The sequence below is a fragment of the Acinetobacter sp. YH12041 genome (assembly GCF_013419975.1).
Taxonomy (GTDB): Bacteria; Pseudomonadota; Gammaproteobacteria; order Pseudomonadales; family Moraxellaceae; genus Acinetobacter.
The window spans coordinates 1-57,671 of record NZ_VOZC01000002.1 but is presented as its reverse complement, the minus strand read 5'-3'; the positions used below and the strand labels follow the sequence as shown (position 1 = coordinate 57,671).

At 42.4% G+C, this 57,671-nt stretch carries 55 protein-coding genes and 1 pseudogene (1 of these 56 running past the window's edge); 33 read left to right on the top strand and 23 right to left on the bottom strand.

Annotated features, from left to right (window positions below):
* Positions 1-1,789, bottom strand: the 5' portion of a protein-coding gene (locus FTU00_RS02615) for a membrane-bound PQQ-dependent dehydrogenase, glucose/quinate/shikimate family (RefSeq protein ID WP_180179024.1). Its footprint begins 626 nt before the window's first position; the window shows 1,789 of its 2,415 coding nt (coding positions 1-1,789); its start codon is at positions 1,787-1,789; its stop codon lies beyond the left edge, outside the window.
* 374 nt (positions 1,790-2,163) lie between these two features.
* Positions 2,164-2,943 (bottom strand): ferredoxin--NADP reductase, encoded by a 780-nt coding sequence (locus tag FTU00_RS02610; protein ID WP_005236496.1) that lies wholly within the window; start codon positions 2,941-2,943, stop codon positions 2,164-2,166.
* A 105-nt stretch (positions 2,944-3,048) separates the two neighbouring features.
* Between FTU00_RS02610 and tsaA the strand changes: the two genes are divergently transcribed.
* A complete protein-coding gene (gene tsaA / locus FTU00_RS02605; RefSeq protein WP_180033815.1) occupies positions 3,049-3,768 on the top strand; it encodes a tRNA (N6-threonylcarbamoyladenosine(37)-N6)-methyltransferase TrmO in 720 nt (239 codons plus the stop codon).
* A 53-nt stretch (positions 3,769-3,821) separates the two neighbouring features.
* Here tsaA and FTU00_RS02600 read toward each other — a convergent pair whose 3' ends face one another.
* Positions 3,822-4,856 (bottom strand): hypothetical protein, encoded by a 1,035-nt coding sequence (locus FTU00_RS02600; protein ID WP_180179023.1) that lies wholly within the window; start codon positions 4,854-4,856, stop codon positions 3,822-3,824.
* A gap of 129 nt (positions 4,857-4,985) precedes the next feature.
* Positions 4,986-6,251: an MgtC/SapB family protein gene (locus tag FTU00_RS02595; protein ID WP_180105115.1), complete on the bottom strand. Its 1,266-nt coding sequence runs from the start codon at positions 6,249-6,251 to the stop codon at positions 4,986-4,988.
* A 213-nt stretch (positions 6,252-6,464) separates the two neighbouring features.
* Here FTU00_RS02595 and FTU00_RS02590 point away from each other — a divergent pair, with 213 nt between their 5' ends.
* The 4 genes from FTU00_RS02590 to FTU00_RS02575 all read left to right on the top strand — a co-directional run bounded on the left by FTU00_RS02590 (position 6,465) and on the right by FTU00_RS02575 (position 10,815).
* Complete coding sequence (locus FTU00_RS02590; RefSeq protein ID WP_180033818.1) at positions 6,465-8,222, top strand: GspE/PulE family protein; 1,758 nt, start codon at positions 6,465-6,467, stop codon at positions 8,220-8,222.
* A gap of 95 nt (positions 8,223-8,317) precedes the next feature.
* Entirely contained in the window at positions 8,318-8,683 is a 366-nt protein-coding gene (locus tag FTU00_RS02585) for a NirD/YgiW/YdeI family stress tolerance protein (protein ID WP_180179022.1), read from the top strand.
* Positions 8,684-8,821: 138 nt separating this feature from the next.
* Positions 8,822-9,493: a response regulator transcription factor gene (locus FTU00_RS02580; RefSeq protein ID WP_180179021.1), complete on the top strand. Its 672-nt coding sequence runs from the start codon at positions 8,822-8,824 to the stop codon at positions 9,491-9,493.
* Positions 9,490-10,815 carry a HAMP domain-containing sensor histidine kinase gene (locus tag FTU00_RS02575; RefSeq protein WP_180179020.1) on the top strand — a complete coding sequence of 442 codons (1,326 nt, stop codon included), beginning with the start codon at positions 9,490-9,492 and terminating at the stop codon, positions 10,813-10,815. The genes FTU00_RS02580 and FTU00_RS02575 overlap by 4 nt, the downstream gene beginning before the upstream one ends.
* Positions 10,816-10,901: 86 nt before the next feature.
* Here the strand turns inward: FTU00_RS02575 and hemP are convergent, their stop codons facing one another.
* Positions 10,902-11,072 carry a hemin uptake protein HemP gene (gene hemP / locus FTU00_RS02570; RefSeq protein WP_004784247.1) on the bottom strand — a complete coding sequence of 57 codons (171 nt, stop codon included), beginning with the start codon at positions 11,070-11,072 and terminating at the stop codon, positions 10,902-10,904.
* 138 nt (positions 11,073-11,210) lie between these two features.
* On the opposite strand from hemP, the gene FTU00_RS02565 reads away from it, so the two are divergent.
* Complete coding sequence (locus tag FTU00_RS02565; RefSeq protein ID WP_180179019.1) at positions 11,211-12,110, top strand: NUDIX domain-containing protein; 900 nt, start codon at positions 11,211-11,213, stop codon at positions 12,108-12,110.
* Between the two features lie 41 nt (positions 12,111-12,151).
* Here FTU00_RS02565 and FTU00_RS02560 read toward each other — a convergent pair whose 3' ends face one another.
* Together FTU00_RS02560 and mrcB are read right to left on the bottom strand one after the other, a co-directional pair.
* A complete protein-coding gene (locus tag FTU00_RS02560) occupies positions 12,152-12,700 on the bottom strand; it encodes a tetratricopeptide repeat protein (protein ID WP_180179018.1) in 549 nt (182 codons plus the stop codon).
* A gap of 14 nt (positions 12,701-12,714) precedes the next feature.
* Positions 12,715-15,105 carry a penicillin-binding protein 1B gene (mrcB, locus tag FTU00_RS02555; RefSeq protein WP_180179017.1) on the bottom strand — a complete coding sequence of 797 codons (2,391 nt, stop codon included), beginning with the start codon at positions 15,103-15,105 and terminating at the stop codon, positions 12,715-12,717.
* A 191-nt stretch (positions 15,106-15,296) separates the two neighbouring features.
* Between mrcB and FTU00_RS02550 the strand changes: the two genes are divergently transcribed.
* On the top strand, positions 15,297-16,235 hold the full coding sequence (locus FTU00_RS02550; RefSeq protein WP_125279078.1) for an NAD(+) kinase: 939 nt from the start codon (positions 15,297-15,299) through the stop codon (positions 16,233-16,235).
* A gap of 2 nt (positions 16,236-16,237) precedes the next feature.
* A complete protein-coding gene (locus FTU00_RS02545; protein ID WP_180179016.1) occupies positions 16,238-16,510 on the top strand; it encodes a YeaC family protein in 273 nt (90 codons plus the stop codon).
* A gap of 60 nt (positions 16,511-16,570) precedes the next feature.
* Here the strand turns inward: FTU00_RS02545 and FTU00_RS02540 are convergent, their stop codons facing one another.
* A complete protein-coding gene (locus tag FTU00_RS02540; RefSeq protein ID WP_180179015.1) occupies positions 16,571-17,572 on the bottom strand; it encodes a glycosyl transferase family protein in 1,002 nt (333 codons plus the stop codon).
* A 414-nt stretch (positions 17,573-17,986) separates the two neighbouring features.
* On the opposite strand from FTU00_RS02540, the gene FTU00_RS02535 reads away from it, so the two are divergent.
* Both FTU00_RS02535 and FTU00_RS02530 read left to right on the top strand, forming a co-directional pair.
* Positions 17,987-19,330, top strand: a complete 1,344-nt coding sequence (locus tag FTU00_RS02535) for a dicarboxylate/amino acid:cation symporter (RefSeq protein ID WP_005236469.1) — start codon at positions 17,987-17,989, stop codon at positions 19,328-19,330.
* 167 nt (positions 19,331-19,497) lie between these two features.
* On the top strand, positions 19,498-20,640 hold the full coding sequence (locus tag FTU00_RS02530; RefSeq protein WP_005236468.1) for an acyl-CoA dehydrogenase family protein: 1,143 nt from the start codon (positions 19,498-19,500) through the stop codon (positions 20,638-20,640).
* A 73-nt stretch (positions 20,641-20,713) separates the two neighbouring features.
* Here FTU00_RS02530 and FTU00_RS02525 read toward each other — a convergent pair whose 3' ends face one another.
* Positions 20,714-21,232 (bottom strand): DJ-1/PfpI family protein, encoded by a 519-nt coding sequence (locus tag FTU00_RS02525; RefSeq protein WP_180179014.1) that lies wholly within the window; start codon positions 21,230-21,232, stop codon positions 20,714-20,716.
* 487 nt (positions 21,233-21,719) lie between these two features.
* Here FTU00_RS02525 and pheA point away from each other — a divergent pair, with 487 nt between their 5' ends.
* The 6 genes from pheA (at position 21,720) to FTU00_RS02500 (ending at position 27,236) form a co-directional block, all read left to right on the top strand.
* The gene (gene pheA, locus FTU00_RS02520; protein WP_125279073.1) at positions 21,720-22,829 is read left to right on the top strand and encodes a prephenate dehydratase; all 1,110 of its coding nucleotides are present in this window, start codon (positions 21,720-21,722) and stop codon (positions 22,827-22,829) included.
* A gap of 66 nt (positions 22,830-22,895) precedes the next feature.
* A complete protein-coding gene (hisC, locus tag FTU00_RS02515; protein ID WP_125279072.1) occupies positions 22,896-23,987 on the top strand; it encodes a histidinol-phosphate transaminase in 1,092 nt (363 codons plus the stop codon).
* A 3-nt stretch (positions 23,988-23,990) separates the two neighbouring features.
* Complete coding sequence (locus FTU00_RS02510) at positions 23,991-26,237, top strand: bifunctional prephenate dehydrogenase/3-phosphoshikimate 1-carboxyvinyltransferase (protein ID WP_180179013.1); 2,247 nt, start codon at positions 23,991-23,993, stop codon at positions 26,235-26,237.
* A 100-nt stretch (positions 26,238-26,337) separates the two neighbouring features.
* The gene (locus FTU00_RS02505) at positions 26,338-26,703 is read left to right on the top strand and encodes a hypothetical protein (RefSeq protein WP_180179012.1); all 366 of its coding nucleotides are present in this window, start codon (positions 26,338-26,340) and stop codon (positions 26,701-26,703) included.
* On the top strand, positions 26,691-26,870 hold the full coding sequence (locus FTU00_RS15535) for a hypothetical protein (protein ID WP_257225632.1): 180 nt from the start codon (positions 26,691-26,693) through the stop codon (positions 26,868-26,870). The genes FTU00_RS02505 and FTU00_RS15535 overlap by 13 nt, the downstream gene beginning before the upstream one ends.
* A gap of 18 nt (positions 26,871-26,888) precedes the next feature.
* Entirely contained in the window at positions 26,889-27,236 is a 348-nt protein-coding gene (locus tag FTU00_RS02500; protein WP_257229780.1) for a GNAT family N-acetyltransferase, read from the top strand.
* Positions 27,237-27,269: 33 nt separating this feature from the next.
* On the opposite strand, the gene FTU00_RS02495 is transcribed toward FTU00_RS02500, so the two are convergent.
* Positions 27,270-27,902 (bottom strand): alpha/beta hydrolase, encoded by a 633-nt coding sequence (locus FTU00_RS02495; RefSeq protein WP_159123226.1) that lies wholly within the window; start codon positions 27,900-27,902, stop codon positions 27,270-27,272.
* Positions 27,903-28,024: 122 nt separating this feature from the next.
* Here FTU00_RS02495 and yaaA point away from each other — a divergent pair, with 122 nt between their 5' ends.
* From yaaA to rnhB, 6 genes are all read left to right on the top strand, one after another.
* Positions 28,025-28,807 carry a peroxide stress protein YaaA gene (gene yaaA, locus FTU00_RS02490; protein ID WP_180179011.1) on the top strand — a complete coding sequence of 261 codons (783 nt, stop codon included), beginning with the start codon at positions 28,025-28,027 and terminating at the stop codon, positions 28,805-28,807.
* A gap of 1,102 nt (positions 28,808-29,909) precedes the next feature.
* Positions 29,910-31,232 (top strand): NCS2 family permease, encoded by a 1,323-nt coding sequence (locus FTU00_RS02485; RefSeq protein ID WP_179993207.1) that lies wholly within the window; start codon positions 29,910-29,912, stop codon positions 31,230-31,232.
* A gap of 77 nt (positions 31,233-31,309) precedes the next feature.
* Entirely contained in the window at positions 31,310-32,311 is a 1,002-nt protein-coding gene (locus FTU00_RS02480; protein WP_179993208.1) for an adenosine deaminase, read from the top strand.
* Between the two features lie 82 nt (positions 32,312-32,393).
* Positions 32,394-32,738 carry a hypothetical protein gene (locus FTU00_RS02475; protein WP_004815392.1) on the top strand — a complete coding sequence of 115 codons (345 nt, stop codon included), beginning with the start codon at positions 32,394-32,396 and terminating at the stop codon, positions 32,736-32,738.
* 183 nt (positions 32,739-32,921) lie between these two features.
* Positions 32,922-33,302 (top strand): hypothetical protein, encoded by a 381-nt coding sequence (locus FTU00_RS02470; protein WP_159123230.1) that lies wholly within the window; start codon positions 32,922-32,924, stop codon positions 33,300-33,302.
* A 57-nt stretch (positions 33,303-33,359) separates the two neighbouring features.
* Positions 33,360-33,950 (top strand): ribonuclease HII, encoded by a 591-nt coding sequence (gene rnhB / locus FTU00_RS02465; RefSeq protein WP_004784204.1) that lies wholly within the window; start codon positions 33,360-33,362, stop codon positions 33,948-33,950.
* Positions 33,951-34,029: 79 nt separating this feature from the next.
* Here the strand turns inward: rnhB and csrA are convergent, their stop codons facing one another.
* The 3 genes from csrA to alaS all read right to left on the bottom strand — a co-directional run bounded on the left by csrA (position 34,030) and on the right by alaS (position 38,574).
* Positions 34,030-34,287: a carbon storage regulator CsrA gene (gene csrA, locus FTU00_RS02460; RefSeq protein ID WP_004784202.1), complete on the bottom strand. Its 258-nt coding sequence runs from the start codon at positions 34,285-34,287 to the stop codon at positions 34,030-34,032.
* A gap of 248 nt (positions 34,288-34,535) precedes the next feature.
* A complete protein-coding gene (locus tag FTU00_RS02455) occupies positions 34,536-35,816 on the bottom strand; it encodes an aspartate kinase (RefSeq protein WP_159123232.1) in 1,281 nt (426 codons plus the stop codon).
* Positions 35,817-35,880: 64 nt separating this feature from the next.
* Positions 35,881-38,574, bottom strand: a complete 2,694-nt coding sequence (gene alaS / locus FTU00_RS02450) for an alanine--tRNA ligase (protein WP_180004057.1) — start codon at positions 38,572-38,574, stop codon at positions 35,881-35,883.
* Positions 38,575-38,983: 409 nt separating this feature from the next.
* Here alaS and FTU00_RS02445 point away from each other — a divergent pair, with 409 nt between their 5' ends.
* Both FTU00_RS02445 and FTU00_RS02440 read left to right on the top strand, forming a co-directional pair.
* The gene (locus FTU00_RS02445; protein ID WP_034170713.1) at positions 38,984-40,012 is read left to right on the top strand and encodes a type I glyceraldehyde-3-phosphate dehydrogenase; all 1,029 of its coding nucleotides are present in this window, start codon (positions 38,984-38,986) and stop codon (positions 40,010-40,012) included.
* Between the two features lie 179 nt (positions 40,013-40,191).
* Positions 40,192-40,488, top strand: a complete 297-nt coding sequence (locus FTU00_RS02440) for a hypothetical protein (protein WP_004815405.1) — start codon at positions 40,192-40,194, stop codon at positions 40,486-40,488.
* Between the two features lie 36 nt (positions 40,489-40,524).
* Here the strand turns inward: FTU00_RS02440 and FTU00_RS02435 are convergent, their stop codons facing one another.
* Together FTU00_RS02435 and FTU00_RS02430 are read right to left on the bottom strand one after the other, a co-directional pair.
* Complete coding sequence (locus FTU00_RS02435; protein WP_180053854.1) at positions 40,525-40,824, bottom strand: AzlD family protein; 300 nt, start codon at positions 40,822-40,824, stop codon at positions 40,525-40,527.
* A complete protein-coding gene (locus FTU00_RS02430) occupies positions 40,821-41,567 on the bottom strand; it encodes an AzlC family ABC transporter permease (RefSeq protein ID WP_180179010.1) in 747 nt (248 codons plus the stop codon). Before FTU00_RS02430 ends, FTU00_RS02435 begins: the two co-directional genes overlap by 4 nt.
* Positions 41,568-42,040: 473 nt before the next feature.
* Here FTU00_RS02430 and FTU00_RS02425 point away from each other — a divergent pair, with 473 nt between their 5' ends.
* The 5 genes from FTU00_RS02425 (at position 42,041) to FTU00_RS02405 (ending at position 46,809) form a co-directional block, all read left to right on the top strand.
* Positions 42,041-43,207 (top strand): ATP phosphoribosyltransferase regulatory subunit, encoded by a 1,167-nt coding sequence (locus FTU00_RS02425; RefSeq protein ID WP_004815411.1) that lies wholly within the window; start codon positions 42,041-42,043, stop codon positions 43,205-43,207.
* A 79-nt stretch (positions 43,208-43,286) separates the two neighbouring features.
* The gene (locus FTU00_RS02420) at positions 43,287-44,606 is read left to right on the top strand and encodes an adenylosuccinate synthase (RefSeq protein ID WP_004784184.1); all 1,320 of its coding nucleotides are present in this window, start codon (positions 43,287-43,289) and stop codon (positions 44,604-44,606) included.
* Between the two features lie 129 nt (positions 44,607-44,735).
* A complete protein-coding gene (locus FTU00_RS02415; RefSeq protein ID WP_179993213.1) occupies positions 44,736-45,521 on the top strand; it encodes a M48 family metallopeptidase in 786 nt (261 codons plus the stop codon).
* Positions 45,522-45,614: 93 nt separating this feature from the next.
* Entirely contained in the window at positions 45,615-45,923 is a 309-nt protein-coding gene (locus tag FTU00_RS02410) for a hypothetical protein (RefSeq protein WP_180011665.1), read from the top strand.
* A gap of 112 nt (positions 45,924-46,035) precedes the next feature.
* Positions 46,036-46,809 (top strand): M48 family metallopeptidase, encoded by a 774-nt coding sequence (locus tag FTU00_RS02405; RefSeq protein ID WP_125279059.1) that lies wholly within the window; start codon positions 46,036-46,038, stop codon positions 46,807-46,809.
* Between the two features lie 139 nt (positions 46,810-46,948).
* Here FTU00_RS02405 and slyD read toward each other — a convergent pair whose 3' ends face one another.
* The 3 genes from slyD to FTU00_RS02390 all read right to left on the bottom strand — a co-directional run bounded on the left by slyD (position 46,949) and on the right by FTU00_RS02390 (position 50,381).
* The gene (gene slyD / locus FTU00_RS02400; protein WP_004784172.1) at positions 46,949-47,431 is read right to left on the bottom strand and encodes a peptidylprolyl isomerase; all 483 of its coding nucleotides are present in this window, start codon (positions 47,429-47,431) and stop codon (positions 46,949-46,951) included.
* Positions 47,432-47,567: 136 nt separating this feature from the next.
* Entirely contained in the window at positions 47,568-48,854 is a 1,287-nt protein-coding gene (locus FTU00_RS02395) for an NAD(P)/FAD-dependent oxidoreductase (RefSeq protein ID WP_180179009.1), read from the bottom strand.
* Positions 48,855-49,067: 213 nt separating this feature from the next.
* Positions 49,068-50,381 carry a D-alanyl-D-alanine carboxypeptidase PBP6B gene (locus tag FTU00_RS02390; protein ID WP_180179008.1) on the bottom strand — a complete coding sequence of 438 codons (1,314 nt, stop codon included), beginning with the start codon at positions 50,379-50,381 and terminating at the stop codon, positions 49,068-49,070.
* A 175-nt stretch (positions 50,382-50,556) separates the two neighbouring features.
* Between FTU00_RS02390 and FTU00_RS02385 the strand changes: the two genes are divergently transcribed.
* Positions 50,557-52,260: a M61 family metallopeptidase gene (locus FTU00_RS02385; RefSeq protein ID WP_180004071.1), complete on the top strand. Its 1,704-nt coding sequence runs from the start codon at positions 50,557-50,559 to the stop codon at positions 52,258-52,260.
* Between the two features lie 71 nt (positions 52,261-52,331).
* On the opposite strand, the gene paaI is transcribed toward FTU00_RS02385, so the two are convergent.
* The 3 genes from paaI to FTU00_RS02370 form a co-directional block, all read right to left on the bottom strand.
* Positions 52,332-52,724 carry a hydroxyphenylacetyl-CoA thioesterase PaaI gene (paaI, locus tag FTU00_RS02380; RefSeq protein WP_180004073.1) on the bottom strand — a complete coding sequence of 131 codons (393 nt, stop codon included), beginning with the start codon at positions 52,722-52,724 and terminating at the stop codon, positions 52,332-52,334.
* Between the two features lie 170 nt (positions 52,725-52,894).
* Entirely contained in the window at positions 52,895-53,293 is a 399-nt protein-coding gene (gene uraH / locus FTU00_RS02375) for a hydroxyisourate hydrolase (RefSeq protein WP_179993219.1), read from the bottom strand.
* Positions 53,294-53,324: 31 nt separating this feature from the next.
* Positions 53,325-53,768 (bottom strand): heme-binding protein, encoded by a 444-nt coding sequence (locus FTU00_RS02370; protein ID WP_257229779.1) that lies wholly within the window; start codon positions 53,766-53,768, stop codon positions 53,325-53,327.
* Positions 53,769-53,942: 174 nt separating this feature from the next.
* On the opposite strand from FTU00_RS02370, the gene FTU00_RS02365 reads away from it, so the two are divergent.
* Both FTU00_RS02365 and FTU00_RS02360 read left to right on the top strand, forming a co-directional pair.
* Positions 53,943-54,614, top strand: a complete 672-nt coding sequence (locus tag FTU00_RS02365) for a heavy metal response regulator transcription factor (RefSeq protein WP_180179006.1) — start codon at positions 53,943-53,945, stop codon at positions 54,612-54,614.
* On the top strand, positions 54,611-55,969 hold the full coding sequence (locus tag FTU00_RS02360; RefSeq protein ID WP_180179005.1) for a heavy metal sensor histidine kinase: 1,359 nt from the start codon (positions 54,611-54,613) through the stop codon (positions 55,967-55,969). The genes FTU00_RS02365 and FTU00_RS02360 overlap by 4 nt, the downstream gene beginning before the upstream one ends.
* 8 nt (positions 55,970-55,977) lie before the next feature.
* Here the strand turns inward: FTU00_RS02360 and FTU00_RS02355 are convergent, their stop codons facing one another.
* Positions 55,978-56,760 (bottom strand): rRNA large subunit pseudouridine synthase E, encoded by a 783-nt coding sequence (locus FTU00_RS02355; protein WP_005236402.1) that lies wholly within the window; start codon positions 56,758-56,760, stop codon positions 55,978-55,980.
* Between the two features lie 469 nt (positions 56,761-57,229).
* Here FTU00_RS02355 and FTU00_RS15530 point away from each other — a divergent pair, with 469 nt between their 5' ends.
* A complete protein-coding gene (locus tag FTU00_RS15530) occupies positions 57,230-57,370 on the top strand; it encodes a hypothetical protein (RefSeq protein WP_257229778.1) in 141 nt (46 codons plus the stop codon).
* 184 nt (positions 57,371-57,554) lie between these two features.
* On the opposite strand, the pseudogene FTU00_RS02350 reads toward FTU00_RS15530, so the two are convergent.
* A pseudogene (locus tag FTU00_RS02350) lies at positions 57,555-57,671 on the bottom strand (IS5/IS1182 family transposase); the annotation flags it as partial.

Sequence of the window (57,671 nt, the reverse complement as noted above, 5' to 3'; positions counted from 1 at the left end):
CACCAAGCAGACTAGGCCATTCGATATATGGTTTTTCACCAGGTGCAGTGTATAGACCGTTATAGACAGAATCTTTAAAGTCGATACGACATGCCAGCTGGTCAAAGGTTGAGATGCCCCACATATCCTGCTCAGTCAATGTTGCATTACCAATTTGTGGCATGCCAACAGAGAATGGTTGGGTAGGAGACAATTTTTCGCCTTCAGCACCATTGGTGTCGACTGGACGTTCTTCAACTTTAGTGACTGGTTTACCAGTACGGCGGTCAAGAACGAAGATTTGACCCATTTTGGTGGTTTGAATCAACGCAGGCACTTTTTTGCCATGATCATCAGTCATGTCGTAAAGCACAGGTTGTGACGGCAAGTCATAATCCCAGACATCATGGTGAACAGTTTGATAAGACCAAACAGTTTTACCAGTCAAAGCATTTACCGCAACAATTGCAGAACCAAATTTTTCTTTGGCTCCGTTACGGTCGCCGCCCCAGTAGTCAGGAGGACCATTACCTGTAGGTAAGTAAACCAAATTCAGGTCTTTGTCATAGGTTGGGATAGTCCACATGTTCGGTGTTTCTAAAGTAAAGCCTTTGCCATCTTTAGGTTCACCAACCAGTTCAGGATTACCAACATCCCACGCCCAAGCCAATTTACCAGTACGAACGTCATAAGCACGTACAACACCAGAAGGTTCGCCATGCACAATATCACGTACCCAACCGCCTAATACAGCAACATGGCCGGCAATGAGTGGGGTCGATGTTGGGTGGTAACGTTTACTTTGCTCAGTTGGGCCCATGTCATGCAGAACATCGACTTGACCATTAACACCGAACTCAGGACATAAAGCACCTGTTTTGGCGTTCAAAGCAATTAAACGGCCATCAACAGTAGAAGTCAGGATACGTTGTAGACAAGCTTTAATACCCGGTGCTTGTAAGTCTGCTGCAGTTAAAGATTTGTCTTTAGTTGCATCATAGTAACCAACACCACGGCAAGTGATATGCTCTGCAGTTTTTGCATGTGGATCATATTTCCAAAGTGCTTTACCACTGTCACCATCAATTGCTGAAATGATGTTAGTCGGTGTACATGAATATAAAGTACTACCAATTTGAATTGGTGTATTTTCATCGACACCGGCAGAAGTATCACGACCAGTGTGATAAGTCCAAGCCACTTTTAGATCTTTGACATTTTCAGGGGTAATGTCAGTGTACGGTGCAAAGCGGGTACCGTTACCATTACGACCGAAATATTCCCAGTTGTCTGGGTTTTCTGCATTCGGTTTAGCCAGTGCAGGGTCTTGTACGATATCAACAGGATTGAGGATTTTGCCGTGTGGGAAGAACGCAGCAATCAGGGCTGCGACACAGGCAAAGAAACCGGCAAAGCCAACAAGATTGGCAGCTTTGATTTTTGCAGCATTGAGTGCTGGCAGGCTTTTGCTTGCCCACATGCTGAGGACAAACAGAATAGTTGGAACCACCAGACGTGGGATATATTGCCAGAAGCTCAAACCTTGAACTTCAGCAATAGACCAGAGGAGGGTTGCAATAAAAGTAACAATAGAAAGCCAGAAACCAAAGGCTTTTTTCATCGCATATAAAATGGCGATTGCAACATAGGCAATCCCTGCGATGAGATAATAACTTGTACCACCGAGGCTGAGTAATTTAGCGCCTTGAATGATCAAGTACAGCGCAACAAGTAAAGTCAGCACGACAACAAAATATCGATAGACTTTAGACCCTGTACGCTCGATAGAGGAGGGTTGTTCAGTGCTCATACCTTGCCTATAAAAAAACGGCTTGGTTGCATAAACGGTGAAACAGGAGAATGGGATCAAAACAGATCGAATTTAAAGTTTACAGAGTTTATGTAACTCAGTCTTTAGCGAGGATAAATCCTCAGGAGAAATCAATTACAGTTACATATTCTAACATTTAAGAATGAATTTTTGACTAAAAAATATAATGTGAGTATTGATATTTATCATTTATTTTATAGTTTTAAACAATTGTGTTTTTCTAAGTGTCCTAATTATAAGAAATTTTAAATAAAGAATAGCTTGGGTTAATTCTTTTAAATTTAAGACTTACTGGATATAAAAAACGCATACTTTAAGCATGCGTTTTAGGATTGCAAAAGAATTTTTGCAGATTATTTTTCTACGAATGCACGTTCAATTACGTAGTCACCCAGAACACCCATACGAGGAGATTCTTTCAGACCGTGTTGATCCAGCAGTGCAGCAACATCGTCAAGGAATGCAGGAGAGCCACAAAGCATTGCACGGTCAGTTTCAGGGTTGAAACGTGGCAGTCCGATTTTCTCGAATAATTGACCAGATTCAATCGCAGTAGTTACACGACCTTGAGTATGGAACTCTTCACGGGTAACAGTTGGGTAATACACTAATTTTTCTTTAGCACCCAATTCACCGAAGAATTCATGGTTTGGAATTTCGTTAAGAATCAAATCTTGGTAAGCCAGTTCTGAAATGAAACGTGTACCGTGAACGACGATGATTTTTTCAAAACGTTCATAAGTTTCTGGATCACGAATCACAGAAAGGAATGGTGCAAGGCCAGTACCCGAAGAAAGCAGGTACAGGTTTTTACCTGGGTTTAAATCATCAAGAACCAGCGTACCTGTAGGTTTTTTAGAAACCAGGATTTCGTCGCCAACTTTAACTTTTTGTAGAATAGAAGTAAGAGGACCATCTGGCACTTTAATAGAGAAAAACTCTAGCTCTTCTTCATAGTTTGCACTTGCGATTGAATACGCACGCATTAAAGGCTTGCCATTGACCTCAAGGCCGATCATCACAAACTGACCGTTTTTAAAACGTAATGCAGTGTCACGAGTCGTTTTAAAAGAGAATAAAGTGTCATTCCAATGGTGGACGTGAGTAATCTTTTCGACGTTAAAAGCAGCCATTAAAGGTCTCAATAAGTTATCAAATTAGAACAGGTTGCTATTCTAATCTAAATTCATTCTCTATAAACTGAATATATTTAATTGAGCTTATCAAAAAAAGTGATTATGACCGAACTCACTCTGCCGATTATTGGCTATATGCATTCTCCCTATAAAGAAAAGTTTGGCATCCCGCGTCAGCCTAATTTGGTACAGGTTGAAAGCTATATTGAAATGACCGGTCCATATAATGATTTACTCGCATTTGAAGGCATCGAAGAGTTTAGTCATCTCTGGTTAGTCTGGCAGTTTCATGATAATAAAAATCAGCAGAGCCAGCAATTTCGTCCGCAGGTTCGTCCACCCCGTTTAGGCGGAAACCAGAAAATCGGGGTGTTTGCGACACGTAGTATGTACCGTCCTGCACCCATTGGTTTATCAGTCGTGAAATTAAATCGTGTCGAAAAAGTCGGTAAAAATGTCCGGGTTTATGTCACAGGAAGTGACCTGTTAGATGGAACGCCGATTATAGACATTAAACCCTATATTCAGTATTCAGATGCCGTGATTGAGGCACAAAGTGGTTATGCACAGGATGAGCCACAACGTAAATCGGTAATTTGGACAGAAGAGGCGGAGCAGCAAAAACAGCAGTTCATGAGTAAGGGAAAAGTTTCTCCACAAATACTGCAAGAACTCGAAAAAGTTCTCTCTTTGGATCCGAGACCTGCTTATCAGGATGATGAGGAACGGGTTTATGGAATGAAGTTTGCGGATTTAGATGTGAGGTTTTTGGTAAGAGAGTTATCTGTTTATATATCAGAAATAGAATATACTGAATTGTGATTGAAGAAACTAAGATAAGCGTATCTTATATACGCTTATCTCTAGTCATATTTTTACTTCAATTTACGATATTTATCAATTTCTTGACTAGCAGTAGAGTTGAAAACAGTACATTCTTTTTGTAAAGATTGAATATATAACTCTTGTTCTAAAATATCCTCTGCATCTGTAAGGTTGTCAGACTTAAGTTCTTTTAAAATTTGTCTTTCAATTTCAATTTCTTTATTTAAAGAGTAATAGGTACCTGATTTATTGTATTCACCCATTCGATATTTATTATCAATTTGCACAAGGGCACTAACATATTCATTTGGGTAAATTGAATTCGAGATGAAAGCGTTATATCCACCTAAGTTTATAGTTTTATATCCGTCAGAGAATATGTCTGGGAAACTATCAAAAGTATCGTATGGATTTTGATACATCATAATGAAGTCTTTGCTCGAAGATAAACTTAATCCTCTTAAGCATTTTGAGCCACTTGGAAATGTCTTGCCTTTAAGTTTTGAAAGATAGAGTTGTCCGAAATCCCCATAATTATTTAGCTTGGGTTCGGAAGAGACTAGATACAGATGAGTGTCTATGTATTCAATCAATGGTTTACCTGATAGATCGACTAACTCATATTTTTCAGTTAATTGAAGGCCTGTATGTCCAATTTTAGAGGATGGAATATAAGTTTTCTCAGTCACCGAGTTTTTTAGAAGTGATCCAATTTTATAGCCTAATTCAGGATCTTTATTTAACTCTAATTCGTACAGACCTTCATTGGTTAAGTAATCACCAAAAATATACAGTTCATTTATATCAAGATTTTCCATATCTTTTAGGTTGCTTAAATAGTCTACACGGACATACTGCGTATCTCCTTTACTCGTAAAAGTGAGTTTGTCGAATAAATAATCGGAGCCAGTAAAATATGAAGGAGAATAGGCAGACCATTCGGAATCATTTGTTGTAGTATTTCCAGTTCCAGTTCCAGTTCCAGTTCCAGTTCCAGGGTTTGAATCAGAAGAAGAGGAGCCCCCACCACAAGCACTTAGCATGAATGCACTAAAAACTGCGAGTGATAAATTCTTAAATTTCATAAAAATCCCTATAAAAAATCGTAGTAATAAAATTGTTTTTTAAAATAAAGCAGACTAATTATAGCGAATAAATATCAAAATTAAATTTGCAAAATATATAAAAATTAACTATTTAAATATACTTAACAATCAAAATGTCATCCACCACAAAATACCAATCAACACCGCCATATGCAAAATCTGTACTGGCGCAAAGTACAGGGAAAATTTGAAACCACCTGTTACAGCAGCATTGACTGACTTGGCTACAGCATGTGCGCCCAGCCCCAAAAGCAGGGCATAGATCAGCCGGGTATTGGATGGATCTCCTTGAATGACCACACTGGCCATTGCGGCATGAATTTCAAATAAGGACGCAAATAAAGTACCCGCCAGAAGACCAGCATTGCCCAGTAATATTTCCAATCCATAAACGCCAGCCTGAATCAGGGTTAATGCGGCAGCGATAATCACAGCTTCCTTGAGACTAAACATTTTACTGTCAGAAGATTCCGGAGACTCCTGATTTTTGGCTGGTTCGGCTTTATGTAATAATATAAATGCACATGCAGCCAGAATAACCATAGCGACCAACGACGGTAGAAGAAGAATTTTTAGCCAATCCCAGGAAACGCCTCCCACTACAATAAATAATAGAACCAGTGTCGAAATGCATGACATCAGGGCAGCGCCAGCATTGGATTTTGCATCCATTTCACCTTTGCGCACCTGTATCCCCAGTTGAGCAATAGTTGCGGTACTGGAAACAAAACCTGAAGCAATTGAAGACAGCATCAAAGCATTTTTAGTTGAAAAGAAACGTTTAGCGATATGTGCCAAAGCTTGAACTACCAGTATGAGAGTTACTAATTTTAAAATCAGATAAGGGTTCAGCACTTCACCCCATAAAGGCTGGTCAGGGGTTAGCGGTAAACCAATCAGAATCAAGGCTAATAATAGTAATCCATCCCTAAATTCAGCCTCAGTAATCCACTGTCCGGCAATATTATGCATAGAGTGTTTGGCCATTAAAATTATCGTGATCAGAACTGCTAGCCCTGCAGCCAGAGGAATATTCCATAAACAAATCGCCCCTATGAAATAGGTCATGATAAAGGCCAATTCAGTGGTAATTCCCGGATCTTCTATCTGGTTTCGGATAGAAAAAATGACGATGCCGCCAATAATGAGTGCACCGGCCAGACCCATTGCCATTCCGAATAAAAAGCACAATGCGCCTAATAAAGCACAGATCGCAAAAGAGCGTAGCCCGGCAAAACTGGCCTGTTCTTCACGCTGTTTGTGCCGTTCACGTTCCAGTCCGATTAGCAAACCACATCCTAAGGCAGCAGTCAGGATGGTAAGCAACTCATGAAAGGAACTACTTTCACTTAAGGGAACCACGCTTAAATCCATACCTGGCCTCAGCGATTGAATAAAATATCCTGATTGAAATATAGGCGAAAAATTGATACATCGACAAGCAGAAAAAGGTTATGAACTCAAACCCAAGTGATGTGCTTAATGTTCATGAAAGATAAACCCGCTTTCTAGTTTGAGAAGTCGCGATGGAATGCGAAAAACAGGAAAAACTTGTTATAGTGGAGGCAGTTTTGGGGACCATCAATCATGAAATTCGATTTTGAAATTGATACAGGCTGGTGTTTGGATCAGCTTTTAAAAGACGGAAAAATAACTGAACGTGACCGGATGCGAGTTCAGACCACACATCGTCAGCGTGAACAAATAAAATGGCATCCTTTACAATGGATCGCACACTTTAGTCTGGTTGATCAGTCCCATCCTCAAAGTACTTTGACACTCAACCGTTTATGTCAGTGGCTGGCAGAAAAAACCGGTTTAATGTTCTATATCATCGATCCGCTCAAAGCTGATGTGCAGGCCTTGACCAATGTCATGTCACAGGAATATGCACTGCGTAACCGTATTCTGGCAGTAGAAATTCAACCAGATAAAGTTCTGATCGCCACAGATCAGCCTTATAAAACTGAATGGGTCTCAAACCTCGAACAGAATATTGCACCAAAAAAAATTGAACGGGTATTGCTCAATCCGGAACAGCTCCAGCGTTATATTGTTGAATATTATCAGGTCAGTCGTGCAGTCAGTGGCTCGCAAAAATCATCTGCTTATGACCGGGAAAATAAAGGTGTAGAAGCCTTGCTGCAACTGGGTGATTCCCAGAATCCGGATGCCAATGACCAGCATATCGTGAAACTGGTAGACTGGGTGCTGCAATTTGCCTTTGAGCAGGGTGCCAGTGATATTCATATGGAACCGCGCAAAGACACCGGCAAGATCCGTTTTCGGATTGATGGAGTATTGCATACCATCTATAATATGCCAGCCAATACCTTGACCGCAGTTATTTCCCGAATCAAGATTCTGGGCCGGATGAATGTGGCAGAAAAACGTAAACCACAGGATGGTCGTTTAAAAACTCGGACTCCAAAAGGGCAGGAAACAGAACTGCGTTTATCGACCTTACCCACCGCATTTGGTGAAAAGCTGGTAATGCGTATTTTTGATCCGGAGGTTCTAGTCAGAAGTTTTCAGCAGCTCGGTTTCGAAGGACATCTGCTCAATGACTGGAATAATCTGACCAGCCATAGTCACGGTATTATTTTGGTCACCGGACCGACCGGCTCAGGTAAAACCACCACACTGTATTCCACTTTAAAGCAGCTTGCGACTGAGCAGGTGAACGTCTGTACGATTGAAGATCCGATTGAGATGCTGGAACCAAGCTTTAACCAGATGCAGGTCAATAACGGGATTGAGCTGGGCTTTGCAGATGGTGTGCGTGCACTGATGCGTCAGGATCCGGATATTATTATGGTGGGTGAGATTCGTGACCAAGATACGGCCAATATGGCGATTCAGGCTGCATTAACCGGTCACTTGGTGCTTTCTACCTTGCATACCAATGATGCGCCGTCGAGTCTGACCCGTTTGCATGATCTGGGTGTACAGCCATTTTTAACAGCAGCGACTATCCTGGGGGTTCTGGCCCAACGTCTGGTGCGTAAGCTATGCCCACACTGCAAGCAGGAGAGTTTTCTGGATGAGCAGGAATGGCAACATCTGGCAGTGGACTATCCTTTACCACGTCCGGAATTTGTCTTTAAAGCAGTTGGCTGTGAAGAATGTCGTCATACCGGTTATAAAGGCCGAATCGGGATTTATGAGTTTATGCCGCTTAGCCTGACCACCAAGCAATTAATCGGAGCGGATGCTAACCTGAATCAGTTACGTCAGCAGGCAAAAAAAGAAGGGGTAGAACCTTTACGGATTGCCGGTGCTCGCAAGATTCTGGAAGGGGTCACCACGCTTGAAGAAGTCTTGAGAGTTGTGCCATTAAATTAATTCTGAAGATGAAGCAATCTTAAGATTTAATTCATCTTCGGCTGTTTTAATAGCATCATCGAAACAGGGCAAGACTTTAAAAAGAGGTAACTGCAATGAAAATGATGATGAATACTGTTTTAGCAGCTGCATTAATGGGTTCAATTGGGACTGTCGCAGTTGCGAGTAGTGAAACTGCGGTGAATCAGGCTGCATTTGCTAAAACGACTACAGTTAAGCAAGTGTTGACCATGAAAGATGACAGCAAGGTTCAGCTGAAAGGTTATGTGGTAAAAGCTGTCGGTGATGAAAAATACCAGTTCCGCGATAATACCGGCACCATCACTGTCGAAATTGATGATGAACTTTGGCAGGGTAAACCTGTATCAGCTAAAACACCTGTGGTAATCATTGGTGAAGTAGACATTGACTATAAACCTGCGAAACGTGTTGAAATTGATGTCGACCAAGTTCAGTTCTAATTTCAGCATAATTTCCTGAACTGAATCTGAAGACAGCAACAAAAAACCACATGCAAGTTACCAAAAAGCATGTGGTTTTTTTTTGAGTCTTGAACTTTTTCAAGGCAAGATAGAAAGATAAAATAAGCGGAGCATAGCATGCGTATTCTTTTGGCAGAGGATGATGAATCTCAGGCGGAAAGTATTCAAACCTGGCTGGAAATGGACGGTTATGTGATTGATCGGGTTGATCGTGGGGATCATGCCATTCTGGCGATTCAACAGCATCAGTATGACTGTATTTTGCTGGATCGTGGCCTGCCGAATGCAACTGGAGATGACATTCTTAAAAGCTTGCGCAATAAACAGAAAGATACGCCCGTTATATTTATCACCGCCAAGGACAGTATTCATGATCGGGTTGCAGGACTCGATCTGGGGGCCAATGATTATCTGGTAAAACCTTTCAGTCTGGAAGAACTTTCCGCTCGCGTACGTGCCCAGCTCAGACAAAAACAGCAAACGCCAAATCATATCCTGGAATGGCAGGATCTTAGTCTGGATACTCAGGCCAAGACCGTAATGAAGGCGGGACAGAGCATTAATCTGACTGCAAAAGAATTCCAGATTTTATATAAGCTGATGCAAAAACCAGAACATATCATTACCCGGGAGCAGCTGGAGGAATCACTCTATGCCTGGGGAGATGAAATCGAAAGCAATGCGATTGAAGTCTTTATTTATCAGCTACGTAAAAAAATTGGCAGTCAGATGATTAAAACCATTCGTGGCTTGGGCTACCGGATGCATAAACCCGAGGCCTCCATATGAAGGCACCCATTTCCCTGCAAAGCCGGCTGATTCAACATGCCATGTTCAGTTCCATACTGGCAGGATTTCTGGCGTGGCTGCTGTTATTGGGAATTTCCAGCTATCAGGCGATTGATTTGCATGATGACCTGATGGAGGAAATTTCAGAGTTACTTTTAGGAGATGTGAACCAGGCCAAAAATACGCAGGTTGATGAAATCAGTGAGCAGTTTGATATTCAATATGCCTTATTGCTGAATCAGCGGGTACTGACCACTTCAATTGATGATGAACTGATTAATGAGATACCACTTGCACAAAAAAACGGGTTTCACTTTGATTATGAAAAAGGTCATTTTATTCGAATTCTGATTGCTGAAGATCAAGATTTGAAAGTGAAAGTGGTACAACCGCTTTCGGTACGCTTTGATGAGCTTTGGCAAACGACTTTAGGTTTCGCCGGGATTTTATTTATCCTATGGATATTACAGTGGCTGATTTTACGTTTTGCCATTAAGCGGCAATTAAGACCTTTAAATAAAATTTCCCGAGAAATCGGTTCTAAATCTGCACAGGATCTCACTCCGGTTCAAAGTCCTGATCCTGAGATTACTGAATTGCAACCGATTATCCGTCAGCTGAATGCCATGTTGAGCAGGCTGGAAAAGTCATTGGCTGCCGAGCAACGTTTTACTGCCGATGCTTCACATGAGTTGCGTTCCCCATTGTCTGCCATTCAAATGCGTTTACAGGTGCTGAAACGTAAATATCAGGAAGATGCTCAACTTAGGCAAGCGTTACAGATGATCCAGAATGATGTCAACCGTGGTACGCAGATTCTGGAAAACTTACTGTTATTGGCTCGGCTCGATCCAGAACATGCAGAGCAGTTGCCCAAACAGCAGGTGAATCTTAAAGTATTGGTTCAGGAGGTCTTACAAGCTTTACAACCTTTTGCTCAGGAAAAAGAGATCCACTGGAACTTAAAACTTGAAGATGCAGTGATTGAAGCAAATGCAGAGCTGATTTTTAGCTGTATCCGCAATCTGGTTGATAATGCCATTCGTTATACGCCGATGCAGGGACAGGTCGAAATCAGGACGATAGTTGAAGGTCAGAATCTACAACTTATGATTGAAAATTCGGGAGAGGGAATTCAGAAAGAAGTTGTTCAACGTTTAGGTGAGCGTTTTTACCGCGCCTTGGGCACGCGAACACAAGGTTCAGGTTTGGGATTGTCGATTTGTCAAAAGATTATGCAGTTACATACGGCCAAGATTGATTATGCGCCGTCAGTTTTGGGTGGGCTTAAAGTTTCATTAATTTTTCAATCTGAAGAATAAAGATATTAGATATAGCAATTAAAAAAAGCAGTATGCGCTGATTCATACTGCCTGTTCCCACGTTTATTATTTTTGGAGTATTTAAATTACTTAGTCAGGATGAGACGATTGTTACGAGTCAAACGTAGACGGTATTCTTCACCCGCATGCATGATCCGGATTTCTCGTCCTAGCGCAAATAAATTGTTCGAATGCAACATCGGTAGCGCATGCTGAGTATCATTATTGCGGGTAAATAGGCTAAATGGTGCGTTCATTCCGTCGACTCCGTGGTGTGTTTTGGATTGATTTAAATGATAATCATTATCGAATAGATCTGTCAACGAATAATTGCTGCATTTATAAAAAACTCTAATTTGCTTACAATCTGTAAAACTTCAATAGTTCAGAACATTATGTCTAAAGCCACAATTCATGTCGCAATCGCTATTTTATTTCATCACAATCAGGTTCTGGTCGGTTGGCGTGAAGCTAAACAGCATCAGGGCAATAAATATGAGTTTCCAGGCGGAAAAGTAGAACAGGGCGAATTGCCTATAGAGGCATGTCGACGTGAAGTGATTGAAGAAGTCGGAATTGACATCGAAAAATGGCAGGCTTTTGATTTTATTTCGCATGAATATGAAGATGTCATCGTCAATCTGCATATTTTCCATGCTTCGGTTCAGCCAGAACAATTAGCTGGAATCAAGCAGCCTTGGCGCTGGTATAGCCGGAATGAACTCAGTGAACTAAATTTTCCTAAAGCCAATCAGGCCATGATTCAAAAGCTGCAATGGCCGAGAAAGATCAAAATTTCTGAAGACTTGAGTCACCTGAATAATCTGGAAACAGACCAGATGCTGTATTGGCGAGTAATGGCCAGCCCTGAACACATTAGCCAGTTACAGCAGATTCCAGTCGATCAGTTATCCAGATTGATCATTAATCAGGAACTTTGGTCACAATTGAATGAATTGCAGCAGCAAACCATTCGTACGCTTCACCTGAAACAGTCTCAATTGATGCAACTGCAAAAAGGGGAGTTAGCTGGTCGCTATCGTTATCTTGCAGCCTGTCACGATCTGGAAGCATTAAAACATGCAGAAAACATAGGCTGTGAAGCAGCTTTACTCAGCCCGGTACTGGCAACAGAAACACATCCTGATACCGCAGCTTTAGGCTGGGAAAAATTTAAACAGATGGCTGAACAGGTACAGATTCCTGTATTTGCCTTAGGCGGTATAAAAGCTGAAGATCTAGACCATGCTCAAAACCAGCATGCTTATGGGATTGCAGGGATCCGTTATGTTTAAGTCAGAAACTTATTATAAATAACCGGGCTCACGCCAGGGCCTTAAAATTTCTTTAAGGCCTGCTGAGCTTGCTGAATGGCTTTGGTGTTTTTTTGCAGTTGAGCTGCTTTCAGGCGCACCTGCCAGAGCTGCTTTTTCATTGCATTGGTCTGCGCATAGCTCAAACCACGTAAGGCGAAAGCATCTGCACGGGCCGGCTGGTTTTTACGGTTTGCGATCAAGCCAAGATACAGATAAGTTTCTGAAGCTTGGGGCGCCAAACGCTGAGCTTGTACTGCAGAAGTTTCAGCTTGATTATATTGCTGCTTGCTATAGGCCTGCTGAGTTTGCTGCATCAATTTTTTAAATGCAGGTAAGTTACGTCCATCATCAAACTTTTGTGCCTGAGGCTTTTGCTCAGGGATCACAATCTTCTGACGTTTAATCTCCGGTCGATCATAGGGCGTAATCACTACACCATCAGGTGTAGAGGATTTTGGTTTCTGCTGAACCGGAGGTTTAGTAGGAGCCGCAGGCTGTTCTGGATCCGACATGCTTTGGCAGCCCACCAGACCGAGGATGAGCAGACCAGGAATCAATTTTCTTAACATAAACATAGACTCAATTATTGGCTATAACTTCCACTCGCGATAATACGGGTTTGTTTAGCAACTTCGCGTTCTATTTCTGTTTCACTTTCTTGTATATAACGACTGAGATCATCATCTTCCTCATCTTCTGGTGAAGGTTCTGAATCAATCGTATAAGGTTCAGTGGCGTAATGCGAGATGCCACAAGCAGTTGCCTGATTAGGCAAGGCATGACGTGAAATCGGAATATACATGGCACCATCACAGCCTTGGGCAGTCAGTTTACCTGTATAACGGTCCAGCCAGTGCCATTCGATTTCATTAGGCTGTGCCAGATTCACCGGCTTCTGACGGAGCTGTTTCATGACATTGGTCCAGACCGGAAGTGCACCTGAAGAACCGGTTAATCCAGTGACTTTGTTGTCATCCAGACCTAACCAGACCACTGTCATATAGTTGCCAGAATAACCTGCAAACCATGAATCACGGGTATCGTTTGTCGTACCCGATTTACCCGCCAGATTCAGGTTGCGTGGCAAACTGTTATAGGCAGAACGACCAGTACCACTCGACATGACCTGTTGTAAACCATAATTCAGAGCATAGGCTGATGCTGGATCAATCGTCGGCTGAACACTTAAGCTGTAACGTTCAAGCGAGCGGCCATTCGCATCGACTACAGAACGAATCGATTTCACCGGATATTTAAAGCCACCTGTTGCGAAGTTACCGTAAATATTCATCACTTCCATCGGTGACATGTCTACTGCACCTAAATAAATAGATGGATAAGAAGGAATGTCAGAAGTCACACCGAATTTTTGCAGATGGTTAATAAAGGTCGACAGGCCAAATTCCTGTGCCAAACGTACCGCAGACAGGTTATAGGATTGTGACAGGGCAAGAGACATCGGTACTACACCATGTGCGCTACCACTATAGTTTTTCGGTGTCCAGGGTTTGCCATCACTTTGAATGGTGATCTGACTGTCTTCAATTGGACTGGCCCAGTGATAACGATTCGATTCTAGCGCTGTCAGATAAATCACCGGTTTGAGTAATGAACCCACCTGACGCTTGGCATCTAAAGCACGGTTAAAACCGGTAAAGTCCTGGGTAGAACCTACCGCTGCAACTAGTTCGCCATTTTCAGGGTGTGCGACCAGAACAGCGCCCTGCAAATCTTTTAGACGGCCTGGATTGGCTTTGCTTAAACGGGCTACACTTTCCTTAAAGCTGTCTTGAATTCGGGTTTGTGCCAATGGATCTAAGGTTGTGAAAATACGCAGACCCTGGTTGGTTAAATCAGTTTCCTGATATTCGGTACGCAACTGACGGCGAACGATATCCAGAAAATCCGGGAAGCGAGCAGGGCCTAAAGTTGGCTTGGAAATGACGTTCAGCGGACGGGCAGTTTCTGTTTCATACTGATCTTGGGTCAGATTACCCATTACCAGCATATTATTCAGAACCACATCACGACGTTTTTTTGCAAGTTCAGGATTACGCCATGGGTTATACAGGCTTGGACCTTGGACCAGACCGACTAAAAAGGCCTGTTGGGAAATATTCAGTTCACGTAGTGGCAAGCCAAAATAAAATTGTGAAGCCAGACCATAACCGTTTACAGAATAGTTGCCATTCTGGCCCAGATTCACTTCATTTAAATAAGCTTCCAGAATCTCATCTTTGCCATAATGCAATTCAATCAGCATCGCCATAAAGGCTTCATTCACCTTACGTTTTAAAGTGCGTTCTGGTGTTAAGTAGAAATTCTTGACCAGCTGCTGGGTGAGGGTCGACCCCCCCTGACGCTTACCACCAGTAATGTTGCTCACTACTGCACGTGCGATCCCGCGTGGAGATACGCCATGGTGATTGTAGAAATTGCGGTCTTCGGTAGCAATTAACGCATCAATTAACGGTTTAGGCACTTTATTGAGCTTAATCAGCACACGGTCTTCATTATGCTGTGGATAAATACCACCAATCAATAAAGGTTCCAGACGGGCAATCCCGCTAGAAGAGGGTTTAGTCGCACTTACTTCAGCAATCTGATCGCCATTAAAGCTGACTTTCAATACCTGTTCAGGTTCAACGCGATCGCCAAAATCAAAGCCACGGGTATGCACATACATGGTATTGCCAGTGCTGACAAAGCTGCCCGATTTGGTATAGCTGTCTGAACCTTTATAACCCAGTAATTTTAATTCTTGTTGGAAATCCTGCTGGCTGACCGGGGCATTTACATACACTTCCATCGGGCGTGCGAAAACCTTGGCCGGAATATCCCAGCGTTGACCTTCAAATTTTTCACGCACAATATTATCTAATTTAATCAAATAGATACTAAATGCTACAAATGCAGAAATGACTAGAATGGAGAAGATTAAGGCAATGAACCCCATACCTCGTTCAGATTTCATAAATGACGATAAGACCCTGTGAAATTGTGCTAATCATGCGAAGCTTTTCATTATTTTGCAATATTTAATCAATTATTGAGATTAAAATTAAAATTAAACTTCACATTTTCTCCTTAATTTCAATCTATTTCAATTCAATCCTGCACAGCTTTGTCATGTTATAAATTGTCATCCTATTCAAGCTTAATGTTATGATAAGCAGGATTCGAAGCGGAGCGACGACACTGGTGCAAATTTCCCACAAGACATTTCGAAATATCGGGTTGATTGGACGCCCGGATAAATCTTCAGTGGTTGAAACCTTATGCCTGATCCACGATCATCTGCTCAATTTAGGTCTACATCCTGTTTTTGATGCAGATACAGCTGAACTGGTTCCTTATCAGAATACCCAAACAGTTAGCCGCGCCTTGTTGGGCGAAGTGGTTGATCTGGTGATTGTGGTAGGTGGGGATGGTTCACTGTTACATGCAGCGCGGGCATTGGTAAAATACAATACGCCAGTGATCGGGGTGAACCGTGGTCGTTTGGGCTTCCTGACCGATATCAAGCCAACTGAAGTCATCTTTAAACTAGATCAGGTATTAAAAGGTGATTTTCAGGCAGAACGCCGTTTCCTGCTGGAAATGGAAGTTCGCTCCAAAGGTGAAATCATCTATGATGCGATTGCCCTGAATGATGTGGTCTTGCACTCCGGTAAATCGGTACACATGATTGATTTCGAGCTGAATATTGATGGACAATATGTCTATCGCCAGCATAGTGATGGTCTGATTGTATCTACACCGACCGGTTCAACAGCCTATGCGCTTTCCGGTGGTGGGCCGATTGTGCATCCAAGTATGGATGCAATTGTGCTGGTGCCGATGCATCCGCATACCTTGTCTTCACGTCCGATTGTGGTCGGAGGGCATAGTGAAATTAAACTGATGATTCGTGAAAATCGCGTACTGCCGATGGTGAGTGCGGATGGACAACACAGTGTGTCTTTGAATGTTGGCGATAGCGTCCATATTCGTAAGCATCCCTTTAAACTGAATCTTCTGCATCCGCCAGGTTATGACTTCTATAATGCATGTCGAACCAAACTGGGCTGGAATCAGGACTTCGACTATCTTAAGCAGGATTAAATATGAATATTGAACAAATGCTTGCCGTACTCAATCCTGAGATTGTAGAACGCTTAAGAACAGCCATTGAAATTGGCAAGTGGCCAAATGGTGTAGCACTGACTCAGGAGCAGCGTCAGACCTGTATGCAGGCTGTCTATGCCTGGGAAATGAAAAACCTGCCAGAAACCGAACGTAGCGGTTATATCGATCGTGGCACTAAAAAAGGAGGCGAACAATGTGATGATGATCATCACAAAAATGAGCCGGAATTCAAGCCGATCCGTTTTGTTTAATTGAAACCGAAAAAAAGACCACAAATGTGGTCTTTTTTAATATCTGCCATAGGAATTTGATTAAACTGAAAGACGGGTATTCCAGAGTTCTCTGGCTTTTTGCATCGCTGCTTCATAGCTGTCACATTCGCCCATGGTATACAGTGCAATGCCCATAGTTTCAACCACTGCGATTTCCCCATATTCATGTAAGCGTTGACCTTCCCACACTTGCTTAAATACAGCCAGATCCAGCTCTTCTTCAATCGGACTACGGTTGTCAGTCAGTTTTGGTAATTCGTGCTCATAAAGTTCGCCATTCTTAATTCCGCAGATTAAAGTTTTGGCATCTGGATTACGTTCGAACTCACCACCTTCACCCTTAATGACCGCACTATTTTGATAACCTAACTTGTAAGCGGACTGTTGGTGTGAACTACGATAAGCAGGGTGGAAAATAGCCTGTAAAGTTGCTTTGGCATTAAATGGATTAATCAGACGTGCCAGCGTATGAATCGGGGAGCGTAAGCCCATGACATTACGTAGCCCGATCAACTCAGCCAGAATTGGAGAGATCACCTCCAATGGCAGGTAAGCAAAATGTTTGTCTTTAAGCTGCTGTTCCACCTCAACATCATTCTGGCAGATCGGATAGCCTAAGTAGTTAAGTACCTGTTCTGTATAGACCCGATTCAAGGTATGACCTGAAGCACCATGCATCACGATATTATAGCCATGCTTAGCAAGGGTAAGCGCAGCCAGAATGAACCAGGGATAATGTTTGCGTTTGCCTGCATAAGAAGACCAGTCCAGATCAACATCAAGAGCCTTAAAATTCAGTTGGTCACGGGTCGCCTGCACAAAGCCTGCGAGTTCATCAACAGATTCTTCTTTGACGCGTAATAGCATCAGAAAAGCGCCCAGTTGTACGTCCAGTACTTCATTTTTCAGGATCATGCTAAAAGCCTGATAGGCTTCTTCATAGCTTAAAGAACGTGCACCATTTTTTCCCTTGCCAATAATACGAATAAACTGGGCAAAAGGATGTTCGGCATCTTTATAAATATTTCGCTTTGTGGTCATGGGCATAGATCAATCATGTTCATCAAGTATTGGCATATTTTACGCTGATATTGGTATTTCACCTTCTTATTTTGCAGAATTATTAGAGTTTTATAAGACTATAGTCTAAGAGTTGTTGTTTAGTATTTAGGCAAATTTAACATTTCGGGTTAAACAAAAGTCTAAAAAGCGGTTAAAATTTCACGCAATTCTTGTGTTTGCTTCATCTCCTGATCAATGCACTGATTTTTCTTAAAGATCGGTGTTCCTGTGATTGTTAAACGTACATACACATTCTAATTTCAGTATCAGATTAATTTCTTGATACATAGGCACTTTTTTGTTTCAGACAATGAAGTATTGGACGCTTGTTTTTTAAAAATAAGTGAAAACTGAATATTGCTTCTGGTTAGAAGTATATCGTGAAGTAAGGTTATGGCTAAAAAACCAATTTATAAGTCGCTTTATTTTCAAGTGATTGTAGCCATTATTGCGGGTATCCTCGTCGGACATTTCTCGCCAAGTGGTACACAAATCATTAATGGTGCAGAACAATATGTTCCAGGTCTGGGCGAACAACTGAAGCCGCTGGGTGATGCATTTATCCGTTTAATTAAAATGATCATCGCACCTGTGATTTTCTGTACCGTAGTTAGCGGGATCGCAGGCATGGAGAGCATGAAATCAGTCGGTAAAACTGGTGGTGTTGCTCTACTTTACTTCGAAATCGTGTCAACGATGGCGCTGATCATTGGTCTTCTGGTAATTAATATTGCCAAACCAGGCGTTGGGATGAATGTTGATCCGGCATCGCTGGACACTGCCGGGATTTCTAAATATGTAGAGTCGGGTGCTTCTCAGTCTACCGTTGATTTCTTTATGAATATCATTCCAAATACGGTGGTTGGAGCATTTGCTGAAGGCGAAATCCTGCAAGTCCTTTTATTTGCGATCCTGTTCGGTTTTGCATTGCACAAACTGGGTGCACAAGGTAAGCCAGTTCTCAAACTGGTAGATCAGATTTCACATGTGTTCTTTAACATCGTGAACATGATCATGAAACTTGCGCCTATTGGTGCATTTGGTGCGATGGCTTTCACGATCGGTAAATATGGGATCGGTTCTCTGGCGCAATTGGCCCAGTTGATCATCTGTTTCTATATCACCTGTTTGCTGTTCATCTTTATTGTGCTGGGTTCAATTGCACGCTTTACCGGCTTTAGCATTGTCAAGATGATTCGCCTGATTCGCGAAGAGCTGTTGATTGTACTCGGTACTTCATCATCTGAATCTGTATTGCCACGTATGTTGAAAAAACTTGAGCTTGCAGGTGCTGAAAAGTCAGTGGTAGGTCTGGTCATTCCAACCGGTTATTCATTTAACCTGGATGGTACTTCAATTTACCTGACAATGGCAGCAATCTTCATTGCACAGGCGACCAATACGCAACTTGATTTGTCTCACCAGATTACCTTGCTTCTCGTATTGCTCATTTCTTCTAAAGGTGCAGCGGGTGTAACTGGTTCAGGCTTTATCGTGATGGCAGCAACCTTAGCGGCTGTAGGTAATATTCCGGTTGCAGGTCTGGCCTTGATTCTCGGTATTGATCGCTTCATGTCTGAAGCCCGTGCCTTGACCAATCTGGTCGGTAACTCTTTGGCAACTCTGGTTGTAGCAAAATGGGTCGGTCAGTTAGATATGGACAAGCTGAACTATGCATTAGCAAATCCGGCTGAAATTGATGAAAAAATGGCGCAAGAAGGCAACAATGCTCATTAAGTTTGAGTTTGTCTTATAGGTCATAAAAAAGGAAGCTTCGGCTTCCTTTTTTATTTTTATCTGACTGTGAAGTTAGCAAAAAAATAAGTCAGGTACATGACAGCCTTTCTAAAAATAGTTAGCCTGTGCACAGGAAATAAAACGATAAACACGATAAGGATAAAAGAATGCTGGCTTACGATGCTGACCTGGAACTTTTCCGCGACAATTTCAAACGCTTTATGAATGAACATGTAGCGCCTTACTATGAAGAGTGGGAGCGTGAAGGCATGATGCCGCGTTCAGTCTGGAATGCCATGGGCGAAAATGGCTTTTTGTGTGTCGATGTCCCGGAAGAATATGGTGGCTATGGTGTTCCGACCCACTATTCCCTGATGTTGATTGAAGAGTCAGCTCGAGCAGGCTATAGCGCCATCTCAACCGGCCTGTCTTGTCACTCGGATATCGCAGCGCCGTATATCTTGCATATCGGTACAGAAGAGCAGAAAAAATACTGGCTACCGAAAATGGTATCTGGTGAAGTGGTCGGTGCGATTGGCATGACTGAGCCGGGTGCAGGTTCTGATCTGCAAGCCATGCGAACCAATGCCATCTTGCAGGATGACCATTATTTATTGAATGGTTCTAAAACTTTTATCTCCAATGGTCAGCATGCTGACTTAGTCGTATTAGCCGTGAAAACCGATCCACAAGCACGCGCCAAAGGTGTGTCTTTGATGCTGGTGGATACGCATCTGGAAGGCTTTAAAAAAGGCAAGAATCTGGACAAGATTGGTCTGCATTCACAGGATACTTCAGAGCTGTTCTTTGATAATGTCAAAGTACCGAAAGACCAGTTGCTGGGTCAGCCAGGTCAGGGCTTCGTGTATCTGATGCAGGAACTTCCACGTGAACGTACTGCTATTGCTGCTACTGCACTAGGCGCCATTCGTGGCTCGATTGATGTAACGACTCAATATGTCAAAGAGCGTCAGGCCTTTGGTCAGGCGATTGGCCAGTTTCAGAATACCCGTTTTGTACTGGCACAGGCCAAGATTGACGAGCTGGCAACAGCAGCTTTCTATAACCAGAATGTTGAGTTGTATATGCAAGGCAAGCTGGATGTAGAAACGGCAGCAGCGCTAAAGAGTTTCTCTACTGATATGCAGATGAAAGTTGCTGATAATCTGCTTCAGCTCTTTGGTGGTTATGGCTATATGACTGAATATCCGATTTCGCGTTTCTTTGTTGATGCCCGCATTCAACGGATCTATGGCGGTACCAATGAAATCATGAAAGAAATTGTTGCACGTGGTCTGCTTGGACGTTAAAAATCAACAGATAAAAAAGAGTCCTAAATGGACTCTTTTTTTATGGAAAGAATATTCTTGAAATCTAGATGTTTTAAGATTTTAGTACATCCAGACATTCATGAATAAAAATTGGCAAATCATTGGGTACTCGAGATGAAATCAGCTGATTATTGTCATTGACCAGTTCAACATCATAATAAGTCGCACCCGCATGTTGTACCCGAGGAGCATGTGCACGGATACTGGTAATGATGCGGTTTTTTAAAACATCAGCTTCACTGAGTAATAAAGATGCATCACAAAAACTGAAGATGGTCTTTTTGGCCTCATTAAAAGCCTGGATAAAATGTAAGACTCGCGTATCGTTGGCGAGGGAAACTGGTGATTCACCGCCCGGAATGAGTAAGGCATCAAAATCATCAATACTGATATGATCAATTCCCCGATCAATGGTTACACTCGACTGGCCATGTAGTCCATGTACGACTTTTCCGGCATGCAGTTCAATATTACAGACACTGTGCTCTGCAGCAAGTAAGGCCGCAACAGGCTCAGTATATTCAAGATCTTCAAAATTATTCGTTACAAGTACCGCTATTCTTTTTGGCATTATAGGCACCCCCAATATAGTTTTAAATTAGACTAGCGATTTAAGGTTTAAAAAACGTCTCTGCTTTGTAACCAAATAGTGATTTAGTGTAAAAAATCCAATTAAATCAAAGGAAAATGATCAAAAAAACAGTTTTCTATGTGCATTTTATTGTGAACTGTCACTCAGATTTTAAGTAGTTAAACTAGAGGAATCGAGATGGCTTTATTTTTATTTTCTTATGCTTAAAATCGTTATGTAGATTAAGAAATAGTGATATTTCATCTTGATAAAAATCAGTTAAGATGGGCGGGCAAAGTTTACAATTTGATAATGTAAAACATGCGAAAATGCTGAAAGAAATGTTACCAGATATGACTAAAGCGATGAACGGTTAAAATCAAATCCCTGTTTTTAAGAATTAATCTACTAAAGTTATATTGTGTAACATTTGCAGCGCACTAATTGTTATACTGCACAGATAAGGTTTATGAAGGGCGACATCACGATGATCAACGACGATCAAAACACAACGGCTTCTTTAGATTTGGCTAAAATTCGTGAAGATATCGATTCAGTTGATCAACAAATCCAGCAATTGATTAACCGTCGTGCACGTTTGGCTGAGGCTGTAGCAAAAGCGAAATTCGCATCTGAAGAAAATCCGCTGTTTTACCGTCCGGAACGTGAAGCACAGGTTTTGCGCAATGTTATGGAGCGCAATGAAGGACCATTGTCAGATACGACGATGGCACGTCTGTTCCGCGAGATCATGTCGGCTTGTTTGGCGCTTGAAGCACCGCAAAGTATTGCATTTTTGGGACCTGTTGGTACCTACACACACTCAGCAGTATTGAAACATTTTGGTCATGATGCTGTGGTTCGTCCATTACCCACCATTGATGAAGTATTCCGTGAAGTAGAAGCGGGCAGTGCACATTATGGTCTGGTGCCTGTTGAAAACTCCTCTGAAGGGGTAGTGAACCACACTTTAGACTGTTTCAAGACTTCGCATCTGAATGTGATTGGCGAAGTAGAATTACCCATTCATCACCAGTTCCTGATCTCTGAAAATACCCGTAAAGACAGTATTAAACAGATCTATGCACATCAGCAGACTCTGGCTCAGTGCCGTAAATGGCTGGATGCCCATTATCCAGGTGTAGAACGTGTGGCACTCAGTTCAAATGCTGAAGCGGCACGCCGTATTCAGAATGAATGGCATTCTGCTGCGATCGCTTCTGAAATTGCTGCGAATATTTATAATCTTGAGATTATGCACAGCAATATTGAAGACAACCCAGAGAACACGACACGCTTCCTGGTGATTGGCCGTGAAAAAGTGCCACAAAGCGGCAATGATAAAACTTCATTACTGGTGTCTGCACATGACCGTGCCGGTGCATTGCTGGAAATTCTGGCTCCATTTGCCAAACACAACATTAGTCTAACCAGTATTGAAACTCGACCTGCACTTCCTGAAAAATGGGCTTATGTATTCTTTATCGATCTTGAAGGTCATATTGAGCAGGAAAATGTTAAAGCTGCGATCGAAGAAATTCGTCCGTTTGTGAAAGAAGTCCGCGTGCTTGGTTCATATCCTGCAGCTGTTTTATAAAAGCAGCCTTTCGTGGTTAGTGCGAGGGTGCTAACCACTGTTTCATCTGTAAATCGGAAGTATAAAATGTCGTTTGTCCCAGCCAATGAAGGCATCTCTAAATTAAAGCCATATCAACCAGGTAAACCGATCAGTGAACTTGAGCGTGAGTTGGGCATCACTGATATCGTGAAACTGGCTTCAAATGAAAACCCGCTGGGCTGTTCAGATAAAGTCAAAGAAGCAGTGGCTGCGGAACTGGCGGAAATTGGCCGTTATCCTGATGGCGGTGGCTTTATCCTGAAAGATCAGATCAAGACACAATTCGGTTTTGATCATAACCAGATTACTTTGGGTAATGGTTCAAACGACTTACTTGAAATATTTGCCCGCGCATTTGTTTCTGAAAAAGATTCTGTGGTGTATAGCCAGCATGCGTTTGCGGTATATGCACTGGTGACTCAAGCGATTAACGCTGAAGCGATCGAAGTACCTGCTAAAGGTTTCTCACATGACCTTGAAGCGATGGCGGCTGCGGTAAAAGACAACACCAAGCTGATCTTTATTGCAAACCCGAATAACCCGACAGGGACCTGGTTTGAAGAAGCTGAATTTGAAGCATTCATGCAGAAAGTTCCTGCGAACGTGATCGTGGTGCTAGATGAAGCCTATGTGGAATATTTCCCAGAGAACTTCAATAGCCTAAAATTCCTGAAACAGTATCCAAACCTGATTGTCAGCCGTACGCTGTCTAAGTGCTATGGTCTGGCTGCACTGCGTGTTGGTTTTGCCCTGGCTTCTGTTGAAGTGACTGATTACCTGAACCGTATCCGTCAGCCATTTAACGTGAACCACTTGGCGATGGTTGCTGCGGTGGCTGCACTGAAAGACGAAGCATTCATCGAGAAATCTCGTGAAGTAAATAAAGCAGGTATGGCACAGCTAGAAGCCGGCTTCAAAGCTTTAGGCCTGAACTATGTACCTTCACGCGCAAACTTCATCTTGGTTGATGTACAGGCTGATCCAGCTGAAACATTTAACAAGTTGTTGAAAGAAGGCGTGATCGTACGTCCAGTGGGTATTCCAAACCACCTGCGTGTATCGATTGGTACTGAAGCTGAAAATGCCAAATTCCTTGCTGCATTAGGTAAAGTACTTGGCTTAGAGGCGAAAGCGTAAGTTATGTCGCAGCCACTGTTTGAAAAAGTTGCCTTTATCGGACTTGGACTGATTGGTTCAAGTCTGGCGCGTGTCATTCAGGCCGAGCATTTAGCCAATGACATCGTGGCATCGACCCGCTCACAAAAAACTTTGGAAGATGCCAAGGCACTCGGTCTGATTTCCCACGGCTATGCAGATCCCGTAGAAGCTGTTAAAGGGGCTGACATGGTGGTGCTGGCTTTACCTGTTCGTGCAACGCAAAAGGTATTGGAAACCGTCAAGCCATATCTGGCTGAGGGCGCCATTATCACCGATGTGGGTAGTACCAAGGGTAATGTGGTAGAAGCAGCCAAAGCCGTATTTGGTGAAAATCTACCAGCCGGTTTTGTGCCAGGGCATCCGATTGCGGGTGCTGAACATACCGGGGTGCATGCGGGTAAGGTGGATCTGTTCGCTAATCACAAGGTAATTTTGACACCGTTGCCAAGCAGCGGACAATGGGCGGTCGATAAACTGATTCAACTGTGGCAAGCGGCCAAAGCGGAAGTGATTTGTATGGATGTGGAAAAGCACGATGAAGTGCTGGCCCATACCAGTCATCTTCCGCATCTGATGGCCTTCAACCTGGTCGAACAACTGGCCAAACGCGAAGACAATCTGAATATTTTTCGTTATGCTGCCGGTGGCTTTCGCGACTTCTCGCGTATTGCCGCCAGTGATCCACAAATGTGGCATGACATCTTTTTTGCCAATAAAAAGGCGATTCTCAATGCCGTGGACGGCTTTGAAGCTCAACTCGCGATTATCCGCAAGCTGATTGAAGATGAAGATTCACAAGCCTTAATGGGCTTATTGGGGCATGCGCAGGCTGCGCGTCAGCACTTCAATCATATGCTCGCCAAGAAACCTTTCATGGAGAAAAATAAAGTGACACAACAATTTACCATTCAACCAGGTGCCAAGACGTTCCAGGGTAAATTTACCGTGCCAGGTGACAAATCTGTGTCACACCGTTCCATCATGTTTGGTGCCATCGCTGAAGGCACAACGCATGTAACGGGTTTCCTTGAAGGTGAAGATGCGCTTGCGACGCTGCAAGCCTTCCGTGACATGGGCGTAAGTATTGAAGGTCCTAAGAATGGCGAAGTGACCATTCATGGCGTGGGTATGCACGGCCTGAAAGCACCGAAGTCTGCACTGTATATGGGTAACTCAGGTACTTCGATGCGTCTGCTGTCTGGTATGCTGTCAGCACAAAAATTTGACTCGGTGATGACCGGTGATGCTTCGCTGTCTAAACGTCCAATGGAGCGTATTGCTAAACCATTACGTTTGATGGGTGCACAGATTCAAACTACGGGTGAACGTGGTACACCACCAGTATCGATTACCGGTAATCAAAACCTGAAAGGTATTCAATACGACTTGCCAATGGCATCGGCTCAGGTGAAGTCTGGGATTTTGCTAGCGGGTCTTTGGGCTGAGGGCGAAACTTCAGTGACTGAACCTGAACCAACCCGTGACCATACTGAACGTATGTTGCGTGCGTTTGGTTATGACGTAAAAACTGAAGCTAACCGTATTTCCCTGCAAGGTGGCGGCAAACTGGTGGGTACCAATATTCAAGTCCCATCGGATATTTCTTCTGCTGCTTTCTTTATGGTCGGTGCAGCGATTACTGAAAATGCTGACGTGACTTTGGAAGCGGTAGGCATTAACCCGACCCGTACTGGTGTGATTGAAATCCTGAAACAGATGGGTGCGGACATCGCTGTTGAAAATGAACGTATTGCGGGCGGTGAACCGATTTCAGACATTCGCATTCGCGGTACACGTACCTTAAAAGGCATTCATATGCCGGAAGACCAAGTGCCACTAGCAATTGATGAATTCCCGGCATTGTTTATCGCGGCAGCTTGTGCTGAAGGCCAAACGATTCTAACTGGTGCTGCTGAGCTGCGTGTCAAAGAATCGGATCGTATTCAGGTGATGGCAGATGGTCTGAAAACCATGGGCATTGATTGTACGCCAACTGATGATGGCATTATCATTGAAGGTAAGGGTAAGGCAGGTGACTGGTCACCAATCTTCACAGGTGGTGAAATTGAATCACATCATGACCACCGTATTGCAATGAGCTTCTCGATTGCAGGTCTGCGTAACTCAGGTGAAATTAAGATTGTCGGGACTGAAACCGTCGCAACCAGCTTCCCAACCTTCACTGAATTGACTTCTCAAGCCGGTCTGGCGATAGAAGTGACAGAATAATTCTAAAATTTACATGAAACAGCCAAGCTTTTGCTTGGCTGTTTTGTTTATATTGGCTTATGCTAAAACCATACAACAAAAAAGCCATTTGGATGTAGCAATGCGAAAATTAAAATTTATGGCCAATCCTCAGAGCCAGCAACAATTACAGGGCAGTCAGCAGACTCAAGAATATGTGGCACATCTGCTGACGGAAGAGCTCGGTAAATATGGCTTTAAAACCTTGGCGCAAAGTGGCGCACAAGTGGCCGTAAGTGTCGATGAACACGAGTTGCCATTATCAGTGAGCTGTGAGACACGAGATCAGGAAGGGCAACTGATTTGTGAAATTGCTTCTTATCCGGATGAAGAACAGGACTGGCTGGACCGGATTACAGAACAAAGTTTATTAAATCAGTTGGCACAAGCCGTTGAAGCATCATTGAAAGAACAAGAAAGTTTTAGTGAGTTTGAGTGGAAGAACTAGTTCAACAAATGCAAAGGGTTTTGCCCATACTACAAAGTGAACGTCTTGTTTTAGATTATTTTAAGCCATCTGATGCTGCGGAAGCCTATGCCTCGATTACCCCGAGTCTGACCCGTTTTATGGCATGGGATGCACCGGAATCTGAACAGATATTTGCAACAGTCTGACAAAACTGGCTAAACAATATGGCTGATCATAAAGAATACATCTTTGTGATCCGTCATATTGAAAGACATGAATTTATCGGACTATGTGGTTTACATCGACTGCATGATGAAATACCTGAAGTGGGTATCTGGATTCGTGAAAAGGCGCATGGTCATCATTATGGACATGAGGCAGTACGTTGCATTGTGGCCTATGCTTTCAATACATTAGGGATCAAAGCTTTGAGCTATCCGGTAGCCGAAGAAAACTGGGCTAGCCGAAAAATTGCAGAACGTGTAGGTGGAAAAATTACCAACCACCTAGATAAACCTAAATATCGGGCTGTAATTTATGAAATTCATGCTAAAGATTTTATTTCTGAATAAAAAAACCTCATCATTCGATGAGGTTTTTTTTGATCAGCTTAATGCGAGGAAACGGCTCATCGCAATCCGAAGCTGTTTTAAATAACCGGTAAAGAAATGATTTGCGCCAGGCAAGATCGTGACCAGATGACGTTGAGGCTTGGCCCATTCAATCATGTCGGATAAAAGCGTGACATCATCCGCTTCACCATGGATAAATAAAATATCACCTTTGATCTGTGGAGTAACATAGTGACGTAGGCCAGCTACGGTCGCAGTCGGTAGGCCACACAAAATCACTTTTGAAGGTTGCAGTTCAACGGGCAGGGCAGCGTAACACTTGGCCATGACATGTGCGCCAAAACTGAAACCGCCTGCAAAGAAAGGCAGGCCAATATGTTGGCGACGCGCATATTTAATGACTTCAAGTATATCATCCGTTTCACCAAAGCCTTCATCATGCAGACCGGCACTTTGACCAGAACCACGGAAACTTGGACGATAGACAACACAACCACGCTCTAAAAACATTTGTGCCAGTAACACCGGAACCTTATGTTGTGGTGTGCCACCTTGTAATGGATGGGGATGACAAACAATCGCGAATCCTTTCACTTCACCCTGAGGATAATCCACAAAAACCTCAAGTTGGCCAGCAGGGCCTTGGAGGAAGATTGGTTCGGACATAGAAAACCGATAAATTGCAGGAGAATTTTCTATTTTAACGATTATGATAAATAAAAACATGAATTGGAATTAAAATAAGTCTACTGATATAGTTTGATTAATCATTTTTTAACCAGGTTGCTATGCTTGCTTTAATTTCACCAGCCAAGACTTTAGATTACGAAACACCTTTACCTACCGATCAATTTACTCAGGCAAGATTGCTGGAACATTCCCAGGAATTGATAGAAGTTGCCCGCAAGTTATCCGCAACTGAAATTGCCAGCTTAATGAGCGTCAGTGAAAAAATTGCCAATCTGAATGCGGAACGCTTTAGAGACTGGCAGCCAGATTTTGATTTTTCCAATGCTCGTCAGGCAATCTTTGCCTTTAAAGGGGACGTTTATACCGGTCTGGATGCTTACCAGTTAAAGCAGGATCAGATTCATTACGCACAGAACCATCTGCGTATGTTATCCGGCCTATATGGCTTATTGCGTCCGCTGGATCTGATGATGCCTTACCGTCTGGAGATGGGAACCAAATTGACTAACCCACGTGGTGCTCATCTCTATGAGTTCTGGGGACATACCATCACTGACCTGATCAATCATGATCTGGCAGCAGCAGAGTCTGAAATTCTGGTCAATATTGCCTCTGATGAATATTACAAGGCAGTGAAAGAAAGCAAAATTCAGGCTGAAATCATCAAGCCGGTATTTTTAGATCAGAAAAATGGCAAATATAAAGTCATCAGCTTCTATGCCAAGAAAGCTCGTGGATTAATGGCGCGCTTTATCATTGAAAACCAGATCAAACGAACTGAAGACTTAAAAGCCTTTAATACCGATGGGTATTATTTTGATGCTGAAAGTTCATTAAAAGGTGAGTTGGTATTTAGACGTGATGAGCAGCTAGCTGCTTAAGGTAAAAGATTTACCCAAGGCTGAATGAAGAAATTTTCTTAAAAGTCTTGGGTGAATTTAAGTTTAGCAATATTGAATTGAATAAAAATTAAAAAAAAGGGAAGGAACTTCCAAAATATCATTTATTTAGAAGAATTTTTAACAGGAAATGGATAAATTTTTTAGAAGAAAAGCTAAATAAAATAATGAAAGCTATAGTGAGCTTTAAAAGATATTTTTCACTCGATAAATTTATATAGTAAAGACAAATTTCTAAAAAAATAAAAAATAGAATCAATCAATTAATTTCTTTTAATATTCAAAAGATGACTAAAAAATAAAAAAATATGGCTCAGAAAATTATGATTAATTGAATAAGAAGTATAAAAAAATGAAGAATATAAAAACTCTAAATAATTGAAAAAACTGCATTTTATCGGGTTATTTGTAAACTATGTCACAATTTTATTGTTATTTTGTTAGCATAACTTCAATGCTGTTACATAACTCAACTACAAAAATGAAAATTTATACAATTCCTATTTTTGTGCTGATGGTGGGTTTACTCGGTTATTGTGTTCACCAACAGGCCGAAACAAAAAAATATGAAGAGCTTCATCAGATTCTGAAAGAAGTACAACATTCAACTAAATTGCTGAATGCAAATCGGCCCCGACCTTAATAGATTTGCTCTAAGCTCTTTGATTAGGGAATCAGGTACAAAGATAAAAATAAAATTATAATAAATAAAAGAAAATTTAATAATAGTAGAACTAGATTATATTAATTTTTAATAAAATATAAATTCTAAGAAGCAATCAGAAATCAATGTGTTATAATTTGCAAAAGATAAAGTTAGATCAAATTTACTTAAATTAAGTATTTGATTCTAATGATGAAAAAAGCTGCATAGGGGTTATGCAGCTTTTTTGTTTAGATTGTTTTTTGAGTTTTTCTAGCGCAGTTTTCTTACTGTTCGCTATTGAAACATTTTGACCCGCTAAATGGCGAAGCTGGCATATTCGTTGCTAACAGATCCTTAAAATTCATGAAGTTTTCTATAAAATTTCCTGGATTCGGCGGCATGCTTAAAGCATAAAGTTTACTCAATAGGGGCTAGGTCATGACGACTCCTAATCCATCTTCAGAAAATATGCTGGAACGTCTGTTCAAACTGAGTGAAAACAAAACCAGTTTCCGTACAGAAGTTCTGGCAGGTGTAACCACGTTCCTGACAATGTGTTACATTATTATTGTTAATCCGATGATTTTATCCGAAACAGGGATGGATCATGGGGCTGTCTTTGTAGCCACTTGTCTTGCAGCCGCAATTGGCTGTCTGGTAATGGGGCTTATTGCCAATTATCCAATTGCACTTGCACCGGGTATGGGCCTGAATGCCTTCTTTACCTACTCAGTCTGTCTGGGAATGGGTGTGCCTTGGCAAACTGCATTAGGTGCAGTATTTGTATCTGGTCTGGTCTTCATTGCCATCAGTATGTTCAAAATACGTGAGGCGATTGTCAATGCCATTCCAATGTCACTCAAACTGGCGATTGGCGGTGGTATTGGCCTGTTCCTGGCCCTGGTTGCACTGAAAAATGCTGGCATTATTATTGATAATCAAGCGACCTTGGTGGGTCTGGGTGATTTGAAACAGCCAACTGTTATGCTTGCGCTACTTGGCTTCCTGTTAGTGGTAGTAATGCATCACTTCAAAGTCCGTGGTGCGATCATTATCAGTATTTTGGTAATCACTGCCATTTCTACTGCTTTAGGTTATAACCAGTTCCAGGGTGTAGTGGGTCAAATTCCTTCACTCGCACCAACCTTCCTGCAAATGGACTTTCAAGGTCTGTTTACAGCCAGCCTGATCGGTGTGATCTTCGTATTCTTCCTGGTGGATCTGTTTGACTCTACTGGTACGCTAGTAGGTGTTTCACATCGTGCAGGTCTACTGAAAGATGGTAAGTTGCCGCGTCTGAAAAAAGCATTATTTGCCGATTCTTCTGCGATTGTTGCTGGGGCGGCGTTAGGTACTTCTTCAACTACTCCTTATATTGAATCATCAGCGGGTGTTGCAGCAGGTGGTCGTACCGGTCTGACTGCCGTCGTAGTTGGCTTGCTGTTCATTGCCTGCCTGTTCCTGGCTCCATTGGCTCAATCTGTACCAGGCTTTGCAACTGCTCCAGCATTGCTATTTGTCGGTGTATTGATGATTCAGGGTATTGTCCATATTGAATGGGATGATATTACTGAAGCGGTTCCGGCGTTCCTGACCATTGTATTCATGCCATTTACGTACTCAATTGCAGATGGTATCGCAATGGGTTTTATCAGCTATGCGCTGATTAAACTGCTGACAGGTAAAGCGAAAACTGTTCCATACATGGTATGGATCATCGCAGTACTGTGGGCATTGAAGTTCTGGATGTTTGGCGGCTAATTTTTGTCGAATATCAAAAGGGTGTAAACTCAGTTTGCACCCTTTTTTATTTTTCTCAGGTTTAATCAGGAGTAGCGATGAACCGTCTTGAATTGATTCAGGCCTTGCCAAAGGCTGAGCTGCATGTGCATATCGAAGGTACCTTTGAACCTGAGTTAATGTTTGCAATTGCACAGCGTAATGAAATTAGCATTCCTTATAAATCAGTTGAGGAAGTGAAGCAGGCTTATAATTTCCATAATCTGCAATCTTTCTTGGATATCTACTACGCGGGTGCCAATGTTCTGATTCATGAACAGGACTTTTATGATCTGGCTTGGGCATATTTTGAAAAATGTGCGGATGATAATGTCGTGCATACTGAAATGTTCTTTGATCCGCAAACGCATACTGATCGTGGCATTGCCTTTGAAACCGTGATTAATGGCTTGCAGAAAGCCTGCGATGATGCGAAAGCTAAATTAGGCATTACTTCACATCTGATTATGTGCTTCTTACGTCATTTAAGTGAAGAGGCAGCATTTGAGACATTAGAGCAAGCGCTGTCTTATAAAGATCAAATCATTGGAGTAGGGCTGGATTCAAGTGAAGTCGGGCATCCACCGTCTAAGTTTGAACGTGTCTTTGCCAAAGCGCGTGAAGCCGGTTTTCTGGTGGTTGCACATGCGGGTGAAGAAGGTCCGGCAGAATATGTCTGGGAAGCTTTGGATTTATTAAAAGTAAACCGTATTGATCATGGGGTACGTTCTGAGGAAGATCCAGAATTGATGCAGCGTTTGATTGCAGAGAAGATGCCGCTTACAGTATGTCCACTTTCAAACCTGAAACTGTGTGTGGTAGATGATATGCAGCAGCATAATATCCGTCGCCTGTTGCAGCACGGCGTGCATGTCACAGTGAATTCAGATGATCCATCGTATTTCGGTGGTTATATGAATGACAATTTCATTGCCATTGCTGAAGCTTTGGACCTAAGCAATGATGAGCTAAAACAGCTGGCGATCAATTCTTTTGAAGCTTCATTTATTTCTGATGCTGAAAAACAGAAATGGATCAGCCTGATTCAGGCACTCGTTTAAAATATCATTCCAGTAAATTTGTTAGCCCAAAGAGGGTGGAGTTCGCTCTGCCTTTTTATTTAATCTGATCTGTGAACCAAAGATGAAATTAAAATTCCTGTGGCCTGTTCTGGCTGTTAGCTTAATCAATCCTGCTTGTGCAGATACCTCAATGACTCAGAAAGCCCTGAAACCTCTGATTGAATATCAGTGTGGCCAAGAGCTGAAAGATTCCAAAGTCTGGAAAATGGGTACTTATTTCATGGCTGAAGCCAATAAACAGCATTTACAGCAAAAAGTATGTGGCTGTGTAGGTGAGCATGCCTTGGAAGGTGTTCCGGCTAAAACCCTGTTAAAAGCAACCGTTGATGAAGAAACTAAAAAAGAGCTGACCCGTAAAGCAATTGCCAATAGCTTAAAAGGCTGTATGGGCGAGTTTATCAATTAAGGATTTTTGGGTGCTGGCTTATTCAGGCCTTACCCTTAAATGAGTAGTGAGTCTTCTTTCCTGTGATGGCTGTGAATCTGGATGTGCGCAGATTAGACATCATGGCGCATTTTTAGATTTCTTATTGCGATAAACTTCGGCACAATAGCTGCATATTTTAAAAGTTGAAAAAGGATAAAATCCGTGAAAAAATTATTGGCTGTTGTTGCTCCATTAGCACTTGTTCTTTCTGCCTGCGTAGCACCCCAAGGTACAGGCACCCCAACTCAAGCAAGTACAGGTCAGCAACTCGGTTCTGCAGCCATTAAAATTGCCATCAATGCAAAATGTGTTACTGAACTAAATAATATTCCGGCTTGGCAAACTGCAACACGTTTAATGACAGAAACACAAAAACAGAATATCCAGTCTGAAATTTGTGGTTGCGTGAGTGAAAAAGCACCACAAAACGTGACTGCGGTAGATTTGGCGACTGCAGCAATTGACCCAGCAGCACGTGCAACTATTGTAGGCAATGTCGTTGCAAATACTATTAACGCTTGCGTGGCTGAAGCGGTAAACTAAGTCAAAATCAAATTTGAATAGGCTGACTGGTTCAGCCTATTTTTTATGGGAAATAAAATGAATATTGCTGGTGTAGATGAAGCAGGGCGTGGGCCATTAGTAGGATCGGTGGTCGCTGCGGCTGTGATATTGGATCCGAATAACCCGATTGAGGGCTTAAATGATTCCAAGAAGCTAAGCGAGAAGAAGCGCGAAAAACTTTTTATTGAGATTCAGGAAAAAGCACTGGCTTGGGCCATCGCTGAAGCCTCTGCGGCAGAAATCGACGAGCATAATATTTTGCAGGCCTCTTTGCTGGCAATGCGCCGCGCTGTGGAAGCATTAAGCATTCAGCCGGAACATGTACTGGTCGATGGCAACAAGATTCCTCAGGGTCTTGCGATGAGCTGTGATGCGGTTGTAGGTGGGGATGCTCTGCATCCTGAAATCTCGGCAGCCAGTATTCTGGCAAAAGTGACCCGGGATCGCCAGATGGTAGAGATGGATCAGAAGTATCCACAATTTGGCTTTGCCAAGCATAAGGGTTATCCGACCAAAGCACATTTTGAAGCGATTGCCTTACACGGGGTGATTGATGAGCACCGTCGTAGTTTCGGACCGGTGAAAAAAGTGCTGGCAGCGTTGCTTGATCAGCAGCAGGCAGGATAAAGTCTGATTATTTTGCTATGCAGTTGAAAATTAGACAAATTAAAAGCGGCTTAAAAGCCGCTTTTATATTCATACAAAATTAACGGTTAAAGTTATTTTGTGTCTGGTTATCATCTTCATAAGAAGAAGGCTGATAATCCTGGTCAATATGCTGAAGATGTTCATGCATTGCACGTTCATGCTGGATACGCTGGTAAATCTCTTCACGGTGTACAGAGACTTCTTTCGGAGCATTTACCCCAATACGAACCTGGTTGCCTTTTACGCCAAGTACAGTCACGCTGACTTGGTCTCCGATCATTAAAGTTTCCCCGACGCGTCGAGTCAAAATCAGCATGTTTCTCTCCTTGCAAAATGCAAAACCTGCAATCTATTGAATGTAATAAAAAAACACAACCTAAAATTATATAATTAAAGTTTGAATAGAAAGTCCTGTCCATGAAATGAAGAGGTTAACTATCCAGACTGTTGAAAATCCTTAGGCTTAATATAACAGAGCCACTATAAAAAAAACTATAGTGGCCCTGCATTTTTGTAGAGATTTAATGAAATACTGTCAGACAATGACGGTATTTTGTAGTTCTCTTAAGCGCGTGCGCTAGATTCACCATGTTCACGGTCTAAACCAAACGCAGTGTGAAGTGAGCGAACTGCAAGCTCAAGATAATTCTCTTCGATAATTACTGAAATCTTGATTTCAGAAGTAGAAATCATCAGGATGTTGATGCCTTCATCAGCAAGGGCAGTGAACATTTTGCTCGCTACACCAGCGTGAGAACGCATACCTACACCTACGATAGACACTTTTACGATGTCATCACGAGTTGCAACTTCACGTGCGCCAATCGCTTGAGCAGTTTCTTCAAGGATTTTTTTGGCTTTAGCGAGTTCACCGCGGTTTACAGTAAACGTGAAATCAGTTGTACCATCTTCTTCAACGTTCTGGATAATCATATCCACTTCGATATTGGCATCACCAATTGGTTTAAGAATTTTAGATGCAATACCTGGCTCATCTGGAACACCCAGAATAGTCAGTTTAGCTTCGTCGCGGTTGAACGCGATACCAGAGATAATTGGCTGTTCCATGTTGTCTTCCAGTTCAGTAGTAATAAGAGTTCCGACGTTGTTTTTGAAGTCTTCGTCAAATGCGCCATCATTGTCATTATCGAAGCTTGAGAGTACGCGTAAAGGCACTTGGTACTTGCCTGCAAATTCTACAGAGCGAATTTGAAGAACTTTAGAACCTAAAGATGCCATTTCCAGCATTTCTTCGAAAGAGATACGGTCTACTTTTTTCGCTTTAGGCGCAACACGAGGGTCAGTCGTATATACGCCATCAACGTCTGTGTAAATCTGACATTCATCCGCTTTAAGCGCTGCAGCAAGTGCGACACCTGAAGTATCAGAACCACCACGGCCTAAAGTTGTGGTATTGCCATCAGCATCAAAGCCTTGGAAACCAGCCACCACGATCACGCGGCCTGCATCCAGGTTTTCAGTCAATACATCGGTATCAATAGATTCGATACGTGCTTTGGTGAATGCACTGTCAGTTTTAATACCAACCTGGCGACCAGTTAAAGATTTAGCTTCAACGCCAATTGAATTCAGCGCCATAGCTAACATGGAAATCGTTACCTGTTCACCCGTAGAAACCATTTGGTCAAGTTCACGTGGGTCAGGGGTTTCGGTAATGGCTTTCGCGAGAGCAAGCAAGCGGTTGGTTTCACCACTCATAGCAGATACGACTACAACCATCTTGTGGCCATGGTCATGCCAGCGCTTCACACGACGAGCAACATTGAGAATGCGCTCGGGAGTACCCATTGAGGTACCGCCATATTTTTGAACGATTAATGCCATAGTTGTTCCATATAAACCATGACCCTGATTTTCCGATCAGGGTCAGTTACACAAAATGAAGTTTTTATTTTGCTTCAAGCCAAGCTGCTAAATCAGCCATCACTGGAGCAAACTTCTCGTTAAGTGGCGCGCCACCTTGTGCCAAGTCAGGTTTACCACCACCTTTACCACCTAGCTCAGTTGCCAAGTGTTTGATGATGTCACCCGCTTTAATAGAAGCAGTAAAGTCTTTAGCTACAGATGCAATCAAGCTAACCTTGTCACCCTCTACACCTGCAAGAACAATGACTGCATTTTCTAATTTTGATTTCACACCATCGTGCAGGTTACGTAGTGCTTTCGCATCCATACCCTGAACAGTCGTGATTAATGTTTTACGACCAGCAAGCTCTTGAACCTGGCTTAAAAGTTCACCGGCTTGTAGGCTTGCCAATTTTTGATTCAGCTGTTCAATCTGTTTTTGCAATTGATGCGCAGTGTCCACCACAGCTTCAACTTTTTCGACTGTTTGATGGTTCTGTGCTTTTAACAAACCATTGATATATTGAACATCACGATCGACTTTCTGTACGGCTTCAACCGCTTTAGTACCGGTTACGGCTTCAATACGACGTACACCTGCTGCGACACCACCTTCAGAAGTGATTTTGAACAGACCGATGTCACCTGTACGTTTCACGTGAATACCGCCACACAGCTCGATTGAGAAGTTTTTCTCGTCAATCACTGAACCCATAGACAATACGCGAACTTCTTCACCGTATTTCTCACCGAACAGCATCATCGCACCTTTGGCTTTCGCAGATTCGATGTCGAGCAGTTCAGTGGTAACAGGCGTGTTGGCAATCACTTCGGCATTTACCAGACGTTCAATTTCTTGCAGTTGCTCAAACGTTACAGGCTGATCGTTAGCAAAGTCGAAACGTAATACGTCAGACGCAACCAATGAACCTTTTTGTTGTACGTGTGAACCCAGGATTTGACGTAGGGCAGCGTGTAGCAAGTGAGTTGCAGAGTGGTTACGTGCAGTTGCGGCACGAATGTCGGCTTTAACCGTTGCTTCCACGTTTTGAGTAACTTTCAAGTTACCCATAGTCACGATACCTTGGTGAACGAATGCACCACCAGATTTTTTGGTATCTTGAACTTCGAAAATACCGGTATCGTTTTTGAAGAGTCCTGTATCACCGATTTGACCACCGCTTTCTGCATAGAAAGGAGTCTGGTTAAGAACGATTAATGCTTCGTCGCCTTCAACCACTTCGTCAACCTGTTCGCCATCTTTGTAGATTGCGATGATTTGACCTTGACCTGCGGTCGCGTCATAACCTTCAAACTGAGTTTCGCCTTCAACTTTAACGACACTGTTATAGTCGATTGCGAATTTACCGGCATCACGTGCGCGTTGACGTTGTGCAGCCATTTCTTTTTCAAAGCCAGCTTCGTCAATCGTTAAATCACGTTCACGTGCGATATCTGCTGTAAGGTCAGTTGGGAAGCCGTAAGTATCATAAAGTTTGAATACGATTTCACCTGGAATCACAGAACCTTTCAGATTTGCCAGTTCGCCTTCAAGCAATTTCAGACCTTGCTCAAGTGTTTTAGCAAACTGTTCTTCTTCTTTCAGCAATGCAGCTTCGATACGTGTTTTGTTTGCTTCAAGCTCTGGATAAGCAGCACCCATTACATCAATTAAAGGCTGAAGCATTTTGTGGAAGAATGAACCAGTCGCACCCAGTTTGTTACCGTGACGAACTGCACGGCGGATGATACGACGCAGTACATAACCACGACCTTCATTCGAAGGGTTCACACCATCCGCAATCAGGAAGCAGCATGAACGTGCATGGTCAGCCACAACTTTAAGTGAAGCAGGGTATTCAACCGGTTTATTTTCAGCTTGTGCTTTCGCTTCAATATCTGAAGTATCTAGACCGATAATTTCAGCAGCAGCTTTTAACAGGTTTTGGAACAGGTCGATTTCATAGTTAGAGTTGACATGTTGCAGAACCGCAGAAATACGCTCAAGGCCCATACCGGTATCAACAGAAGGTGCTGGAAGAGGGTGCAGGACGCCATCCGCAGTACGGTTGAACTGCATGAATACGTTGTTCCAGATTTCGATGAAACGGTCGCCATCTTCTTCAGGTGTACCAGGCAGGCCACCCCAAATGTGCTCACCGTGATCATAGAAGATTTCAGAACATGGACCACAAGGACCAGTATCGCCCATTGCCCAGAAATTGTCTGATGCGTATTTTTCGCCTTTGTTATCACCAATGCGTATAATACGGCTGGCATCTAGACCAACTTCTTTATTCCAGATATCAAACGCTTCGTCATCAGTGTGATACACAGTTACGTACAATTTGTCTTTAGGCAGTGCCAGCCATTTGTCGCCGGTCAGAAATTCCCAGGCAAATTTAATCGCATCACGTTTGAAGTAATCACCAAACGAGAAGTTACCCAGCATTTCAAAGAATGTGTGGTGACGAGCTGTGTAGCCAACGTTATCTAAGTCGTTGTGTTTACCACCTGCACGTACACATTTTTGTGAAGATGTTGCACGAACGTAGTCACGTTTTTCCAGACCCAGGAAGCAGTCTTTAAACTGGTTCATACCAGCATTGGTAAACAATAATGTTGGGTCGTTGGCAGGAACCAGAGAACTCGACGCGACACGTGTATGCCCTTGCGATTCAAAGTAGCTTAAAAAAGCTTCGCGAATTTCAGCTGATGTCATAAAACGAGTACTCACAACCAAGTCACTCCATAATTTCCGATTTGGCTAAAAACATCACAGTCTGACAAGAAGGTTGGTTCTCTGCTGCAATGCGGGGCTTAAATATTTAAAAACGCCAAATTATAACGGAAAATGCCTGTTCAACCAATGATTTTCATATTTATAGATCATAAAACTATAAGGAATGAATATTGGAAAAATCAGAAAAATGCCCTGCAAAATCAAAAGCTATTGTCATTACAGCAATTTATCTTCATTCTCGCTGATAGAAAGACTGGATTGCTTCAAGTAAAGCATGAATTTTTCGATGAAATATTGGACATTCTGTGTAATTTTTAGTGGATTTAGCTGAATAGTTATCAGTCAGCTGGATAATTCCATTAATATAGGCGCATAAAGTTTTATGCCGCAGTAGGGAACGTCGATGCAACGTATCGCAATTAATGGTTTTGGACGAATCGGACGCAATGTGTTGCGTGCATGGTTTGAAAATCCGAAAGATTTTAATTTTGACATCGTTGCCATTAATGACGTTGCCGACGTTGAAACCTTATTGCATTTATTTAAATATGATTCTACTCATGGCCGTTTCCCGGGGCAGGTTGATCTGACGTATGAAGATGAGTATGCCTACCTGCATGTCACTTATCGCGATGCTTATCAGAAAGTTCAGGTGTTAAGACAGGCGAATCCGGTGGAAATGCCATGGCATGAACTGAATATTGATGTGGTATTGGAATGTACCGGCTTATTCCGTTCGCGTGAGGCTGCGACTCAGCATATTACTGCCGGGGCAAAACGGGTGATTATCGGCGCTGCACCGTTTGATACGGTGGATGCTGCAATTGTCTATGGCGTCAACCATCGTGATGTCAAAGAAAGTGACCAGATTATTTCTAGCGTGTCTTGTACTACGCAGGCATTGGTACCGCTAGTCAAAATCATTGATGATGCCTTTGGGATTGAGACTGCACTGATGACTGAAATTCATGCGGTGACTGCGGATCAGTCAGTACTGGATCATGCCCATCGTGATTTAAGACGTGCCCGTGCTTCCGGGCAAAATATTATTCCAACCACATCTTCAGCTTTGGGTGCTTTAAAACGCGTAATGCCGAAGATGGAGAACCGGATTGATGGTTATTCGATTCGCGTGCCAACCATTAATGTCGCAGCAATTGATCTGACTTTTATTTCTCAGTCACCCATTACTGATCATCAGTTGAATGAAGTATTAATGAACGCTGCACGTCAGGATTTTGCTGAAATCATGTCTGTGACAGATGAGCCTTTAGTATCTTCAGACTTTAATCATTCGCCTTACTCATTGATTGTGGATCTGACCCAAACCCTGGTAGTGGGGCATCAGGCTAAAGTATTTGCCTGGTATGATAATGAATGGGGTTATGCCAACCGTTTGCTGGATCTCTGTGAATCCTTTTATACAGATTAAGCTATTTTGAAAGCATCCCAAATGGGGTGCTTTTTTATGCAAGATTAAAAAATTAGAAGAAAATGAATAAGAAGTTGAACGTAATTGATCGAAAAGCTCTGGATTTATGCCGAATATTTCTGTGATCTGGATATTTTTTCGTTAAGATAAAGATAATTAAATGGAATAAGAGCAAGCACATGATGTTGATCTGGGGATTTATTATATTACTGACCTTGGCTGTGATTTTTTTGATCTGGCTGCAATTTAATAATAATGAGAGTTCACAAAATGTGGAAGGCGTGCCAGTTGAGGAAAAAGTGGCACATCTGGAAGAAAATTTAAAAAAGACCTTGGAAATTATGCAGGATCTGGCGAAAAAGATGCATGTACAGCAGGAAGTACTGGATCAGACTACAGCCAAACTGCAAAAAGTTGAGCTGCAAAATGCAGAACTGGTAAATCTGCTCGCTAAAGTAGTAGAACCAAAGTCATAAGACCCTTTCATGCTGGCTTAGCCTTATATAAAGGATTTAAACTAGTAAGGTTCTTAAAATAGCTGCCGAGGCCATGCTAATCAAAATGGTTGGCAGCATCCCAAAGCGTGATGCAGCGAATAGTGTCGACATTATAGCGATCAGATCAGCCGGATCATCTCGTAAAAAATATGGGGTGATCATCGAAATCAGTACACAACCTGGAATCACTTCCAGAATTTTACGCTGACGATTATTTAAGGTTTTGTTCTTCAGTAGGACATAGCCAAGTATCCGGGCGCAGTAAGTCGTTAGCGCCACCAATAAGATTGCGATAAAAGTGCTCATCTGAATCATGCTTCATCCTTCTGAATGAGCCAGAAGGCAGAGGTAATGCCTGCAAGTGCGCCAATCAGCACATACCAGTTTCCCGGTAGATAGCTATAAGCTAGAGCAGCACAAATAAAACTGATTAGCCAAGACCTCGCTTCAGTAAAGCCTTTCCACATGCCTTTCAGCAAAACCAGCATAATGGCGGGGAAAGCCATATCAAAACCAAAACGGTTAATATCACCTAGCACAGGTCCAAGCAGGGCACCGAGTGTCGTAAAGCCGACCCAAGCCAGATAAAGAACAATACATAGCCCGGCATAATAAGGCAGACTAAAAGCATATCGATAACCAAACTGTGCCAGTCGACGCTGTGCATCTGTCAGGCTTAAGGCCCAGCTTTCATCGACCATAAAAAATAATGCCGGAAAGATTTTTCGATTTGGAAGATGTCTTAAATAAGGTACCAGACTGGCACCGAGCAGAATATAGCGGCTGTTAATGAGAAAAGTAATAAAGATTAAGGTAAGCAGATGCGGTGGATCAGTCCAGGCTTCTAAAACTGCAAACTCGGAACCGCCAGCAAAGTTCAGCCCGGTCAGCAAGGGAACCTCAAGCAGGCTAAAATCTTTTTGTGCTGCTGTTGCGCCCAAGACCAGCGCCAGAGGAATTACACCCAATAATAAAGGTATGCAGTCTTTCACACCACGCTGAAACTCACTCAGAGGAGTGGCATCAGAAGGCGTTATACGTGGCTGAAAGGGAGGCATGAGATGATCGGGTTTTATTCTAGAAGGAGAAAGAAAGTTTATAAGAAATACCGGAGTCTTTGCAGCCCCTTTAAACTCTACCAGAATGATGCTGTTTTCTTGGTCATTTAAGTCTGCACATTAGGTTTTTGTATAGGATTATTTTTAAGCATCTAGTACTGATATTTTATAAATTCTTACCCTTGGATAGATGAGGATTGAATCAAGAATAAGTTTTTCGTCATTGTTTTGGTTGGGGAAATATATTAGAAAATCAAGTTGATATGTTGGTTGTTAAATTTTATTCAGCCTATTTTCTCTTGATAAGAGGGAGATGGTTTGGTTTATCTATCTAAGTCCTTTGTTCAGTCAGAGAAAATTATCAAAATTGCGATGCACAGCCTAAACGATCGTGCTAGACTAGGAGAAATCGGGTGTGCTCCCGATTTTTTTATGCGGTTTATTCCGCGCTGACAAGAATTTAGGTTTACAACATGCCCATTTCAGAGACATGGTTATTACCTGATGGTGTAGCTGATGTATTACCAGAACAAGCGCAAGTCATCGAAAGCCTGCGCCGTCAATCACTGGATTTCCTCGCATCTCGAGGTTATCAGCTGGTGTACACGCCATTTATTGAATACATTGAATCTCTATCTTCTCTCTCAGAATCGAATCAGGATTTAGACTTAGCCACTTTTAAAGTGATCGACCAGCTGTCTGGCCGCTTGCTTGGTGTGCGTGCCGATATGACACCACAAGTGGCTCGTATCGATGCGCATGTACATCCAGTGGAAGGTGTGGCTCGTTATTGCTATGCGGGTACGGTTTTACATACGAAACCTCAAGGATTTAATACCACACGTGCACCATTGCAGTTAGGTGCAGAATTATTTGGTTCAGACAGCATTGATGCTGACGTGGAAATGGTTGACCTGATGATCAGCCTGATTCAGGAAGCGGGTCTGGCCGACGGCGTCCACCTTGACTTAGGTCATGTTGGTCTGTTCCGTAGTCTGATTGCACAAGCGGGTTTAAGTAAAGCAACCGAACGCCAACTGTCTGATCTGTATCAACGTAAAGCATTGCCGGAACTGGCTGAATTTACTGCAAATCTTAAGTTTGGTTCAGACTTCTATACGCTTGGCCGCTTTGCAAGTGACCTGGATGCCTTAAAAACGAATTTAAGTGCTGAAGTATTAGAAAATCCAGCCTTCAAACAGGCATTTGATGCACTGCAAACCACCAAAAATGAAGTTCAGGTGCGCTGGCCGAATCTGCATATTGGGATTGATGTCGTCGAGTTACGTTCATACCATTATCACACCGGCCTGATGTATGCAGTTTATGCACCAAACCGTGCTGCGGCACTGGCACAAGGTGGCCGTTATGATGGCATTGGTGAGCATTTTGGTCGTGCACGTCCGGCAACTGGTTTCTCTTGTGACTTATATGCTTTAAGTGCAGGCAAGTTTGCTACAGCTAAAGTTGTGGTAGCACCTAAGGGTACAGATGCTGCGCTGTTAAATGCGATTCAGGCAACCCGTGCACAAGGCTTAAGTGTAATTCAGTTATTAGGTAATGATGATTTAAACTCGGTACCGTATGCAACTCACCAGCTGGTGAATGTGGACGGTGAGTGGACTATCAAAACGATTTAATCGCTTTAATTGTTTTACTCAGTGTTCATGTCGCTGAGTGGGACTTTCAACTTTAACAGCATGATGTAATGAGGCTATTATGGGCAAGAATGTTGTGGTACTTGGTACCCAATGGGGCGACGAAGGTAAGGGTAAGATCGTCGACCTGCTCACAGATCAAGCGGCTGCAGTAGTTCGTTATCAAGGCGGACATAACGCAGGTCATACTCTCGTGGTTGGTGGTAAGAAAACTGTATTACACCTCATTCCATCAGGTATTTTACGTGAAAACGTATTGTGCTTAATTGGTAATGGTGTGGTTCTTTCACCTGAAGCGCTCATCAAAGAGATGGATATTCTTGAAAAAGAAGGCGTGCCAGTACGTGAACGTCTACGCATTTCTCCAAACTGTCCATTGATTCTTCCACACCACATCGCACTTGACCAAGCTCGTGAGAAAAAACGTGGTAATGCGAAAATTGGTACAACTGGTCGTGGGATTGGTCCTGCTTATGAAGATAAAGTAGCGCGTCGTGCAATCCGTGTTGCTGACCTGGTACGTGGTGGCGAACATCTGAAAGCTCAGCTTGAAGAATTGCTTGAATACCACAACTTCCAATTGACTCAATTCTTCGGTGTTGAAGCAGTTAAAGTTGAAGACGTACTTGCGCTTTGCGACGAATGGCGCAAAGTGATCGAGCCTATGGTTATGGACGTGACTGGTGAACTTCACGCTTACCGTAAAGCTGGCAAGAAAATCATGTTCGAAGGTGCACAAGGTTCATTGCTTGACGTTGACCACGGTACATATCCGTACGTGACTTCTTCAAACACGACTGCTGGTGGCGTAAGCTCAGGTTCAGGTCTTGGTCCATTACACCTTGACTACGTTCTTGGTATTACTAAAGCGTATACTACTCGTGTAGGTTCAGGTCCATTCCCAACTGAGTTGGTGTATGACGCTGCAACAGATACAGGTGATGCAATTGGTAAACACCTGGGTACTGTAGGTTCAGAATTTGGTGCGTCTACTGGCCGTCAACGTCGTTGTGGCTGGTTCGATGCTGAAATCCTGCGTCGTTCAGTAGAAGTGAACTCACTGTCTGGTATTTGCTTGACTAAACTTGACGTTCTTGACGGTTTGGAAGAAGTGAAAATCTGTGTAGGTTACGAAGCTGCTGATTCTGGCTGTGTTGGTTCTTCTGATGCGCTTGCATTTGAAACTTTAAAACCAATTTACGAGACTATGCCAGGCTGGAAAGAATCTACTTTCGGTGCGAAATCACTAGATCAATTGCCACAAGCGGCAATTAACTATGTGAAACGTCTTGAACAATTGATTGAATGTCCAATCGACATCATTTCAACTGGTCCAGACCGTGAAGAAACCATTATTCTTCGCCATCCGTTTGATGCTTAATCCTTTAAGCTGAAAATGATAAAAACCCTGTGATTTCACAGGGTTTTTTATTTGGAAAAGCTTATAAAAATGATTGAAAACCTGTTTGGATTCTTTATGATGTTTTGACCTTATATATTTGAGAAGGTCATGAAATATAAAAATTTATTGGCGGGGATGGTCATTGCGACCACATTAACGGGGTGTACTACGGTTGCAGATCTGATGGGGGCTGATTCAGCGACATTAAATCTGAGTGCAGCACAAAGCTATAATCAGATGCTGACAGAGGCCAAGCAGAAACAGATTCTGGATACGACTTCTGCCACCTATAAAAAAGTAAATCGGGTTTTCCTGAAAATGAAGCCGTATGCGGATCAACTGAATCAGACTGGGCAGAAGTTTGACTGGCAAGTGGCTGTGATCAAATCCAACGAGATTAATGCCTATGTCGCACCAGGTGGCAAGGTGGTGTTCTATACGGGTATTGTCGACACACTAAAACTTACAGACGATGAAGTTGCTGCCATCATGGGACATGAAATGGTGCACGCGCTTGAGGAACATTCTAAAAATAAGGTAGGAGCGCAAGCACTTACCGATTTGGCAGTAAGTATCGGTAGCAAGTATGTCGGGCAGTCCGCTGGTGGTTATGGTGGGCTACTGCTGGATATGGGTGCTCAATTTGGTGTGGGCTTGCCATTCTCACGTAATCTGGAAAGCCGTGCCGATAAAGGCGGGCTCATGCTGATGGCACGAGCAGGCTATAACCCGAATGCAGCGATTACGTTGTGGCAAAAAATGAATGCACAAGACAGCCGTGGCAATAGCGTCCTGAATAAATTTACTTCTACGCATCCAACGAATGATGACCGAATTGCAGCCTTGCAACAGCTGATGCCTGAAGCGATGACGGTATATAAGGCTAAGAAATAATTTGGAAATTCAGGACTAAAGTCTTAACAGCAAGTGCTGTGCAGTGGCATGGCGCTTGTTAGAATAAAACAAAATAAAATATGAGTATGCAGGATGCATAAAAATATCTCGGGAACGATGTTCTATTCCTTGTTATTCGCGATGGGCGGCGCACCGACCATTGCGATGCTAATTATACGTGCCCAAACTCGGGATCCTGACATTATTTATGGGGCATTCATTGGCTTGAGCGTGATCATTGCCTGTGTACTAGTACCGGTCATCTTGTTACAGAATGCTTTTCTATTTTTTAAGCGTAAAAGTGAAATTTTAGAAGAAAAAATTAAACCTTTGTGTTATTTATATTTAGGTTTAAATATTGTCTGTCTGATTTATTGGCTTGCGATACAGTATTGGGGTTAAAATTACATAAAATATAACAAGATGAAGTAATTGTACATTTAGTTGATCCGGCCTTTAACTTATAATTTTTTACAATGTAAATTAACCTTTTGCTTATGGTGGAGTCACTATAATGAAAAATAAATTCTTGTTAGGTATGGGTGCAGCCGCAGCCATTACTTTGTCTGGTTGTACAACTATTGCCGATATTGCAGGTGCAGATACTGCGACTTTAAATGCTTCAGCCAGCCAAAGCTACAATGCCATGGTGGCAGACGCTAAAGCGAAAGGCCAGCTGGATACCAGTTCAGCGACATACAGTCGTATTAATGCTGTTTTTAACCGTTTAAAACCTTATGCCAACCAGCTGAACCAGACGGGTACTGCATTCCAATGGCAGTTGGCCGTATTGAAATCTGATCAGGTCAACGCTTTTGTGGCACCTGGTGGTAAAGTGGTGTTCTATACCGGTATCGTGAACAAGCTGAATCTGACCGATGCTGAAATTGCAGCCATTATGGGTCATGAAATGGTCCATGCCCTGGAAGAGCATGCGAAACAGAAACTTGGTGCACAAGCCCTGACTGATCTGGCATTGGGTATTGGTTTAAATGCAGCGGGCGTAGGACAAGGTGGTGCTGCAGTAGCACAATTGGGTAGCCAGATTGGTATCGGCTTGCCTTACTCACGTAACCTAGAAAGCCGTGCTGATCAGGGCGGTTTAACTCTCATGGCGCGTGCTGGCTATAACCCGAATGCAGCGATTACTCTTTGGGAAAAAATGAACAAGCTTGAAGGTGGTAGCACTGGCGCGACTTTCCTGTCTACTCACCCATCGAACAGTCAGCGTATCGCAGCAATGCGTCAAAATCTGCCAGCAGCAATGCAGATCTATAACAAACGTTAATGATTGCGTAATTTGAGTGATTCGCGATTTTAATGATGAAAAGCAGGGCAGTAGTCCTGCTTTTTTATATTTAAAATCTTAAGGCAATAAAAAAGGCAAAGTTTTCACTTTGCCTTTTTGTGCTAAAGACCGGGAAGTCTTAGTGGTGGTGACCACCTGCACCGTGTACGTGACCGTGATCAAGTTCTTCTTGAGAAGGTTCACGGATAGACACGATTTCAACTTCGAAAGTTAAATCTTGACCAGCAAGCGGGAAGTTAGCATCAACAACTACGTTGTCACCTTCAACTGCTTTAACAGTTACGATTTGAACGCCGTCATCAGTTTGTGCTTGGAACTGCATGCCTGCCTGGATGTTGTCTACGCCTTGGAACATTTGTTTAGGCACTTCTTGCACTAGCTCTGGGTTATATTCGCCATAGCCTTCAGCAGCAGGAACATTTACAGTGAATTTTTCACCAACAGTTTTGCCTTCTAAAGCTTTTTCTAAACCAGGGATGATGTTACCTGCACCGTGCAAATAGGCAAGTGGTTCACCTTGAGATTTGTCGAGAGTTTCACCCTCTGCGTTAGTCAATGTGTAGTGGAAAGAAACCACGAGGTTATTTGCAATAGCAGTCATATTAATTGATCCATTCAATTTTTTAAGGGTACATCATAAAGTGAAATTGTATTTTTGTAGACTAAAAATAGCAAAAAAATGCAATTTGACATGTTTAATGACGATTTTTTCATATATGAGGACAATATTTACAATTTCAATGCAATTTCAGCTTGGGTGCAATTTTTCGTGTAACAAAGTCTTTGGCAGTTAACAGGCCAGCATGGGTATAGCCATGAATGGTGGCCTGATGAATCCGGTACAGGGATACATACATGGATTTCGCGACAAAGCCTTGAACATTGACCTGACCCAATAATTCACCGACAGCGCTGTTTTGACTTAAAGACACTAATGAGCCTTTGTCAGAAAACTTGAACATCGGTAAATAGCTTTCACCATTAATGCGTGCTTTTAAGGCTCTGACCAGAAAAGCGGCCTGCTGGCTGGCGACTTGCGCACGCGGGCCTAAAACCGGTTGATCTGCTTCAGGCTGACAATGCGCACAATCACCAAAAACGAAAATATCCGGGTCTGACAGAGTTTGCAGAGTTGCATAAACTTTTAGGCGATTAATGTTGTCTTTTTCCAGCTCTTTAAGTTTTGCCAGAACTTCAGGTGCTTTAATTCCAGCAGCCCAGACTTTAATTTCTGCTTCGAGGCTTGAACCATCTGCAAAATAAATCTGGTCTTCATCGACTTTAGCGACCCTATGACTGGTTAATACCTCAATACCTAGACGATCGAGTTGCTCCATGGTGTGTTCAGCCATTTTCTCAGACAGTGCAGGTAAGATTCGGTCAGCCGCTTCAATCAAAGTGATTTTGACTTTATTTGGATCAATCTTGTTCAGACCATATTTAAAAAAGTTTTGTTTGGCGATCACCAGCTCGGCAGCCAGTTCTACACCAGTTGCACCGGCTCCAATAATGGCAATTTTAAGCTCACGGGAAGAGGTCTGATTTTGAGCATTGAGATAAAGATGTAGCAGATCCTGCTGAAAGACATCGGCCTGCTGGCGGCTGTCGAGAAAATGACAGTATTGGGCAACACCTTCCGTATTAAAATCATTGGAAGTAGAGCCTAGTGCCAGCACCAATGTGTCATAGCTGATATTTTTTTTCTGTTTAGGCTGAGCTTTTTTAGAAAAGTAATCTGTTTCCAGAACAATTTCTTTAGCCTTACGATCCAGATCAACAAATGTTCCCAGCACAAAGTGATAATGATGAGCCGCAGCATGACTAAAATAATTGGTTTCTTCTGCATGCGGATTAAGCGTACCTGCAGCAATTTCATGCAATAAGGGTTTCCAGATATGCGTCAGTTTCTGATCTACTAGGGTAATATGCGCTTTGCCACTTTTGCCTAAGGTTTCGCCCAGTTGAGTAGCCAGCTCCAACCCACCTGCGCCACCACCTACAATTACGATTCGATGTGCTGTCATATATTATTAACCTATTTATTTTTCTAATAAAAATAAGAGAAATTTAGACCAAATATACTATGGCATGGGCAGCAGGCCGTCTTGATTAGAATTGTTATACAAATTACAAAACGTAGCAATTATGTCAGGGGAGGTAAAATTGACGAGAGAAAAGGGAGAAATTTAAGGGGGGGTTAGAAGGCAAATGAGAGGCCTTCTAACTGTATTCAGTGTTTATTTCTGGATTGGATAGAGTTTGGCACTTGGTGCATTTTCTGCAAAGATGCCAAAGAAGCTAGATAACCAGCTCAGGAATTTCTGGAAGAAACCGGCTTCTTCAAGTTCCACCATATCTTCAATCTGGATGGTACGAATAAGCTGATTATTCTGATACACATGAATCGTCGCTAATGGCATCACTTTGGCCATAGGTGCAATCAACTCAGAAGCATTCATTTCTACATTAATATGGGTCTGGGTTTCATGGAGCGGTTCAATGCTTTGCATTACACCATCACCTGTATTCAACATTACCCGTTGATGGTTTTGATCGAACTGGTTCAGATCAATGGCATAATTCTGATCATATAAAGAGGTGGTAATAATCTGCGGCTGCTTGGTCTCTACCTTAAACATTTTCAAAGTCGATTTGATCACCGGTAATTCAGCGAGTAGCTGTTTGTCTTTAATGGCGACTTCATTACGGGTATAGGTATACGCCAGATTCATTAACTTATGCGACACTTCAGCGCGTTTGGCAGCACTTTTGGTACCTAGAACTACCACGATCAAACGACGGTGAGGTAGTTCCATGTCATAAGTCGGACGATTGGCAGTGAGCGCCAGGTTATAGCCGGCTGCACGAGTAAAGCCAGTTTTTAAACCATCGACGCTTGAGTCCACTTGCAACACACGGTTAGTGGCACGGTGGAAATGGTTGTTATAGCTAAAACTTGGCTGCTTGGAATAATACAGATAGTCCGGAGTCTGATTGACTACAGCTGCCGACAAACGCGCCAGATCCGCTGCAGTAGAATAGTGCTCAGGCATGGTAATACCGGCCGGATTCTGGAAATGGGTATGGGTCATGCCCAACGATTTTGCTTCCCGATTCATTCGCTCGACAAAGCTTGGAATATCACCTGAAATTTTTTCTGCCAATGTCACAGCAGCGTCATTCGCCGACATGATAATCAGACCTGCCAGAAGTTGATCAATCGAAATCTGCTCACCTTCTTTCAGGTACATTTGTGACTCATCCCACATCACTGTTTTCACAATCGGTGTTGCAGTTAATACTTCACTTTTATCTAATTTACCCGCCTGAATTTCTTTCAATGCAATATAAGCGACCATCATTTTGGTGAGGGAAGCTGGAGCACGTTGAACGTCGGCATTGTGTTCGGCAATGACCTGGCCTGACTGTGAGTCAAGAATGGTCCAGGCTTCTGCTTCAACGCTTTCAGGCAAAATATTCAGAAGGGCAGCATATGAAATTGCAGGCACAAACAGGCTAAGAACTGCAAGCAGTGAGATGATGTATTTCAAAGGTGTTCCTTAATAACCAACCGGTCGATGAACGATTTAATTTTCACGCATGCTATGCCTTTTTTTTAAGGATAGCTAGTCAGAAATGTAGACAAATGCGACAGCTAAGCAATACTGGCCTAAAAAATGCTAAGCTAAGCTATAACTCATTTATTTGTATTTTATATCGCCCATTATGTTGCATTATCAAATCGAATTTGACGATTATCGTCAGCACCTTATTCACGTAACTCTTCGCTTTTTAGCAGACCCAACACAAGTCCTTTCTTTACCGACCTGGATTCCGGGTAGTTACCTGATTCGCGAGTTCTCCAAGCATATTGAAGCAGTCAAGGCTTATGATGAGGATGGACGCCAGCTACAAATCCAGAAGTTTGAAAAGAATAAATGGCGTTTATTCAATACGGATCATGAACTGATTACTGTGGAATACGATGTCTACGCGTATGACCTGTCTGTTCGTGGTGCATATGTGGATCAAAACCGTCTCTATGTGAACCCAGCTTGTGCATGTTTGGGTCTAGAAGGTCAGGAGCATAAAGAAATTGAAGTAGAAGTATTCCTGCCGGATGAACTGAAACATTTCCAGCTTGCGACGGGCATGCAGGCCAAAAGTCTGGTGAAAGGTCGTTATACCTTAAAAGCTAAAAACTATGCTGAACTGATTGATGCGCCGTTTGAACTGGCAGAGCAGACCCGTTTCAGCTTTGAAGCCAATGGCATTCCGCATGAGTTTGTGGTGTCAGGCAAGCATGCGATGAATGAACAGCGTATGAAGCAGGACATTGAAAAAATCTGTGCGACAGAAATTTCCATGTTCGGTTCTGCGCCATTCAATGATTATACCTTTATGACCATAGCCACCGGGAACAGCTATGGCGGTTTGGAGCATCCAAACTCAACCAGTCTGATTACACCGCGTGATGATTTCCCTAAAGTAGATGAGCCTGAAGAGCCATCGAAAGATTATCAGCGTTTCCTTGGCCTATGTAGTCATGAGTATTTCCATTCATGGTTAGTGAAATTTATTCGTCCAGAAAACTTCGTGAATTATGATCTAAATAAAGAAGGCTATACCTCTTTGCTTTGGATCTTTGAAGGGTTTACGTCGTATTATGATGACCTGATTCTGCTCCGTAGTGGCGTGATTAATCAGGAATCTTATATTGCATTGCTCAAAGCGCAGATTGACCGTTATTTGCAAAACCCGGGACGTTTTATTCAGTCAGTATCTGAGTCTAGCTTTGATGCCTGGGTAAAATTCTATCGTCAGGATGAAAACTCAAATAATGCCGGTACCAGCTACTACAATAAAGGCTGTTTAGTTGCACTTTGTCTGGATCTAGGTTTACGTCTGCGTGGCTCAAGTCTGGACGCTTTGATGCGTAAGCTATATGAAAATACGCAAAATGGCATTCAGGTCAATGAACGCACTATTTTCGAATTGTGTCAGGAATTGACTGGTGATAACTGGTTAGAACAGATTAATCACCTGATCAATACTACTGATGAATTGCCATTAGATCAGTTATTACCTGAATTTGGCGTGAGCTATACGCTGAAAAATGACAAGTCATTACCATTTGGTTTGAAACTTGTAGATAAGCCTGAAGGTGTGCTGGTTCAGTCTGCACGTCGTGATGGAGCAGGGGTGAAAGCGGGCCTTTCAGCGAATGATGTGATTGTGGCGATTGATGGACTTAAAGCAACGACGAAACTTGTCGAGAAATATGCGAAACAGGAAGGTACGTATACTGTCCATGCATTCCGTCGTGATGAGCTGATGACTTTTGACGTTCAAAATGGTGGTTCTGAACTGACTGAAGTTGAATTGAAAGTTGAAGATCAAACTAAAGCTGAGAAATGGTTGAAAGCTTAATTTAGCATTTGCTGTTTTAAAAAACCGGTGTTGATGCACCGGTTTTTTTATTGCATTAAGTTTTAGAATAATTATTTAACGATCAGTCGTGAGGTTCCACGGAATTCAGCCACGATTTGATCTTCCTGATTCAGGATCTGAATATCGTAAATCCCACTGCGACCGCTACTGGCTTTATGTTCAGCTATGGCGGTAAGGGTATCACCGAGCAGTGCCGGTTTCAGATAATGAATACCACAATGTTGGCCGACTGCTGGGTATTCGCCGGTATTGCAGGCAATGGCAAATGCAGCATCAGCTAATGCAAAAATCACAGCGCCGTTACAGGTCTGATGTCCCTGTAAATGTTGTTCAGACACTTTAAGTTCAATCTTCGCATGATTGTGGTTATAGGAAATTAGATGTGCACCGAGATACTGAATTAATCGGTCCTGATTAAACATCTGGTTCACTTGCTGATCCATTGCAGAACTCCTTTTTTGGATACACTTTGTTTTAAAAATATTAATTATGTGAATCATAAATAACATTCCAGGAGATAAATAACAAGCGAAAGCCAGATGAATGATGCAATGCAGCTGTTTTACGCTTCAAAATAAAGCGCCATGAAAATGACGCTTTTAGGGATTAAGAATTAGTTGCCACGATAGGTTGAATAACCATAAGAGCTCAGTAATAACGGAATATGATAGTGCTCCAAAGCACCGTCAATCGTAAATACCACAGGTACTTCAGGGAAGAAGGTGCGTTGATTATTGGCCTTAAACCAGTCACCGGTTTTGAAGGTCACTTTATAGATGCCTTTCTGTAAAGCTGTATCTTTAGGATAAAACTCTTTGATACGGCCATTGGTATCTGTTTTTAACTCATTCAGTTTTACCCACTTGTCACCCTGCTGAGCTTCCAAAATCACCGCGACATTGGCGGAAGGCAGACCAGTTTCCTGATTCAGCACATGCACACTTAAAGGATTCTGTGCAAAAGAAAAGCTTGCTGTCGCCGCTAGAAGAGCACCAAAAATAATTTTTTTCATAGGTCTGTTCCTATTCAATAGATAGATAAAATTAAAGTTGTTTTAAAGTATGTTGAATGCCTTGTGCGGCACATTGATGATCCTGTTCAGAGCCACCAGAGCCTGCAACGCCAACAGCGCCAATGAGCTGGTTTTTATAAACCACAGGTACCCCGCCGCCCAATAATAACAATTCATCCAGGGTATTTAAATTTTGTGCATCCGGGTTCTTTTGTGCATGACGCATGAAATCCAATGTACTGGTCTTAGTCGAGTATGCAGTAAAGGCTTTAAGCTGTGATGCAGTTAAATTGTGAATTCCGACAGATTCATGCCGTTGACTGGCCAAGACATTGCCGCCTTGATCCAGTACTGTGACTGCAGCGGGTTTGCTGGCTTTCTGACAAGCTTGCATGACGTTCTCAGTAAGCTGATTTGCTGTACTCAAGTCCATAATATAGGCCGTTTTTAATTCAGCATGGCTTAAGCTAACCATTGCTAAACTCGCTAGATATAACAATATTTTTTGCTGATTCAATCTACTTCTCATGATAATGTTCAGTCATATAGAAATTGAGAAGATCATAATCAAAGAATTGAAGCCCATGGATGACAATCAGATTACCAATTTGTAATCTTTGCGCCGTATGAAATTGATTAAACTCAGCCCATGCATATTTTAATTGTAGAAGATGAAACCAAAATTGCCGGCTTCTTGGCCACAGGCTTAAATGAATCCGGCTACCAGACTACACAAGTGGGTAATGGCCTGCATGCCTTATCGGTGCTGGAACAGCAACAGATTGATCTGGTATTGCTGGATGTGATGCTGCCCGACCTAGACGGCTGGAAAGTCCTCAAAACCTTGCGTACTTTTTCTAAAGTTCCCGTACTTATGCTGACTGCCAAAGATCATGTGCTTGACCGGGTCAAAGGATCGGAACTGGGTGCAGATGACTATTTAACCAAGCCTTTCTCTTATATCGAACTCTTGGCCAGAATAAAAAGCCTGCTGCGCCGTGTACCGAAAGTTGAACATGAAATGTATCAGGTGGCCAATTTAGAGCTGAATCGTTTAACCCGGGAAGTATTTCGAGACCAGCAAAAAATTGAGCTTACCCAAAAGGAGTTTGCGCTTTTACAGTTGCTGATGGAACACCAGTCCGAAGTTTTAACCCGGACACAAATTGCTTCACTAGTCTGGAATATTAATTTCAATACCGACACCAATGTCGTTGATGTTGCCGTACGCCGATTACGTTCTAAAATTGATGACCATTTCAGTCCAAAACTTATTCATACTGTACGTGGTATGGGTTATAAGCTGGATGTGCACGCATGAAAATGCATTTGGGCACACGTCTCGGCATCGCTTTTGGCCTTATTTCCTGTATCGTTTTTTTAAGTATCGGCGGGTTGTCCTATCACAATATGCAGCAGATGGTGCAACAACAGCAGGATGAAGCTTTGGCCTTGCGGATTTCCAGAATAGAAATATTTCTGGCTGATCAGCAAAGCTTTCAGGTGCTGATCGAGCATCCGGAGCTTTATGAGAATATGCTTGGACAGGAAGATAACTTACTGATTCTTAAAAATGCTCAGAATACCTTGATTGACATTAATCCTTTAAATATCGCTATTCCTCTATTGGATTATCACACCAAGCTGAATTATCAAAATAATAAGATTGAACAACCCACGACCCGTTTGGCATTTAAGCAAGTGGACTTTAATGGACAGTCTTATCAACTGATTGCCGGTAAGCAGCTCGCAGCAGGGCAACAGGTTTTAAAACATTACCTGATAAAATTAGTGATCTACACTCTGCTTGGTATTATTTTATCTACTTTGTTAGCCTGGCTGATGGGGCACTATCTACTGCGATCCATGCGCCAATTAATTTACGCCACTCAGCAAATTAATGTGCAGCAGCTGGATCAGCGTATCGAGTTGCCATCCCGAACTATTGAGGTGCAGCAACTAACAGAGGCTATGAATGCCATGCTGGACCGAATACAGCAAGGCTATGAACAGTTGGCCCGATTTTCTGAAGATATTTCCCATGAATTACGAACGCCCCTGAATAACTTGATGGGGCAAACCCAGATTGCCTTGTCGAAGTCACGCAGTCGCGATGAATTAGAAAATTTGCTGTATTCCCATCTGGAAGAGTATGAACGTCTAACTCAGATGATTGAAAACATGCTATTTATCGCCCGAGTTGAATATGGCCACTATCAGATAGAAAAACAGACACTAGAACTTAGCCAGATCATAGAAGATTTGCTGGCATATTTTGAGTTTCTGGCAGAAGAAAAAAATATATCTATTTATACGGATATTCCGGCTCAACTGAATATAGCTGCGCATCCGGAACATCTGCAACGTGCGCTTGCCAATTTACTCAGCAACGCAGTGCAGTATGGAAAGGAAAATGGCGAGATCAGAATCACGGCGATGACTACAGAAAATAGCTGTCGGATTGATGTGCTGACAGCAGGTGTACAGATCCCCGAGCAGCATTTAGCCCATCTGTTTGAACGCTTTTATCAAGTTGATAGCAGCCGGCATCAAAAAGCCCAAACGGGTGGTTTGGGCTTGGCGATTGTGCAGTCCATTATGCAGTTGCATCAGGGGGAAGTTCAGGTGAATAACCATTCTCAAGGGGTGGTCTTTAGTTTGATCTTCCCGATCTAAGCAGTGGCTTAACGTGTACGACGGCCACGACTCTTGGTATTTGGACGGGTGGTACCATTGGTCTTGCGACGTGGTTTTTCACCTTCTTCCATTTGCCAGATACGCGGTGTGCCGGTTTTTTTCTTGGTGCCGTCTTTCGTTACTTTCTTGTTAATTGGTTTACCACCGGTACCACCCGGTTTTTTCACATAAGAGCGCGAGCGGTAAGGTTCTTGAGCAGGCACATCTTTAAAGTCTGGATAAAGTAGGGGTTCAATTTCTTTAGTTTCACCTGGCTGTAAACCTAATTGAACCAGATCAATCGAACCGATTTTGGTGCGAATCAAACGTAATGTAGGAAAGCCGACTGCTGCAGTCATACGACGAACCTGACGGTTACGACCTTCACAGATTGAAATTTCGACCCATGAAGTTGGAACAGAAGCACGGAAACGTACAGGAGGATTACGTTCCCATAACCATTCCGGTTCAGTGACTTTAATTGCTTTGGCTGGTAGCGTAATACCGTCATTCAGTTCAACGCCTTTACGAAGCTGTTCTAGAGCTTCTTCGGTTATATCCCCATCGACCTGAACCAGATAAGTTTTGAATTTTTTGCTGGCTGGATTGGTAATATATTGGTTTAAACCACCATGATCGGTCAGGAACATCAAACCTTCAGAATCCATATCCAGACGACCGGCAATACGCAGATCCGGATCGTCTACGAAATCTGCCATAGTCTGATGTTTTTCATCTGGACGAAATTGGGAGAGGACGTCATAAGGCTTGTTAAGAATGACAATTTTCACTTTAACCTACTAAAATATATAAAATAATTCTGATGTGGCAGTCATGTTGCCCATTGTGATACTCCTTTACTTATAAATAGGAGATAAGGGAAGACATAAAAGAGTCCACTAAGTGGAAGCTATCATAGCAGATTCTGATTTATCTTCCTCGAATTTATGTTTTGCATCTAATTTGATTGCGACCATACCGCTTTAAAATGATGTACTTTTTGTATTCAAATATGATCTTCCGTTTAAGAATGTTAATGACCGATGATCTTCATTTTTTACTGCACTTGTCGAGTCAGGTAAGGGAAAATAAGACAATTCAAGGCAAAGCAAAAAACTGATAATGATTTTTATAGACCTGAAATAGTTTTGACGGATTTACATACCATACAAAAAGCTTTCCAAACTGGCTTAGACCACTACAAAGCAAGCTGATATTTTAATTTCACGGTTTCTAATATTTTTAATTTTGAGGTGAACAATGAAATTGTTGACTTTAATTAGTATGGGTATTGCAGCGAGTTATTGTTATAAAACCATCAAACATAACAAGCAAAATCTTTCAAATCTAAATTTTGATGAAGTGATAAATCAACACATTTTACGAGATTTTATAGCCTGAACATTACCTATATTTACTGCCAGCTTAACCCGATTATGAATAAAGAATCTCAACATATCCTGTTGGGATTTTTTATTTTTATCGTTTGAATATTTTTAAATAAGGTGCATAAGAAAATCTATATCAAAATGAAAGTTACATGATTAATCTATTAAATAGTCAATTAATAGATTCCTTTCATAAGTCATTTTTCACTCAGCTCCAAGTTATAAATTCCAGCAATTAGATTGAATCTTAATGCTAGTCTTTTGCCTCGATTGCGATATCGCTCAGCAAGAATTTTGAAGGTTTTCAAACTGCC

Excerpts from the sequence above, each read along its gene's own strand:
- FTU00_RS02610 (WP_005236496.1), bottom strand. The coding sequence starts at position 2,943 with ATGGCTGCTTTTAACGTCGAAAAGATTACTCACGTCCACCATTGGAAT.
- tsaA (WP_180033815.1), top strand. The coding sequence starts at position 3,049 with ATGACCGAACTCACTCTGCCGATTATTGGCTATATGCATTCTCCCTAT.
- FTU00_RS02600 (WP_180179023.1), bottom strand. The coding sequence starts at position 4,856 with ATGAAATTTAAGAATTTATCACTCGCAGTTTTTAGTGCATTCATGCTA.
- FTU00_RS02595 (WP_180105115.1), bottom strand. The coding sequence starts at position 6,251 with ATGGATTTAAGCGTGGTTCCCTTAAGTGAAAGTAGTTCCTTTCATGAG.
- FTU00_RS02590 (WP_180033818.1), top strand. The coding sequence starts at position 6,465 with ATGAAATTCGATTTTGAAATTGATACAGGCTGGTGTTTGGATCAGCTT.
- FTU00_RS02585 (WP_180179022.1), top strand. The coding sequence starts at position 8,318 with ATGAAAATGATGATGAATACTGTTTTAGCAGCTGCATTAATGGGTTCA.
- FTU00_RS02580 (WP_180179021.1), top strand. The coding sequence starts at position 8,822 with ATGCGTATTCTTTTGGCAGAGGATGATGAATCTCAGGCGGAAAGTATT.
- FTU00_RS02575 (WP_180179020.1), top strand. The coding sequence starts at position 9,490 with ATGAAGGCACCCATTTCCCTGCAAAGCCGGCTGATTCAACATGCCATG.
- hemP (WP_004784247.1), bottom strand. The coding sequence starts at position 11,072 with ATGAACGCACCATTTAGCCTATTTACCCGCAATAATGATACTCAGCAT.
- FTU00_RS02565 (WP_180179019.1), top strand. The coding sequence starts at position 11,211 with ATGTCTAAAGCCACAATTCATGTCGCAATCGCTATTTTATTTCATCAC.
- FTU00_RS02560 (WP_180179018.1), bottom strand. The coding sequence starts at position 12,700 with ATGTTAAGAAAATTGATTCCTGGTCTGCTCATCCTCGGTCTGGTGGGC.
- mrcB (WP_180179017.1), bottom strand. The coding sequence starts at position 15,105 with ATGAAATCTGAACGAGGTATGGGGTTCATTGCCTTAATCTTCTCCATT.
- FTU00_RS02550 (WP_125279078.1), top strand. The coding sequence starts at position 15,297 with ATGATAAGCAGGATTCGAAGCGGAGCGACGACACTGGTGCAAATTTCC.
- FTU00_RS02545 (WP_180179016.1), top strand. The coding sequence starts at position 16,238 with ATGAATATTGAACAAATGCTTGCCGTACTCAATCCTGAGATTGTAGAA.
- FTU00_RS02540 (WP_180179015.1), bottom strand. The coding sequence starts at position 17,572 with ATGACCACAAAGCGAAATATTTATAAAGATGCCGAACATCCTTTTGCC.
- FTU00_RS02535 (WP_005236469.1), top strand. The coding sequence starts at position 17,987 with ATGGCTAAAAAACCAATTTATAAGTCGCTTTATTTTCAAGTGATTGTA.
- FTU00_RS02530 (WP_005236468.1), top strand. The coding sequence starts at position 19,498 with ATGCTGGCTTACGATGCTGACCTGGAACTTTTCCGCGACAATTTCAAA.
- FTU00_RS02525 (WP_180179014.1), bottom strand. The coding sequence starts at position 21,232 with ATGCCAAAAAGAATAGCGGTACTTGTAACGAATAATTTTGAAGATCTT.
- pheA (WP_125279073.1), top strand. The coding sequence starts at position 21,720 with ATGATCAACGACGATCAAAACACAACGGCTTCTTTAGATTTGGCTAAA.
- hisC (WP_125279072.1), top strand. The coding sequence starts at position 22,896 with ATGTCGTTTGTCCCAGCCAATGAAGGCATCTCTAAATTAAAGCCATAT.
- FTU00_RS02510 (WP_180179013.1), top strand. The coding sequence starts at position 23,991 with ATGTCGCAGCCACTGTTTGAAAAAGTTGCCTTTATCGGACTTGGACTG.
- FTU00_RS02505 (WP_180179012.1), top strand. The coding sequence starts at position 26,338 with ATGCGAAAATTAAAATTTATGGCCAATCCTCAGAGCCAGCAACAATTA.
- FTU00_RS02500 (WP_257229780.1), top strand. The coding sequence starts at position 26,889 with ATGGCTGATCATAAAGAATACATCTTTGTGATCCGTCATATTGAAAGA.
- FTU00_RS02495 (WP_159123226.1), bottom strand. The coding sequence starts at position 27,902 with ATGTCCGAACCAATCTTCCTCCAAGGCCCTGCTGGCCAACTTGAGGTT.
- yaaA (WP_180179011.1), top strand. The coding sequence starts at position 28,025 with ATGCTTGCTTTAATTTCACCAGCCAAGACTTTAGATTACGAAACACCT.
- FTU00_RS02485 (WP_179993207.1), top strand. The coding sequence starts at position 29,910 with ATGACGACTCCTAATCCATCTTCAGAAAATATGCTGGAACGTCTGTTC.
- FTU00_RS02480 (WP_179993208.1), top strand. The coding sequence starts at position 31,310 with ATGAACCGTCTTGAATTGATTCAGGCCTTGCCAAAGGCTGAGCTGCAT.
- FTU00_RS02475 (WP_004815392.1), top strand. The coding sequence starts at position 32,394 with ATGAAATTAAAATTCCTGTGGCCTGTTCTGGCTGTTAGCTTAATCAAT.
- rnhB (WP_004784204.1), top strand. The coding sequence starts at position 33,360 with ATGAATATTGCTGGTGTAGATGAAGCAGGGCGTGGGCCATTAGTAGGA.
- csrA (WP_004784202.1), bottom strand. The coding sequence starts at position 34,287 with ATGCTGATTTTGACTCGACGCGTCGGGGAAACTTTAATGATCGGAGAC.
- FTU00_RS02455 (WP_159123232.1), bottom strand. The coding sequence starts at position 35,816 with ATGGCATTAATCGTTCAAAAATATGGCGGTACCTCAATGGGTACTCCC.
- FTU00_RS02445 (WP_034170713.1), top strand. The coding sequence starts at position 38,984 with ATGCAACGTATCGCAATTAATGGTTTTGGACGAATCGGACGCAATGTG.
- FTU00_RS02440 (WP_004815405.1), top strand. The coding sequence starts at position 40,192 with ATGATGTTGATCTGGGGATTTATTATATTACTGACCTTGGCTGTGATT.
- FTU00_RS02435 (WP_180053854.1), bottom strand. The coding sequence starts at position 40,824 with ATGATTCAGATGAGCACTTTTATCGCAATCTTATTGGTGGCGCTAACG.
- FTU00_RS02430 (WP_180179010.1), bottom strand. The coding sequence starts at position 41,567 with ATGCCTCCCTTTCAGCCACGTATAACGCCTTCTGATGCCACTCCTCTG.
- FTU00_RS02425 (WP_004815411.1), top strand. The coding sequence starts at position 42,041 with ATGCCCATTTCAGAGACATGGTTATTACCTGATGGTGTAGCTGATGTA.
- FTU00_RS02420 (WP_004784184.1), top strand. The coding sequence starts at position 43,287 with ATGGGCAAGAATGTTGTGGTACTTGGTACCCAATGGGGCGACGAAGGT.
- FTU00_RS02415 (WP_179993213.1), top strand. The coding sequence starts at position 44,736 with ATGAAATATAAAAATTTATTGGCGGGGATGGTCATTGCGACCACATTA.
- FTU00_RS02410 (WP_180011665.1), top strand. The coding sequence starts at position 45,615 with ATGCATAAAAATATCTCGGGAACGATGTTCTATTCCTTGTTATTCGCG.
- FTU00_RS02405 (WP_125279059.1), top strand. The coding sequence starts at position 46,036 with ATGAAAAATAAATTCTTGTTAGGTATGGGTGCAGCCGCAGCCATTACT.
- slyD (WP_004784172.1), bottom strand. The coding sequence starts at position 47,431 with ATGACTGCTATTGCAAATAACCTCGTGGTTTCTTTCCACTACACATTG.
- FTU00_RS02395 (WP_180179009.1), bottom strand. The coding sequence starts at position 48,854 with ATGACAGCACATCGAATCGTAATTGTAGGTGGTGGCGCAGGTGGGTTG.
- FTU00_RS02385 (WP_180004071.1), top strand. The coding sequence starts at position 50,557 with ATGTTGCATTATCAAATCGAATTTGACGATTATCGTCAGCACCTTATT.
- paaI (WP_180004073.1), bottom strand. The coding sequence starts at position 52,724 with ATGGATCAGCAAGTGAACCAGATGTTTAATCAGGACCGATTAATTCAG.
- uraH (WP_179993219.1), bottom strand. The coding sequence starts at position 53,293 with ATGAAAAAAATTATTTTTGGTGCTCTTCTAGCGGCGACAGCAAGCTTT.
- FTU00_RS02370 (WP_257229779.1), bottom strand. The coding sequence starts at position 53,768 with ATGGTTAGCTTAAGCCATGCTGAATTAAAAACGGCCTATATTATGGAC.
- FTU00_RS02365 (WP_180179006.1), top strand. The coding sequence starts at position 53,943 with ATGCATATTTTAATTGTAGAAGATGAAACCAAAATTGCCGGCTTCTTG.
- FTU00_RS02360 (WP_180179005.1), top strand. The coding sequence starts at position 54,611 with ATGAAAATGCATTTGGGCACACGTCTCGGCATCGCTTTTGGCCTTATT.
- FTU00_RS15530 (WP_257229778.1), top strand. The coding sequence starts at position 57,230 with ATGAAATTGTTGACTTTAATTAGTATGGGTATTGCAGCGAGTTATTGT.